Below are 57,135 nucleotides of genomic sequence, written 5' to 3' on the forward strand. Positions count from 1 at the left end.
ATCAGGCAGTAGTCAGCCCCGGCAAAATAATGCGCTTCCTGCCCGTTCACGCCATCGATTTGCGGTGTTGCCGCACCGACCTGAAACGGATTGGGATTGATGGTGATGTGCGCGCCCGGAACCGCATGACCGGTGTCCGATAAACAGATCACTTTCTCATAGGAAGAGGCAAGCCGCGACAGGGTATCCTGTGTCCTGTGCTTCATATCCAGAACAAGGATGGATCTGCCTCCTGCCTCCTCAGATGCGTTCAGCGTTCCGGAATGCTGCGGCAGATGATCCAGGGGTTGAAAAGCACGCCGGACAATCGGCATCCCCGGCAAGGTGGATATATCGCTGGAAAAATAGCCGACATCGACACCGCGTTTTTCCAGCGTTTGGCCCAGGCACAACAAACGGCGAACATGGCCCAGGCCATCCTGCGAACCCGAGATGCAAGCCAGATCAACACGCATTACATACTTCCATACATATTCCGAAACGTCAGGCGCGGGCCGAAACCATTTGGATCAGACGCCTGGGGGAATCCAACCCCGCCTCCACGCTGACATGCGACACGCCGCCAAAGCGGGCATTGACCTCGAACAGAAAAGGACCCACTCCGTCGTGGCTCCAAAACCCTTGGTAAACGCTATGCCCGGGGATTTTCAAGTAGCGTGCCAAGGTCATGACCGCATTATCCAATATGGGAACTTTTTCAACGCATGTTTCCACGCTTTCCCCATTCACCACGCGCACTCTCCGACGCACGACCGCATCAAGAGGATCGCCAACCAGATCGCTCAAGACATCAATGGAATATTCTGGCGCCCGGCATAAAGGCTGAACGATGAAATCACCGCTGTTTTTACGCAGGGATAACCAGTCTTCTTCACATGAAAGGGTGCAAGCCCCCTGCCCGCCACTGCCATGAACAGGCCTTGCGAAAGCCGGCAGGTTGGGAGGACCCTCAATGTCGAGAACAGGTAAGACGGGTACGCCGGCCACACCGGCCGCATCCACGAAGGCGCGTTTGTCAAGGCAAGGGGCAAGCCTGCCGGCGTCAGGCACCAGTATAACAATGCCTGCGTCCGCAAATACCGGCTTCAAGGCCGACAGGCGCGCCAGTTCGCCATCGCGTGTGGGCACGACCAGACGGACATCATGGGTGCTGCAAACGGCCAACAGCGCTTCGGCAAAGGTCTCATCATGATCGTATGGCAGGGACACAAAAATATCCGCGGTATTTCTGGCAGGAACATCCTGCCTGACATCGGCCGCGATCACCTGCCCGCCGAGCGAATGAACGGCCTGTTGGAAAAGGCGGATCAACCGACATTTGGCATTTGCACTGGTGATCAGAACATTCACACCAAGTGTTCCCAGGTCACAGGGGTCCCCGCCCTGACGGGGCGGCGGATCTGACGGCCCATGATCTCAGCCAAATGGCGGGGATGAAGACCGCCGGACGGACGCACGCTCCGCACGGAAGCGGAATCGACCGCAGCCCCTTCCGTCAGATCCCGGACAAAATATAGCGAGCGGCGGAACCGCAGGCTGTCCGCCTCCGTTTCCGTCGGGCCATAGACGGCATCACCGAGGGCCTGCCAGACTTCGCGGCTTTGACGCACCAGTGCCATCAATTCGTCAGGTTCAAGCGAAAACGGGCCATCCACCGCGCCATCATCGTCCCGGGACAAGCACACATGTTTTTCGATGAGAACCGCCCCCAGAGCCACGGCCGCCAGCGGCACTGCCAGTCCCGGAGAATGATCGGACAGTCCGACAGGCACATTGAAACGGGTCGCCATGTCAATCATGCGCCGCAGATTGGCATTGTGAACGGGCGTCGGGTAACCGCTGATACAGTGCAGGAGAGATATATCTTCCAGACCGCCCCGAAGGGCTTTTATCACATCCAGAGCCTCGGAAATCTCTTCCCGGCTCGCCATACCGGTGGACAGAATAACAGGTTTGCCGGTTCTTGCCACATGCCGGATCAGCCCCGTATCGACCAACTCGCAAGACGCAATCTTGTAGGCCGGTGTGCGGAGGGTTTCCAGAAGATCAACAGCTGTTGGATCAAAAGGCGCCGAGAAAACGGCTATCCCCCTTTCCCGTGCATGCTCGAAGAGCCGGGTGTGCCATTCAAACGGTGTCTGCGCCCGTGCATAAAGATCATACAGTCTTTCCCCATGCCACAACCCGCCGACACGAAAGGCCGGACCGTCATGGTCAAGAGTGATCGTTTGCGGTTCATAGGTCTGAAATTTGACAGCATCCGCACCGGCGGCTGCGGCGGCATCAATCAGGGCAAGCGCCTTGTCAAGGGATCCGCCATGGTTGCCTGACACTTCAGCCACCACCACAGGGGGCATCGACGGGTCACTCAGAAAACGGCTGGAAAAAATCCGCTCCCTCATGCGGGTGTCTTTTGCAGTGCGGCTACTTCCCGTGCCACGGCGTCGATCCCGGCTTGCCAGCCATAGTCGGCCACGTTGACGAAACGCATATTGGGTATGAAACTCGGTCCATCACCTCCCGCTGCCGTGCCAAGGGCCCACCAGGGATCCACGTGCATCAACAACCGGACCTGTGTGCCCACCGAGGTGGCCATCATTTGCGGCGCGATCTGCGGCCCAACGACGAAATCCAGAACACTCATCAAAGCCAGATTATTCTCTATATCCTGCCTGACGTCAAAATCGTCCCATCTGTGAATGCAGGCACCGGACTTTTCCTCAAAACTGGCAATATCCTCCCCGACATCGCCATACTGCAGATTGACCAGATGTACATCCTCACACACGGCCAGGGGCAGGAAATCGGGCAAGCTGGTATAGTAGAAACGACGCGCGCCCATCGTCATGCCGCTTTTCCAGGATATTCCGATCTTACGCCCGTCTCCGATGGCGGACAACCGCGCGCGCCATTTTTCAACCAGTTCAGGATCGGGCGTCAAATATCCGGACGGACAAATGGGAACACAGTCTATATCAGACCAGACATGATACGGCAGGGACCCGCATGGAATATAAGCCTCAGCCTTGACCCCCTTGCCGGCCAGACCCTCCAGGTCCGGAAAATGACGGCGAATATCCCCCAGGACATCCTCATCCCTGTATGAGATCACATGAGCCTGGGGGAAAGAGCGGGCAAAAATCCCGACAAGACGGGGGTCACAGGCAATAATGACCGTCCTGACCCGCTCGATGAGCTGCGGAATCGCACGGGCAAACATGATTTCGTCGCCCAGGCCCTGCTCGGCCGCCACCAGTACGCAGTCCACCTTGTCTCCGGCACCCTGCCATTCCGGGATATCCAACTGGTATAATGGCCGCTGTCCTTTGGCGCGTGTCAGGCGTTTTCGCCATTCATAATGACGCCACCCTTCAGCCAGCCGTCCCTCGGACAGATGATGATAACCAATGGCGATGTGTGCTTCGGGCAGATCCGAATTGAGGGAAAGGGCCTTGCGGAACAGATCAATCCGGTCCCGCTCTCTGTCAGGCGGCATCACCATGGCCAGATTGCAGACAATCCGGGCATTGTCAGGCGCCAGGCGCACGGCCTCTTCATAGAATTCGAGCGCCTGCTGCGGTCCGTCACGCATTCGGACGGCACTGCCCAGTTCGTTCCATAACATGGCATGTGCGGGAAAAAGCGGCAGGACCGCCTGTGCCGTGTCGATCACCTCGTCATAGCGTTCCAGATTGACAAGGGCATAAAACATCAATGCATAGAACTCAGGCTTGTCCGGCCAGAGTTCGACGGCCTGCCGGCAGACCTTGGCGGCGATATCATAGAGGTGCATTTCCGCACACATATGCCCCATGACTTCATAGACGCGCGGTTCGCCGCCATGGATCGTAATGGCCTTTTCCAGAATGTCCAATGCCTGCCGGCGGGCCCCCAGCTTGCCCAGGCAGTGGGCCAGCATCGTCAGCACCTCCAGGTCTTCAGGCAGATGATCCCAGGCGTCGAAATAACATTTGGCGGCCTTGGCCCATTCCTCCCGCATCACATGGCGGTGTCCGGCCTGAAGCATCGAGCGCACTTTCTTCGGGGCCTGCCGGGCCAGTCTGGCAGCCTGCGACACCGTGCCCAATGCATCGCCGATCCCTCTCCCCGCACCGGGTAGGGTTTTGTTCAGCTTTGCGTGTTTTACTGGATTGTGCCCTCGGGCCATTGCCGCAATTCCTTCGGTCGCCTCGAATACAGTCGGATATAAATATTGCGTAATCGTAAGCAAACCTCGAACCAACCTGAATTTTTAATAGAATGTCGCACAGGCGGTATCAATTATGTACACTCGCCGGCACGAAAATATCCTGTTAGCTCAAGAGCTAAACATAAAGAGGTTCGGGGATGGCACTCAAACTGTCGCTCAAGCCGGGCGAAAAGCTGGTCATAAATGGCGCGGTTATTGCTAATGGTGACCGTAGAAGCACACTTGTGGTGCGCAACAAGGTCTCCATCCTTCGCGAGAAGGATATAATGCAAGAGGAAGACGTTACAACGCCGGCACGGCGAATCTATTTTCCGATCATGCTGATGTATATGGATCCGGACAATCAGGGAAAATATTATGAGGAGTTCGTGCTGCGCATGAGCGAATTCATGAATGCCATAAGTACACCCGATGCCGTTCAGACCTGCGTCAAAATCAGCAAAAGCGTAATGGCAAAAAGCTATTATCAGGCCTTGATGGGCTGCAAGAAACTTATCGCATTTGAAGAAGAACGTCTGTCGTACAGTCCATCGGAGTAAAACCCCTATGTCCTACCAGTCCTATCAGAAGGTCCAGCAACAATCGGAAGATCCGCGCCAGACGGAATACCGGCTGTTTGCCGACGTGACCCGGTCGCTGCTGGAGGTCAAGGACAGGAAACCGACGGATCCGGACCTGATCAAGGCGCTCGACTGGAACAGGCGCATGTGGTCAACCTTTGCCAGCGATTGCGGCACGAAAGGCAACCAACTTCCCGACCAGTTAAGGGCTTCCATTATTTCCCTGTCGCTCTGGGTGTCGCGGCATTCATCGCAGGTCATGCGTGGTACGGCAAAAGTGGACCCCTTGGTTAAGATCAACAGGACGGTCATGGACGGACTGGCACAACAGGCAAAGCTGGCGGGAGAAGAAAACCGCACCGGCACCCCCATGCAGCCTCAACAATCCATCAACAGCCACATTTAAATCCTGCTAAATTCTGGGGCTTTTTCGCCGCGGATTTCTATGCCGGCACCCGCTCCGGATACGGACTGAAACCGGCTCCCGAATTTCTGATCCCACTTTTCTCAATCAACGCCTTTCATAATTCTGAATACGGCTTTCGCTTCGCAGCGCTTCCATCAGATGCGCATAACCGGCAGATTTTGCCCAGCCCGGCAACTCTTGCAGCCCCTTGCCCGGCATTTTTTGCTCCACGGGAAATATTTTCCGCACGCCGTCAACCGCCTGACCTTCTTGTCCAGCCTGTGATCTGAGCCAGAAACCCCGGAAAAACCAACAAAACCCAGGAAAAATCGACCGACAGGAAAAATTGGCACGCCCCCTGCTTATAGGGGTGGCGGAAGCAAAAGGCTTCCATGAGCAAAAGGCTCAATTGACTCTCAGAATGGAGAAACAACATGGCGTTTTCCGTCAACACCAATGGTGCTGCGCTCGCGGCACTGCGCAACCTCAACGTCACCAATGCAAGCCTTGAAATCACGCAGAGCCAGATCAATACGGGTCTGGAAATTGCGGGGGCTCGCGATGGTGCTGCCGTTTTCGCAATCGCCCAGCAGCTAAGGTCGGATCTGGCCGGCCTGAATTCTGTTCAGGACTCCCTGAACCGGGCCTCTTCCTCGCTGGATGTGGCCATTGCCGGCGGCGAGGCGATTTCCGACCTTCTGATCGAAATGCGCGAACTGGCTGTGGCAGCAGCCGACGAAGGTCTGGATTCTGACTCACGGACTGCTTTGAATGACGAATTCATAGAACTGCGCGATCAGATCGATTCCATTGCAACGTCGGCTGACTTTAACGGCACCAATGCCATCAACACCGGTGGCTCCAGCATCAGCGCCATCACCAATGACACCGGCACGACCAGCATTTCGGTCGCGGCCGTCGATCTGAGCCTGTCGGGCCTCAGCCTCGCGTCCACGGTGATCGGTACCGATGCCTCCACCGCTGCAACCGCCGTGACCACCCTGGATACGGCACTGACCACCGTGAACAACGCTCTGTCCGACTTCGGTGCCTTCGGCACACGTCTGGACGTTCAGCAGTCGTTCACCACCAGATTGTCTGACTCGATCGAAGTGGGTATCGGCAATATCGTCGATGCGGACTTGGCCCAGGCCAGCGCCGACCTGCAGGCCTTGCAGGTGCAGCAGCAGCTTGGCCTTCAGGCCTTGTCCATTGCCAATCAGGCACCACAGTCGATCCTCAGCCTCTTTGGCGGCTAACAAGCGTCCTCGATAAGCGTTCCAACACTCCTCAGAGAACCGGTAGAACCAGTAGAATAACCGACCGGATCAAAACAAAGACGCACCTGCCGCCGGGGGAGCTGACAGCTCCCCCCTTCCTTTTAACGTCCTTCCTTATTCATACCACTCACCCGTCCGGGACATTGCCGACACAGAGCGGCAGTTTTTGCCGGTTAGATACGGGTCATGTGGGCACATTGTGCCAAATGGGCAAAATATGCCTACTTTATTTATCTATATCGTATCGATCGAAAATACACTTTCTTATTTTAAATCATATACTTAACGATTTTTATAAACTTTTATCAAATTGGCCCCATTCTTGCAAAATTTCCCTCGGGACAAAAAGTCCCATGGGCAAAAAGCCCACATACATAACTCCAAAAAGGAGAAGCAAAATGGCTTTTTCGGTAAACACCAATGCAGGTGCGCTTGCCGCCCTGCGCAACCTCAACACCACCAATGCTGGTCTTCAAACAACTCAGAACCGGATCAATACCGGTCTTGCAGTTGCCGGTGCCCGTGACGGGGCCGCCACTTTCAACATTGCGCAAACTCTGCGGGCGGACGTTGCCGGCTTGAACTCGGTACAGGCATCACTGAACCGGGCTTCATCGGCTTTGGATGTTGCCATCGCCGGTGGCGAGGCAATTTCCGATCTGCTTATTGAAGCGCGCGAACTGGCTGTGGCAGCAGCCGACGAAGGTCTCGACTCAACATCTCGTACTGCGTTGAACGATGAATTCGTCGAACTGCGGGATCAGATTGATGCCATTGCAGCGTCAGCTGACTTTAATGGCACCAATGCTATCAATACCGGTGGCTCGAGCATCAGCGCCATCACCAACGACACCGGCACGACCAATATTTCGGTCGCGGCCGTCGACCTGAGCCTGTCGGGCCTCAGCCTCGCGTCCACGGTGATCGGCACCGACGCTTCCACAGCGGCAACCGCCGTTACGACCATCGATGCAGCACTGACCACCGTGAACAACGCTCTGTCCGACTTCGGTGCCTTCGGTACACGTCTGGATGTTCAGCAGTCGTTCACGACACAGCTGTCTGACTCGATCGAAGTGGGTATCGGTAACCTGGTCGATGCAGATCTGGCTCAGGAAGCTGCAAACCTGCAGGCTTTGCAGGTGCAGCAGCAGCTTGGTCTTCAGGCTCTCTCCATTGCCAATCAGGCGCCGCAGGCAATTCTGGGTCTCTTCGGTTAAGAGACTTAAATTAAAGGAATTCGGGAGGGCCATCCGTGGCTCTCCCCACTCCGCAAAAAGATTGTCAGGCACCGAACAAGATGGACAAGGAGAGAAGGAGTATCTCGCAAAGGTCAGACCCATGAACGAGATTACAAATGCTGCCCCGGCTGCCCAGGTTGTAAACCTGCGCTCGGATTTGGCAAGAAGCGAGGCAAACGGCCCCGCGGACGCGCCAAGTGCAGCGCCCAGCGAAACACCAGGCCAGACGGTCCTGCCCGTAAGCAGGCCCGAAAACCAAGGTCAGGACACCGCGTCTCAGGCTCCGGCGGATACACCGCAGAACGACCAGTCTTCGCAGCAAGAAGACCGGGACCCGTTTGAACGTGCCGCCGAAACCCTTGAAGCGTTCCTGCCGCAGGCCGACCAGATCCCGAATACGCGTCTGCGTATCGATCTGGATGACGATACCGGTCAGTTCATCTATCAGTCCATTGACCGGGACTCCGGCGAAGTCGTCCGCCAGTTTCCTCCAGAGGAACTGTTGAACGTATTGTCGGCATTCAGGGATGTGGAAGGCCTGGCCGTGGACGATGAAGCCTGATCCGGCTTAAAGACGCCCGGCTGTTTTGCGCCGAAACAGATTAATTTTCATCACCCCATGGCCTTTGCTGCGTCATGTGGTTTTCTGCGTTTTGTGAGCGACTGTCGCTATAGTGAACGATGTGGCACAAAGCGGACACCGCCTTGCCCTTGATCCTGACGGTCCATGGCCCTAGTCTCCTCGTCTGTAAGAGTTATTTGTCGTGCCCGTGCCAGGGCTGCTCTGTTCCAGTCATGAGGGGTTTGAATGCGTTTTTCCGGTACCGATACCTATGTCGCCACGGATGACCTGTCCGTCGCCGTCAATGCCGCCGCCACACTGCGCCGTCCGCTGCTGATCAAAGGGGAACCCGGCACCGGGAAAACCGTTCTGGCACACGAGGTCGCTGCTGCATTCGAAGCCCCCCTGATCGAATGGCATATCAAATCAACGACAAAAGCCCAGCAGGGCCTTTACGAATATGATGCGGTCAGCCGCCTGCGTGACAGCCAGCTCGGTGATGAGCGTGTCAAGGACATCGCCAATTATATCAAGCGTGGCAAATTGTGGGATGCCTTCAGCAATGACGTTACCCCGGTCCTTCTGATTGATGAGATCGATAAGGCGGATATAGAATTCCCGAACGACCTTCTCTTGGAACTCGACCGCATGGAATTCCATGTTTATGAAACCGGCGAGACGGTTAAGGCGAAAAATCGCCCTGTTGTCATCATCACATCGAACAATGAAAAAGAACTGCCGGATGCTTTTCTGCGCCGTTGCTTCTTCCATTTCATCAAGTTTCCCGACAAGGAAACAATGCAGCGAATCATCGCGGTTCACTACCCGGATATCAAAGCGGACCTGACACGCGAGGCCCTGAATATATTCTTCGATATCCGTGAGGTGCCCGGTCTGAAGAAAAAGCCTTCCACGAGTGAACTTCTGGATTGGCTGAAACTGCTGATGGCAGAGGATCTGCCTGTGGAAACCTTGCGGTCCAAGGATCCGAACAAGCTGATTCCGCCCCTGCATGGCGCCCTGCTGAAAAACGAACAGGATGTCCATTTGTTTGAGCGGCTCGCCTTCATGAACCGTGCCCGCCAGGGCTAGGCCCCATGGCTGACGCCATCGAAGGAATGTGCTGACCAGGAAAGCCAGGATTTATGTTCACCGACTTTTTCTATGCCTGCAAAAAAGGGGGGCTGCCGGTCAGCATCACGGAGTATCTGAGCCTGATAGATGCGGTAAAAGCCGGTTGCGCGAATTACAGCGTCGATGATTTTTACGTCCTGGCCCGAACCGCCCTCGTCAAGGACGAAAAAAACCTGGACAAATTCGACCGCGTCTTTGCCGCCAGCTTCAACGGCATCGAATGGGTGGGCGAGGAAACCGTCACACTGCCGGAAGACTGGCTGCGCAAGCTGGCCGAACTGCATCTTTCGCAGGAAGAAATGGAAAAAATCAAATCCCTCGGTGACTGGGATGAAATCATGGAGACGCTGAAAAAGCGGCTGGAGGAACAGGAAAAACGTCACCAGGGCGGCAACCGCATGATCGGAACGGCCGGAACCAGCCCATTCGGTGCCTATGGATACAATCCCGAAGGGGTGCGTATCGGCCAGAAAGAAGGCCGTCATGGCCGGGCCATCAAGGTATGGCACAAGCGGGAATACAAAAATCTTGATGACAGTGTGGAACTGGGCACCCGCAACATAAAGATCGCGCTGAGAAAATTACGGCAGTTCGCCCGTGAAGGCGAGGCAAGCGAGTTGGACCTGGACAGCACCATCCATGCGACCGCACACAAAGGGTATCTGGATATCAAAATGGTGCCGGAAAGGCACAATGCCGTCAAAATCCTGCTGTTTCTGGATGTCGGCGGATCGATGGATCCGCATATCCGGCTGTGCGAAGAGCTTTTTTCCGCTGCCCGCAGTGAATTCAAGCATCTGGAATTCTTTTATTTTCATAACTGCCTTTATGAAAAAGTCTGGAAGGACAACAGCCGCCGTCACAGCGATACCATTGCCACCATGGATGTGCTGCACACATACCCCCATGACTATAAGGTCATCATTGTCGGCGATGCATCGATGAGCCCCTATGAAATCGTCTATCCTGGAGGGTCGGTCGAACACTGGAATGAAGAATCAGGCGAGATCTGGATGAAACGCCTGTTGGATGTCTATGCCAAGGCTGTCTGGCTCAACCCTATTCCGAGCGACCACTGGGACTATGCACAGTCGGTTCAGATTATGAAAACCCTGATGGCGGATCGTATGTATCCGCTGAGCCTGTCCGGGCTTGATGACGCCATGCGGGAATTACGGCGTTAACCTCCTGCCGAAAGGTAGCATTAGAAGCCCTGCCAACAAAAAAGCCCCCTGTGCCGACAAGGCACAGAGGGCTTGTTCCTATCTTGACTCTGGATTTGGCGGATCAGTCGCCGTCTTCCAGCAATTCTATGCTTGCCGTCAGGGGGCCTGAACGCGAAACGATTTCCCGACCGGTGACGCGGCCTTCACGTTCCAGATTGCGTTTCAGACTGCGGGCCTGAAGTGCCGAGGAGGCAATGGCGTAGTTCAGCTTCAGGGCAAAGGTCAGGGTTTCGCCGTCATAATCCGCCGGCAGGGCCGGAAATTCCGCCTTGCGCAGAACATTTTTGGCGGCCCCGTTGATCAGCCCGTTCCGCGGGCGCTCCAACTGTTCGCTTTCAACCACATCGCCGCTGCGGTCAATGGTTACGCGGAAACTGGCAAATCCTTCCTTGTTCCGGCGCAATGCCATCGCGGGATAATGCATAACGGTGTCGATGGATTGACTGGCCTTTTTCTGCCAGGAATGCAGGGCGTTGTCTTCGCCGGCCAGCACCGGCGCCGCCATACCGCTGATAAGAAGTGCCACAATGGCCGCAGCTTTGGTGACTGTATGTCTCATAATTTATCTCCTCGCATGTCACGGTCGTTTGGATGTTTTCTTTTTGGCCGTACCGCTTGATCCCTTTAACCGTTTCGGGAAAGCGCATACCGTCCCTCCCCCGCATGGTCACAAGCTGTCGACGCGTTCTTTTATGCGTGTTTTTCAGAATATTTATGTGAAGAAAGCGACAGATTGCGGAATAAGTGCGATCTGTCGCTAAACCATTTAACCGAAGTTGTAGGCTGATATTTCCTTCGTTCAGCAAAACATGACAGTCTTGTGACAAACAATAGAGAATACAGAGGCTTGCGGTGCGACTCACACACTTGTAAAAATCTGCTGTACTCTTTTTCAGGGGGAAATCACCAGTGCCGCATATCCCGCAAGAAGATGATTGGACACAGCCCTTTTCATGCCAGCTGACCAGATTTAAAGACCGGGTGGTAACAGCGATGGTATTGGCGTTCGCAATGCCGGCCCTGTTCGCTTTACCTGTCGCGGCCCAGGATGCTCAGCCTTCGGTCGGCAGCATTGACAGCTGGATGCGCGAGGGTCAGGCCGCGGTCGCAGACCGTCTGGCAACACCCCGCATTGAGCATAGGGCTAAAAATGTCATCCTCTTCGTCGGGGACGGCATGGGAATTTCCACCCTGACAGCCGGACGCATTTATGACGGTCAGATGCGTGGGAACAGCGGCGAGGAAAATCTGCTTAGCTTTGAACATTTCCCCTACACGGCACTGGTTAAGACTTACAATGTGGATGCACAGGTGGCGGACTCCGCCGGAACGGCTTCCGCCCTGAACACCGGCGTCAAGACACGTATCGGCGTCATCAACACCGCACCTGAAGCCGTTCAGAATGTTTGTCCGAAGGACGAATACCGACTGATGCCGCTAGCGCACTATGCCGAACGGATCGGTATGGCAACGGGGATTGTTTCGACGGCGCGGCTGACCCACGCCACACCGGCGGCCGTCTATGCCGTCAGTCCCAGCCGTGGCTGGGAAAACGATACCCACATTCCCGACGCCGCCAAGGAGGCCGGCTGCCGGGATATCGCGCAGCAGATTGTCGACAATATGGGCGGCAACGGGCTTGAGGTCGCGCTTGGCGGTGGCCGGGATCAGTTCCTGCCCACTGACGGCAGTCAGCACGGCACCGGCAAACGGCAGGATGGGCGCAATATTGTTGCCGAATGGCTGGCCCGTGACCCGGCGGCCCGGTTTGTGGCGGACAGGCAAGCCCTGACCAGTATCGATCCGGCCGTCACCGGCCCCCTTCTGGGCCTGTTCACCTCATCGCATATGTCTTATGAGCTGGACAGGCAGGCGGTCGCGAAAACTGACGGCACGCCTTCGGACGAACCTGATCTGGCCACCATGACAGAGACCGCCATTCGTCATCTTTCACGGAATCCAGACGGTTTTTATCTGATGGTGGAAGGCGGGCGGATCGATCACGCCCACCATGGCGGGAATGCCCAGCGTGCGCTCGCCGATACTGTCGCCCTGTCACGCGCCGTCACCAAAGCCCTGGAGATGGTTGACATTAATGAAACGCTGATCCTGGTCACGGCGGATCACAGCCATGTCTTCACCATGGCGGGTTACCCGCGACGGGGAAATCCCATTCTGGGGTTGGTGCGACCAGCCGGTCCCAAGGGAGCGTCAAAGCGGCTGGAAATGGCCGGCGACGGCAAACCCTATACCACTCTTGGTTATCATAATGGACCGGGCGCGGTGAGGGGGGAACGCCCGCGCCTGAGCGAAGAAGAGGTACTGGCGCCTGATTTTCGTCAGCAGGCCCTGATACCGACCCATTCAGAAACCCATGGGGGGGAGGATGTCGCCCTGTTCGGCATTGGCCCCTGGGCACATCTGGTGCGCGGAACCATGGAACAGAATGTGATTTTCCATATTATGGATCATGCCCTCGGCCTGCGCGAGCGCGCCGGAATGCAATAGCCTGCGGGTTAGTGCGGAAAAGCCGGCCCAAGCTGCGTATTGATAACCAGTGAACGCAGCAATATGACTGCCTTTTCACTGTGCATCTTACGGTTTGCGGAAACGCATGACGGTACGGTGTGTCTTGCCGCGTATGGCAGGGTCGAACATCGGAATGTCAAGCGGATCGTCAGGATTGACGAGAACATCACTTGTGCCATCCAAGTCGAATCCGATAGTCCGCATGCCGCCCTCGATCAAGGCAGGATCAATGCGGTGCAGTCTTTGGGCCGCTTCGTACCCGGTCCCCGCAGGGGCAACATGATCAATAATTCCCACAATACCGCCGGGGCGAAGGCTCTCATACACTTCTCTCAGCAAACGCTCGGCATCAATGGCAGGCCAGTTATCGCCAACGAAATAAAGGTCATGATAGGTCAGTGCCATCATGACAAAGTCAAAATAATCATTCGGCAGGACCAGGTCGTCACCCTCTGAAACCTGGCGCCGGACATTACCCAAACGGCCCTTGGCATATCGGGTCTGCAACGTTGCCCGCGAAAATGCCAGATAAGCATCATTATTGTGGGCCACGACCCAGCCTGTCTCACCGACCGCGCGCGCCATGAGCTCGGTATAATATCCACCGCCGGAAAACAGGTCGAGAACGCGCATGCCGGGCTTCACCCCGAAAAATGCCAACACTTCCGCCGGTCGGCGACTGGCATCGCGCGCTTTGTCTCCCGCCAACCTGTCCGCCGTATTCAGGGCATCTTCAATCGGGTTTACAGCTGCGGCGAGAGAAGCGACGCCCATCAAAAGGAAAACGCCTAACGCACCGACGATCCGGCGACAATGCGCGGTGTTCCCAAGGATACGCTTCAGAACGGCTGTCCTTTCGTTTGACGTTGTGCGTCTCATGCCTTTCTTCCCATAGGTGGTCGCCCGTGCAGAGAATCTGCTGATACACGGAGACCCGGCATTTTTGGGCAAAATACAGCCCAGCCGCAAACAGCCTCGACCGTCATGCCGCCATACACACTGTCAATAACATGGAACAAGGAAACAGACTGGCGGCGTCCGCCTTACTCGGAATATTTATCAATAGCTTCATTCAGGGTCTGAGTGAGCTTTTTGCCGATTTCACCGCCATCGCCACTGACGCGTCCCCGGATGACCGCACGCATGGCGTCGACATGGGATTTTACAAGTTCAACGAGATTGTCGGATACTTCTTTCCGCCCCTGTGTCAGACTGTATAGAGAATCCGCGAAATCCGTAATAAGCGGATAACCGAATGTTCCGCCCTGCCCCTTCATGTCATGGGCAATCCGACTGATCTCTTCCATGAACTCGCGGCGTTTTTCAGGGGTATCGACGGAACGTCCATGCTGTTCCTGCAATTTCACAATCAGTCCCTGAACCCAGTCGGGGTAGTCTTCGGACATCTTGGAAAGCGCCTGCTCCGCTTCGGCAAGGGCGTCTGCGGAGATGGTCGCAGCGCCGGGCGCCAGCCCCGCCGTCTTTTCCTTGAGACGGTTCTTGAACCGGTAAAACCGGACGATGACACCCTTTTTATCAACCACGGATAATCTCCACCCCCTCGCTCTTGTCAGTGAGTTTGCGGCGTTCGGGACCGTCATGCGGCACCTTACGGCGGCGACGATCAGGCCCGAAATAGTCCTTGGTATGAACGAATTGACGTGGACGCTCGATGATTGAAATAAGCTTTTCAGCAATATTGTTCACCGTAAACGGCTTTGCCAAAATTTCTGTCACGCCCAGCTCACGGGCCTCAAGCACACGCTCCGGCTCGGTATAGCTGGTAATCAGGACAAACGGCACAAAGCGGTCTACACTGTCTTTATGACGCCTGACCCAGCGCAGCAGCATCATTCCGTCCACCGGATGCATATCCCAATTGGACATGATGATGTCGATGCTCTGCACCCCCACCCGCATGGGTTCATTTTTCACTCGGTTCATGAAATGGATGGCATCGCCGCCATCCTCGACAGCATAAACGTTGCCGACCCCAAGAACTTTCAATGAATTGACGAGAAGAGACCGGATAAAGGGACTGTCCTCGGCGAGCAGTACGCTTACACGCTCAAAATCATAATTGCTCATACCAAGCTCACAAAATTGCCGAACCCCACGGCATACCGAAGCCAGTAATTCTCTTTTCTATCCCTGCCTGCCGATACCGGTCAACGGATTACTTGGAAATGATTGCAGAAAAAGCAATGACTTAGGATGACACTGTGTCAATACAGCCATATCGGCGCAAAGATATCCCGCAGCCGGGCCGATGACGGTTTCTCAGCTATATTGTGCACCGATTTTGGTCAGCACCACACGCAGGTGGTCTTCCAGATCACGCAAGCACCGATTACGCCGTTCTTGATTTGAAAGATCGCCATAGGCAGCCTCAGGATTTTCAAACAGGCTCTCGGCCATCTCTGCGGCCTGGGCCAGAGCAAAGGCACCGATACCACGGGCGGCACCCTTCAATTTGTGGACCGCCGGCTGCCATTCCGCTTCGGATACTGTTTCCAGCACGCTCAGATATCCGGGCGCGTACTCCGCAAATGTTTGGAGGATATCCCGGGCCAGTCCCGCATCGCCCCCGGTAAAGGCCTCCAGGTGGTCACTATCCAAAACCAACCCTGTTTTTTCTGTCGACTCGCGGGTCATGAATACGGGTCCCCTTGCCTGGCCTGCCCCTGAAACTGTCTTATGGTCGTCATAAGGCTCACGAACTTGCGACATCGCTTTCAATAGAGGCACGCCCTGTATCGGTCAGACGGCACACCAACCAGTCAGGCTTAAGCGGGTTTCGGTACCAGGGTTCACACCACCCCTGTTTCAGGCAAGCCTGCACGGTACTGTTTTTAACGCGTGAACCATCAATATCGAATAGCGGCAATTTTCCGCCCGGTTCGCTTAATCCCCTTACGAGATAACGGCGCTGTGCCGGCGTGGGTACAGCCATGCCGGGACGTGGACGGTCCGTTTTGCGTCCGTCGGTTTGTACCGTATCGATCACGGATTGGCCTCCTTCCCATGACGGTCCCGCAATACACATTCAGGCCGAAAGTACAAGCGGTCCTATTATTGACGTATGGAACAGAATGGGGAAGGCTGTTTTCAAGGGATTTATGACGCTTTTATCAAGGCTAAGGGCATGACAACGGCAAATTTCGACTTTCCCGATGCAGCAGAGGGGAAAACAGGCGCTCCGAACACACCGGAACCGGAGCCGGAAGTCGCGGCAAAAAGAACTGGCGGCTCCCGCAGATTGTGGCCGGTCACAGCAGCAGGTGCCGTTTCTGGACTGTGGCTTATTCTGACCGGCTGGCTTTTGTACCGAACCGGACTGAACTCAGTCATCGGCCTGCCTGTTACCGATCTTGCCGCACTCGTCGCCGGCGTGGCGACACCGATAGCCATAGCCTGGCTGATTGCCCTGGCCTTTCAGCGTACCGACCCGCTTATTGAGCGACGCGTGGCACTGGCGCAGCATCTGCACCGCGCCATGTCACCTGTCGAGGCCGCAGAAGTACGTCTGGCACAACTGCACAAAGGTATCATCAAGGAACTGGACCATATCGATGCGGTCGCAGATCTGGCTTCGGACCGGGTTAAACATCTTGAAAACCGGTTTCAGGAACAGATTTCCAATCTTTTTACGGCAACGGCCGACGCCGAAGCGCGCACATCCAGCATCCGGGATACCCTTGCACGCGAGCGGGACGCCGTAAGCGCGCTTGTCACCAATGTTGAGGACCGGATCAATGGCCTGGAAGCGCAAATGGGCGAAATCCGTGCCCGCATGGCGGAAGCCGGCGAAAAAGCGGCGGAAACCGCGCGCGATGCCCGCAGCCACCTGGATGAAAGCCTCGGCACTCTGAATGATTCCAGCGAGGATGTCGCCAAACGCCTTGCCGATACGGGCGACCTGATGGACGGCAAAGCCAAATCCCTTCAACAGCTTGCCGTGGATGTGGAATTGCGCCTTCAGTCCGTTGGAGACTTCCTGCACGGCGGCGTGGAGAAATTGCGCAAGGATGTCATAGGCCTGGAAGGCCGCTCCGCCGAATTGTCGGACCATATGAAAACCCAGGCGCATGTCCTGCACGAGCTTGCCGAACTGGCTGCCGGCGAATCCGCCAAGATAGAAAACAGTCTGAAAGCGCATGTGGAGACAGTGAAAAGTGCGGCGGAAGAGGCTCTCAGCAAAACATCCGATGTCAACACCCAGGTCTCGAAACAGGCGGGCAGCATGACGGATCTCGTTGTCGGGACCGTGGAACGGGCGCAAAGCCTTCTGTCCGAGGCCGGCAGCGCCTTTGCCGAACATTGTGAGCGTGCTCTGGAGACCAGCCGTACCATCCATGAACGGGCTCTGGCACAGGCGGACAGTGCTGAAACCCAGCTCGCCGCCAATTCCGAACGCCTTGCCGAGCTGTTTGACCAGAACCTCGCCCGCATGACCGCCCATCTCAACAATGCCGCCAATGAAATAGAGCGGCAGATGAGTGCCCTTGACAATGCAGGCCGCACAACCGGCGACAGTCTGGAAACGCAGGCAAACCGCCTCGCGGAAAACAGTGCTTCCCTCGCCGGGGCAGCCAGTGACGCCGCCGGCACCATGGAAGGGGTGCGGAGCCGCATGGACGAGCATCAAATGGCCCTGTCCGAGGGCCTGCAAGAAACACGTCGAAAACTGTCCCACCTTGAAGAAGACCTGCGTAATGAGCGCGATGCGCTGATCGCCACCAGCGATGATGCCGGCAATCGGCTTTTGGAGGCGACAGAGCGTTTCGCCGAGCGTGCAAGGGCATTGAGCGACGCCGCCGAAACCAGCGAGGACAGGCTTGACGGCGCAAGAGCCAAGGTGGGCAATCTGATGCGGTCTCTCGCTGATGAAGCGGAAGCGGCCCATGAACGCATGGTTGCCGTTGCCGGCAAATTCGGCAATGACAGCGAAGGCCTTCGCGAGGAACTGAGCGCGGCCGGCCGTTCGCTTGGCGCGGCAGCCGATGCCTTTGCCGGCGAACGGGGTAAAATCAGACAGGAAGCGGAAAAAGTCGTCACACGACTGAATACGGCCGCCGATGGTTTGTCGCGGGAAGTGGACCGGTTCGCGGAAGGATCCATGGAGGCCGCGACCAGGCTGGATTCCGCCAGTCAGACCCTGATGGATGAAACCTCTCGCGCCCGCGAGGCCATGCGCCATGCCGTCAGCGACACCAAGACGGAGTTGAGCGCCGGGCTGGACGAACTTTCCACACAAGCGACAGAGCGTGTCACCTTCTTGAAAGAAGAAATGCAGGCAACCCTTTCCAGAATGCTGGCGGACTATCAGGAAACCGCCGATACCGCGGAAAAAGAAGGAGCGTTCCTGGCCGTCCGTCTGGGGCGCGAAGCTGAAAAGATCGCGGAAAAAGCGGCACAGTTCATCGCCCAGAGCGCAGAACTTGAAAAGCGCGCGGCCAAAAGCGGTAAAAGTGACTTCACCCGGACATCGAAATTGCTGATGGAAAGCCTGCACTCCCTGTCCATCGACATTGACAAAGCGCTGAGCCAGGACATCCCGGATAGCGCGTGGCAGGCTTATCTGAACGGCGACCGGTCAATTTTCATACGCAGGACGCTGGGCAGAGCCGACCGAAGGGTGAAGAAACTGATCGGAGAGAAATTTCGCGGCGATACGGAGTTCAAGGAAGCCGCCACGCGTTACATGCGCGACTTTGAAACCATGATGGAACGGGCCATGGTCGGAGAACGGGACAACACCCTTTCGGTGACGCTGATCTCCTCCGACATGGGCAAACTGTACGTTCTGCTGGCACAAGCCCTGAAAAAAATGTCTTAAAGACAGAGCCCTCGAGACCGACATGCGTTTCAGCGGCAGCCGGCTATCATCGTCGGCGGTCTACTGCCGGTCAAAACCTTGCGATTGAGTTTCATGAAAGCAACAGCGTTTTCGATTTTTCTCAAAAGGCTGGTCCTGATTATACCAGCCCTGACGGTCGCTTGCGGCCAACAGCCTGAAACGGACAGTGTCCCTAAGCAGCCGGAAGAAGCCGATACCCCTGTCACCTGGCGTCTTTCCAGCACATATCCATCGACCCTGCTGATTATCGGCACCATGGGCAAACGCGTTACCGAAAAAATCCACAGCCTGTCCGGAGAGCGTATCGACCTTGCCTTTTACGAACCCGGCGTTCTGGCGCCGCCTTTTGAAACTTTCGATGCTGTCAGCTATGGCGCGATCGAAGCCGGTTGGTCCACATCCGGATATTGGGCCGGCAAAGAACCGGCCCTTCAGCTTTTTTCATCCGTTCCATTCGGCCCGGCAGCACCGGAATATCTGGCCTGGTATGACCATGGAGGCGGCAGAGCCCTTTTTGAACGCATTTATCACCGCCATAACATCCATGGGATTATCTGCGGTCTGAGCCCGCCTGAAGCCTCCGGCTGGTTCAAACGCGAGATTACCGGTATCGAAGATTTTCAGGGTCTGAAAATTCGTTTTTTCGGCCTGGGCGGAAAAGTGCTGGAAAAAGTCGGCGCGGCCCCGCAACTGATCGCGGGCGGAGAGATTTATCAGGCCCTGGAACTGGGAACCATCGACGCCAGCGAATATGCCATGCCCGCCGTCGATTACCGGATGGGCCTGCATGAAGTCGCAAAACATTACTATCTGCCTGGCTGGCATCAGCAATCGACCTTTTTTGAATTAATCATCAATCTGGATGCATGGAACGGATTGAGTCCCCACCAGCAATCCCTGATCGAAGCTGCCTGTTCAGCCAATATTCGCGAAGGATTATCCGAGGGCGAGGCGCTTCAGACCGAAGCCATGAGCAAAATCGCTGCCGCCGGCGTAACCATTCATACATGGTCTCCCGAAATTCTGCAGTCCTTGGAAACAGCCTGGATGCAGGTCGCGGATGAACTGGCCGAAGATGATGCCACCTTCGCAGAAGTCTGGGCGTCCTTGCAGGCTTTCCGCGAAACCTATCGCGGCTGGTTCGACCGTGGTTATCTTCGCCGCAGCGTCCGGGACTAGTTGTGGCTATTCTTTTGAATATTGCACGAATTCTGGAAACGCCGGTTATCTGGATCGGAAGCCGGGCCGCCTGGCTCAGTGTCATTCTGATGGCGGTCATCGTCTTCGATGTCACTCTGCGGCACTGGTTTGTTGTCGGTTCGACCCAATTGCAGGAACTGGAATGGCACCTGCACGGAGCCCTGTTCCTGCTGTGCCTTGGGTGGGCCTATATTCGCGGCGCTCACGTGCGGATCGAACTTCTAAGCGACCGTTGGTCGGCGCGGCGCCGCGCGTGGGTGGAACTCGCCGGCTGTACGCTTTTCCTGCTGCCTTATGTAACGATGTTGCTGATCTATGGCGGCGACTATGTTGCCATCAGTTTTGCTTATGAAGAAGCATCCGCATCTCCCACGGGTCTGACCAACCGCTGGATCATAAAGGGCGTTATGATCCTCGGGGTGGCGTTGCTCGGCCTGGCCGGGACAGCACGCTTTCTGGAAGCCATCGTCTATCTGACCGGTACGGCTGAAACGGCGGGTAAAACCCGTTTCGCAGCAGCACAACGCACCATAAGCAGCCGCACCTGAGGGGAAAGAATTCCATGCCCGATGTCACCTTTGGTGAGCTGATGCCTTTCCTGATGTTTGCCGTATTGACACCGCTTTTGTTCAGCGGGTTGCCCGTGGCCTTCATACTGGGCGGCGTCGCGCTTCTGTTCTGGGCGGTGGCGGTTCTGTTCGCCGGTGAAAATCCCGCCAGCTTTTTTCTGGTGGTCAGCCGCATCTTCGGCGGGGTGGTCTCCAAAACAGTCCTGGTGGCCATCCCGATGTTTGTTTTCATGGGAACAATGCTGGAAAAAAGCGGTATTGCCCGCGACCTGCTGGCCACGTTGCAGAAAATGACACACAGGGTGCCCGGCGGTCTGGCACTGTCCGTCACGCTTCTTGGCGTCATCCTTGCCGCGACCACGGGTATAATCGGTGCCAGCGTCGTCATGATGACGCTTATGGCATTGCCCGTCATGCTGGAACACCGATACGACGGCACACTGGCGACCGGAACCATTGCCGCATCCGGCACTCTTGGCATCCTGTTGCCGCCATCCATCATGCTGGTTGTCATGGCGGACCTGTTGGGCATATCCACCGGGGCCCTGTTCATGGCTGCCATTGTACCCGGATTGATGCTGGCGGGGCTTTATATGGCCTATATCGCCATGCGTGTCAGTATGGCACCCCATCTCGCACCGCAAATGTCAAAAAGCGCGGCAGATGACCAGTCGCTTGGGACAGGCGATATCTTCAAAAGCCTGGCACCGCCGACCATACTCATCCTTGTGGTTCTGGGCTCTATTTTCGGCGGCATTGCAACACCGACAGAAGCCAGCGGTGTCGGCGCTGCCGGCGCACTGATACTTGCGGCAATCAGGGGCAAGCTGACGCGGGCGACGATGCAGGATGTGGTGGAAACCACGGCCCTGACAAGCGCGATGCTGTTCGGCCTGTTCGTTGGCGCGACCGCGTTTTCCTATGTCTTTGCGCTGCTGGGAGGGCATGACAGCCTGATCGCCATGATCGAGGCGAGCGGGGTCGGATCCTGGGGCATTCTGGCGGCGTTGATGTTAACGACCTTTCTGCTTGGCTTTTTTTTCGACTGGATCGAGATCACGCTGATTATCCTGCCGGTCTTCGCACCTGTGATAGCCGGTCTGGACTTTGCCGGTCATGTTCCGGCAGGCGCTCCGACACTGGTCTGGTTTGCCGTCCTGATGGCGGTCAACCTGCAAACCAGTTTTCTGACGCCGCCCTTCGGCTTCGCCCTGTTTTACATGAAAGGAGCCGCCCCGGACGGGCTGAGCCTTAGCACCATATATAAAGGGATTTTCCCTTTTGTATTGTTGCAGCTCGCGGGTCTTGTCACCCTTTTGATCTGGCCGGACCTCGCCTTGTGGCTGACACGGGATGCAGGATAACCGGTCAGCGGCACTCAACCATTCTGAAGTGCCAGATCCTCATCATGCCGTTCGACGCGCTGCAATTTGCCGATCAGATAATCAAGGTTTTCGGTGTCGACCTCGTCTTCAACCGCCGTCAGCACCCGTTCGATCATCAACTGCCTGAACATTTCACGGTCATCGCCGCCGGTGGCTATCATCTCAGCAGATACTTCCAGCGCGGCGCGTGCCACCTTCAGGAACTGGGGCGGAATGCCCGCAGCCTCAAAAAGCCTTTTCATGCCAAGAGAACCACGGTCGTGTACCAGCGTATAGGCATTTGCCGTGGGAATGTCGGCAAGGGCAGCCAGGGCCGCCTCAAAAAATGTGGTGTCGCCCATACACAGTGCCCGAACGATCAGCGTTGGCGTCAGCCTGCCATTTCGTTGCAGCTGATCCACAAGCTCGGCAACCGTGGTTTCCGTCTCGCTGCCGTCCAGCAGAGAGACCGTTGCCCTTTCCCGGCTGGCCAGCAGCAGGTCGGCGGCCATACCCGAAGAAATCTCGTGATGGGTCATGATATGTTCGCGCAAACGCTCGGACACCATCGTCACCAGCCGCTCCGCCACGGAAATCGGCAATTCGCCCCGCTGGACAAGCGGGGTTTTGACAATGTCGCTGTCCTTGAAGGCGTCGAGCACTTTGTCATAAGTGCCGCCGGCAATATCGGCTCCCTCGTTGGCGACAAGAGTGGCAACGACATTTTCGTCCCTTGTATCGACAAGGGCATCGGCAACGTCCTCGGAAACCGCTTCACGGCCCGCAACGGCCTGCTGGAGGGCAGCCCCCCGCGTTCTAACGATTTCAATCAGATCTTCGTCAGTCAGAACACTGGACTTTTCGATAACGGGCAGAGCAACGTCTTCGACATCTTTTGCAAGGCTCCGCGCCACATCATGCGGCACGTCGGGATTCTCTTTCAGGCTTTCCGACAACGCCTGACGCACCCGGACCGCGGCATCGCGGACCATGGCACGAAAAATATCCTTTGCGATGGCACGCTCGGTGTCGCTTAGATCCGCACTGGCGAATGTATCGGCAACTTTGACAGCCGCATCGGCACGGTTTTCCTCATTAGGATCCTGCAGAAGACGCGCGACATCGGCGCTGGTCAGTTTTTTGTCGGACACAAACAGCCCTTCCTTACCTTGACGCTACAAAACCTGCCAATGACAGGTGCGGCTTACCCACCGCAATAACACCATGCACTTCGCATGACGGTTCAAGCCGGGGTCGGGTGCTGGTGCAATGACGGCTCCCCTTCCCATAACCGAGATGGCTCAATCGCTTAAACATCAAAGCCAATTCTCAAAGGCGAATACCGTAAAACAGTTAATAATATGTCAGCTTTGTGACGATCTTTGAGTTGTGCCACAGGCATCAAGCCGCTAGCATGCGCGCGATTTTAGCTGCTCGTTTTGTTCGCCCCAAGCTTTATCTCGATATTTAAGCTAAATTGGCGCGGTAGGACGGTGTGGTGTTCCCGCTTAAAAGGCGGAAACCATACGACTTCCGCCCGGCGTGCACTGCATAAGCGGCTTTGCGAAAAAGCAAAGATAACAGCCGAAGGGTGTTGGTATGAACCGTATTTTGGCCGGACTGGCCGCACTGATCGCCGGAACAACAGCCGCAGTAGCGGCAGAAGACGGGGCGACAGCGGGCAGCAGAAGCTTCTCCGATTTGGTCAATGACACGATTTCACCAGTTACCGATTTTATTTCAGGCATCATTTTCTTCGAGATTCCACTCGACTTCATCATCGACGGTGCACCCGGATTTCCCTTTATCGTCATATGGCTGCTTGGCGGGGCGGTTTTTTTCACTTTTTACATGGGCTTCGTCAATTTACGCGGCTTTCGGCAATCTCTCAGAATTGTTTCGGGCAAATATGATGATCCGGACGACCCTGGCGAGGTCACGCATTTTCAGGCATTGACAGCGGCCCTGTCCGGTACGGTCGGCCTTGGCAATATCGCCGGCGTGGCCATCGCCCTGACAATCGGCGGGCCGGGCGCCACCTTCTGGATGATCCTGGCCGGTCTGTTCGGCATGACCAGTAAATTCACCGAATGTACGCTGGGTTTGAAATACCGCGAGATCGACGCGGACGGCGTCGTCTCAGGCGGCCCCATGCATTATCTGTCCAAAGGGTTGGCCCGGCTTGGCCGACCCGGCCTTGGCAAAGTTCTCGCCGTCATGGCCGCTTTGATCTGCATCGGCGGCGCTTTCGGTGCCGGTAACATGTTCCAGGTCAATCAGTCTTCAACACAATTCACCAATGTGATGGCGGAATTGACCGGCGGAACGGACAGTCTTTTTTACGGCCGCCCGTGGATCTTCGGCATCCTGTTCTCGATTGCCGTCGGCATGGTGATCATTGGCGGCATCCGGCAAATCACCCATGTGACAGAATTTCTGGTGCCGGTTATGGCGGGGATTTATGTCACCGCGGCGCTGGTCATTCTGGGCACCCATATCACGGAAATTCCGGGCGCTTTCGGACAGATTTTCGCCGGGGCCTTTACCGGCGAGGGTATCACGGGCGGTATCATAGGCGTGATGATCCAGGGTCTGCGGCGGGCGACCTTCTCAAACGAAGCGGGCATAGGCTCCGCCTCAATCGCGCATGCCGCAGCCAAAACGCGTGAACCGGTGGCGGAAGGTCTTGTCGCTCTCCTGGAACCTTTTGTCGATACCGTCATCATCTGCACCATGACAGCCCTTGTCATCATCGTAACGGGCAGCCTGGAAACCGAAATGGCCCAAGAAGCCGCACGGATCGGTGGCACCGCGATCGGTATCAGTCTGACCTCGCAGGCCTTTGACAGCGTGATCGTCGGCTTCAAATACGTGCTTTCCGTAGCCGTTGTGCTGTTTGCTTTTTCAACGTCGATCACCTGGTTCTATTATGGCCAGCGTTCTTTTCTATATCTGGTCGGCAACAAACCGAATGCAGAGCTGGCCTTCAAATCCAGCTACCTTGTGGTGCTGGTGATCGGTTCGGCCATGCAGCTGACCGCAGTCATGGACTTTGCCGATGCGATGCTGCTTGGCATGGGCTTTCCCAATATCGTCGGCCTGTATCTGCTGCGGCATGAAGTGCGCGATTTGATGCAGAGTTATTTCGCGCGTCTGCGCAGCGGGGAAATCCGGCCCACGGAAGAGACCGTCAAGGTCACGGGTTAAGGAGAGGCAAACCCGGTTCCCCGTCCCATCCGACAAAGATCCGATGCCACAATGCCGCAGGGGGTTGCGCTGCCAGATTAAGACCATATCGTCAAAATACTGACGCAAACCGTCCGTAAACGGAATTAAGCGGAACGGTATTGACCGAAACACAGCGACTGATTTGTCACAGCTTAGGAGATCCAAAGCCATGCAAAGGTTCATCCGCGTAAGCGCGCCATTGATTGCCGCCCTGATGGTTGCAGCCACCTCTTCCGTTCCCGTGGTCGCACAGGACGATGATCCGGCCTCGGTCGCGCTTTCGTCAGAAGGCAACGCCGAAAAGGGGCGCCGTCTCTTCAACCGGTGCAAGGCCTGCCACAATCTGACGGCTGCCAAACGACCGAAAATGGGACCTAATCTGGACAATGTTTTCGGGCGGACCGCCGGCACGTCTGAAAGTTTCCCGCGCTACTCGAAAGCCCTTCAGGATGCGGGCTTTGTCTGGACGGAAGAAAAACTTGACCAGTGGCTTGCACAGCCCAAGACTTTTCTGCCCGGTAACAAGATGGCCTTTGCCGGATTGCGCAAGCCCCAGGACCGCAAGGATCTGATGGCGTATCTGCGCGAAGCCGCCATGACCGCGGAATAAGACCTGCGTTGCCGCAAGAAGGCACAAACAGCCAGCCGGCAGGTCTCCTGACCAGGAGGAGAGAAATGCGCCATACTGTTTTTTTGTACCGTCTTGCGGTTTTTTGCCTTGTCCTTGTTTTACAGGTGGCATCATCCGTTGCACAGGACCGGGCTGCGGATGATGTTGATGGGGCAGTTGCCTTTATCGAAAAGCTGGCCGAGGATACGAAAACCGTCTGGTCGGATGCCACTTTGACCGAGACGGAACGGCAACAGGGGTTTCGGGACCTGTTCAACACGGCCACGGATGTCAATTATCTGGCACGGGCCATGATTGGCCGTCATTACCGCACGGCATCGACAGCGCAGCGTCAGGCCTATCTGGCAGCGATGGAAGACTTTATCATCGGGGAGTTCGATACCCGGATGACACAGATCGGTTTTCGCGACCTGATCGTCACCGGTACGGTACCGGCCCCCGGCAAACGGGGCCATCTGTTTGTCCGCACCAAGGTGGAATCAGACACGGGCGACCCTCTTCTTGCAGACTGGCGCGTCCGAAAGAAGGACGGCACCTTCCAGATCGTCAATCTGGAAGTGGAAGGCATCAATCTGGTCATCACCAATCGTGAAGTTTTCTCCGCGCGTATCAGCGAAGTGGGCATGGACGGCCTGATCACGGAATTGCGGGAGAAATATCCTCCCACACAAAGCGCTGACTGACAGCAGGGAGGACAACGCAACGCCGTCGGTCTGATATGATGACACCAGGCCGACGGATCATTGCGTGTTTCAGCTATGCCGGGCCGGTTTTATGGCCGGGCGACATTCATCTCGCAGGCAAGGCCGAGACTGCCCGCCGTATTGAAAAGCGCATTTTCCAGCACCTCCACCTCAGCCGCGGCGACATTGACGGCAAATCGCGTGCGATAATCATCCGTCCCGCCGCGCTCGGTGCGCCGGCTTGTCATCCGTACAATATTGGCATTGTGGTTTTGCAGGACCTCACTCATCCTGGCGACAAGGCCAGGACGGTCACCGCCGCTGAATTCAACAATATGCGTGACCGCTCCACGCTCCAGCCGCTCGCTGGCATAGGGCGCCGGCTCGACACTGATGCGGGCATCTTCAAGGCAGGCAAGAGCGCTCAACGCGGCATGAATATCGCCGGCACCGACAGAGGCTTCCACCTCGCCCAGGGCGGAAAACTCGAACCCCTCACCAAGTACGGCAAAGCTGGCGTCCGCCAGATTGACGCCGGCATCATAGAGTGTGCCGCTCACGGATGAGATAACCCCGACACGATCCGCACCGCTTATGGATATCAAAAAAGTCTGCATGAAAAATCCCCTGGCTCTTCCAGCCTGTTTTACAAATCCGTCCGGCTTTGCCTCTTAGCATCCGGTCAATCGGCAATTGATCGATCTGGAAATGAGATCTCCCGGCTATACAACAAGTCGTGCCTTTCTCCATCGAATTTGATAAAGAAGCAGCAAAATAACAACCGGCGACGGGGACGGTCAGCCTTGACCTCACCCGCGAGACAAGAAACCAAATATGCCTGAAAGGGGTTGAAAACAATCATGTCCGACAAACAACTGCTGCACCTGGTGTTCGGCGGCACCGTCACCGACCCTCAAACCCTGGAATTCGCCGATCTTGCCAAGGTCGATATTGTCGGCATTTTTCCGAGCTATGCGGAAGCTGAAAAAGCCTGGCGCAGGGTCAGCCAAGCCAATGTCGACGACGCATTGAAGAAATATGTGGTCGTCCATCTGCACCGGTTGCTGGAACCGGATGCATGACCCATCCGCTTTCGTAAAGCAGGCACGCAGGCACGGTCTGGGTGGTGCGCCATAGCCGCAGATGGCCGCAGGGCACTGGCTATCGCGTCCCGCATCTCGCCCCGATCGGGGCCGCTGCATCAGCTTAGAGGGCGACGCGCAGTAAAATAGGCGGCAATGCCGTCTTCCATAGCACTGGGGTCAGCACCATAGGCACCGAGCCGGGCTGCCAGAAGGCGCCGGGCTTCTTCCCAATTCGCGGGGTGATTTTGGGTCAACACCACGTGGGCGACACGGCGCAGCCCTTCATTGTTGATCACTTGAACCATTTTACGTCTTACCTGCTATCGCTTTCCGATACTCGAAAGCTAGCTGATCACAGGTTTCTGTCAAATCTGTGACGAATCCGTAAAAGCTCAGCGACAGTCCGGCTTTGCGGTCTCCATGGGGAATTTCAGGACTGCTCGGCAATCCAGGCGTTTACATTTTCCTCCAAGACCGACAGCGGGACGAAACCGCTGCCGAGGACGGCTCTGTGAAATCCCCGGAAATCGAAACGCCCCCCCAGCCTGTTCATGGCTCTGTTACGCAATTCCATAATCTTCAGCTTGCCAACCATATAGGCGGTTGCCTGGCCGGGCAGGACGATATAGCGCTCTATAGCCGCAATGGCATCCCCTTCCGGATTGGGCGTATTGTCCACAAGATATTGAATGGCCTGCTCACGAGTCCATTTCCTGGCATGGATGCCGGTATCCACCACCAGGCGGCACGCCCGCCAGAGTTCCATCGCCAAACGGCCGAAATCACTGTAAGGGTCCTGATAGAAGCCCATATCCTTGCCAAGCTCTTCCGTGTACAGCCCCCATCCTTCGCTGAAAGCGGTAAACCGGGCGGTACGCTGGAAAAGAGGCACCCCTTCCAATTCCTGGGCCAGTGCGATTTGGAAATGATGACCGGGTATGCCTTCGTGATAGGCCAGCGCCTCAAGCTGATAGAGGGGCATATCGGCCATGTTGCGTAAATTGGCGTAGAAAATCCCCGGGCGGGAGCCATCGGGCGCCGCGCGCTGGTAAAAAGCCTTGCCCGCGGATTGCTCGCGGAAGGCTTCAACCGCGCGGACTTCCATCGGCGCCTTCGGAATCAGATCAAAATAATCCGGCACCCGGGCCTGCATGGCCTCAATAATGTTACGGGCCCGTTCCAGATAGCGCGCCTTGCCCTCCTCCGTATTTTCAAAGAAAAACTGCTCGTCCGTGCGGGTAAAATCAAAAAACTCCGCCAAGGTGCCTTCAAAGCCGACCTTATCCATAATGGCCTGCATTTCACCGTGGATACGCTCCACATTGGAGAGACCCAGAACGTGAATCTCGTCGGCCGTCAGGTCGGTTGTGGTGTGATAGGCCAGAGCCCCGGCATAGAAGTTTTCTCCGTCGGGGAATTTCCAAACCCCATCATCGGTGGTCGCAAGGGCCTCCTGCCGCTCAAGTTCAGCGATCAGGGCCTCATATCCCGGCTTTACACCGGTCAGAAGCGCCGCTTGCGCCCTCAATTGCAGGCGTACCGTTTCCTGTTCGGACAGGTTAAGAGAGGCAATCTTACGCTTGAAATCCGCGAACAGCAGCGTGTCTTCAGCCTCGCGCGCACCAGCGCCATTTTCTGTGTCCAGGCTTTCCGCGTCATTTCCCGCGCCGTCCTCGCCGGCGGCATCGTCTCCACCGGGGGTGGTCCCGGCGCCATCAAACGGGGCCCCGCTGATGACATTGCGGGCCGCAGAGATCACTTTTGGAAACACGAACCTGGGCGGCAGGATCCCTTTCGCCTGCCGGGCCGACATCTGAGCAACCACCTGCGCCATCAGGGCACCGACCTTTTCCAGTCGTACGATATAGGCCTCGGCGTCGGCAACCGTATCGATACGGTGTACCGTCATCAGATGCGTCGGAACCAGTGTATGCCATCCATACATCTGATTGACCGGATACCCGTAATCGCGCCAGTCATCGAGGGTGATGGCGCGCTCGGTATCGATTGCAAACAGGCGCTGACTTAAGCGATTGGCCTCGTTCAATGTCTCGGGCTCGAACGCTCTTGCCTGCGCCAGTTGCGCCTGCATCAACACGCGCACCTCGTCGGCGGTGTCGTCACTCAGGTCCGGCCAGGAATCATTGCGGCGGCGGTCCCCAAGACGTTCCGCCAGAAGCGGATTATAGGCCAGACGCGCCTGCATCGCCTTTTCGAAAAAAGTCTGAATGAGGAGATTCTGGTCCTGTACAAGGCTTTCAGCACCGGCAATTTCCGCTGCCTGCCGGGTTTCGGGTGCCTCACCACAGGCCGTCAGTGCCAGAACCAGAGCTGTGATTGAAACGGACTGTCGCAGCATATTTGCCCCTCACTCCAAAAATATCGATCTGATCCGCATAACGGATCATGGAACAAGACGCAAATAAAGGCGGGAAAATCCGCCGGGATATCTCTCTATTCCGGCAGCCGGCGGCAGGGCCGCCAACTGACGGACGGTAAAAGCATATTTACCGTATGGAAACGAACAGGACGGCTGTGTCCCTGTTGTCATTCGCAGAGATAATGCCTCCGTGACCGACGGCGCCCATTGACAGATCAAAATCCTGCCCTTTATTGACGGTATGAAAGATGTACAGGAGTGATGTCTACACATGAACGAACATAACGATCCGAAACGGCAGGCACGTTTTAATATCGGGCAAGTGGTCAAACACCGCATGTTTCCGTTTCGCGGCGTGATTTACGATGTGGACCCTGAATTTGCCAATACCGAAGAATGGTATGAAGCAATCCCGGCGGAAATCCGCCCGTCCAAGGATCAGCCCTTTTATCATCTTCTGGCAGAGAATGAAGAAGCGGCCTATGAAGCCTATGTCAGCCAGCAAAATCTGATAGCGGACCGTTCGGGCGAACCGGTCGATCATCCCGATGTGGAAGAACTGTTCGGAGAATTTCGCGGCGATCACTATCTGCCACGGGGATTGGCCCAACATTAGGACCGCCGTGCGGAAGCCGGGCGGTGGCGCTGTTTCCGCCACCTGCGCCAAACATAAAGGGCGGCACCATGACCGCCCTTTTTCAGTTCCCGAACAATCGGGGCAGGCCCTGGCCGCCCAGCTTTACGCCACGAACAGGGCAAGCAGTACGAGAACAATGATAATAGCGATGAGGCTCCGCTTCGTCCATGCCATGAAGCCGGTATATGTCTGTTCCTGTTCCTGAATTTCCATCGCCTCAACACCCTTTATTGGTACCTTGATCCGCCATGCTGCAGATGGCGGCCCATAAAGACACGGTTTGCCTTCACGCTCTATACCGCAAGGCAGAACCCGCGCCAAGCCCCCGTGTTTGAACGGCGCTCCTGCCCCGACACGCGCGGCTCAAGGCCCATCCGGCCATGCCGGTTGCCGTTTCACGCAGCCCGCCAAAAGATCGGGGTCAATATTGCCGCCGCTGATGACGGCAACCGTCACCTTGCCCTGCAAGTCCACCTGTCCTGACAAGGCGGCCGCCAACGCCACGGCGCCACCCGGTTCCGCCACCAGATGAAAATATGCGGCGGCGGTGGCCACGGCATCCAGCGCCTGATCGTCCGACACGCATAAACCGCGCACGCCCAGCGCCGACAATACGGCAAAGGGCAATCGTCCCGGACTGGGTGACAACAGGGCATCGCAGACGGAGCGGGCACCCGGTTCCACCGTGTGCCGTCTGCCGGTTTGCAGGGATTTTCTGGTATCGTCGAAACCGGCGGGTTCAACAGTGTAGGCATCCATGTCCGGGAAAACCGCCTTCAGGGCGGTAAAACTGCCGGAACTGAGACCCCCGCCCCCGCAACATATCAACGCCTGGTCGGGTGTCAGCGCCCGGGACCCGAGATCGCGGGCGATCTCCAGCCCGACCGTCCCCTGCCCGGCCATGATATGCACATCGTCGAAAGACGGGACAACCGTGGCACCGCGCGCATCCGCCAGGCGTGCCGCGATGTCCTCGCGATTTTCCCGGTAGCGGTCATACAGCACCAGTTCGGCCCCATATGCCGCCGTATTGGCTTTTTTGACCGTGGGCGCATCTTCCGGCATGACGATCGCGGCATGAATACCAAGCTTTCGCGCGGCAAGCGCCACGCCCTGAGCGTGGTTCCCGCTCGAAAACGCCACCACGCCGCGGGCCCTTTCCGCGTCGCCTAACTGGACAAGCCGATTGTAGGCACCGCGAAACTTGAAACTGCCCGTCAGTTGCAGACACTCGGGCTTGATGAGAAGGCGTCCCCCTATGGCCGCATTCACCAGATCGCTTTCCAGCAAGGGCGTGTGTACAGCCTGCTGCGCCAGGCGTCCGGCGGCGGCTTCGATATCCTCAGGCGAAATGGGCGGGTTACCTGTTTTTTCCGTCACGGTGTTTTTGTCTCCTCCTCGTTCTTTCCCCTCTCAGGCGGTTGCGCAGCCGGTACCAGGCCCGACCGAAGAAAAGGTCGAGCCTGCGGCGAAACCGTCTGACCGGCCGTGAATCCATGCTGAGCACATACAGGCCCAGGGGCAGCATCCAGAAACCCAGAACCGGTAAAAAGCCCAAGATGCCCCCGATGATCAGCAACAACCCGACGGCCCAGCGCGCCAGCTTCGACGATGGCAGATTTTGCCTGATCCAACGCTGTAGTTTCCGTGCCGTCATATACTGTCCGTCTGAATCGCCGGTCCGAAGGCAGCTGAGCGAAGAGAGGTGCACAGGAGTGTGCATATCCGCATCGTTCAACACTGAAAATCATGGCACCATAAAACGAATCGAATCGTGAATCATAGTGTTCGAAATAAAAAACAAGGCCCCGATGAAGCGAAACAGCCGATTGCGGTCACGACCATCAGTGAGACTGCACAACAGAGATATTTCTTTTCAAGAAAATCGTCCAGACCATAACGCAGCCGTTTTCCCCTCCTGACAGTCCTGTGTGGGGCCACCCAATGACACTTCCCTGTCGCCCAAGTCCTGTCGCCCAAGTCCTGTCACCCAGGCCCTGTCACCCAGGCCCTGTCGTCCGGGGGAACGCTTGACCGGTCAAAACACATATGGTCCTGTTGATGACAGTGATGATACCATCCGTCGCACACTGTCAAAAGCAGACAGCACGATTGGCCCCGTCCCCATGACAGCATCTTCATCCCGGAAAACCGACAGCCGCTTTCCCGCCCGGTTTACCGTTTTCAAATATGTCCTGTACGGTCTGCTGCTGGTCAACACGCTGTATTTCCTGGCGGAAGACTATACCGCAGCAGGCTATACCTTCCGTAACGGCATCACCCTGGGCGACATGGCCGAGATTTTCGCGACCTTCATCGATTCCATATCCTGGTTTGTTCTGCTGATCGTCTTTGAACTGGAAACCTCCATCCTGTCCGACGCGCGCCTGAAAGGGACACTGAAATGGGGGCTCAGCGGCATTGTCGCCGTTGCCTATGCCTTCACCCTGCTGGCGTGGACGGGGTATGCGGGCAATTACCGGATGATGCAGGGCTTCCAACCGGTGCAAACAACATCCTTGCCGCAAAACCCGTGCAAATATACAGACGGCGCCCCCGACGGGCAGAACTGGGCACTGGCGAACGATCTGGACAGATATGAGCCGCTTGATCCGGTCAATTGCCGGCGTCTCGCGCCCGGTGATTTTTCAGTTCATCCGGACATCCATATCCTGGCCGACACCGGTCTCGCCGCCAGAATGCGGAGGCTGAGCCTGACGGACGTCGTCAATGCCGGTGCCTGGTTACTGATCGTGCTGATATTGCAGGCGGATGTATTGCTGCACTTGTCGGGCGCGCTGACACAGCCGCTGATATGGATCAGTATCGGCCTGAAGGCCCGTTCTTTACGCCGTTATCGTTCTGGCCTGTTTTTATTGGGCCCTGCTGGCCGCATGGGTTGATTTCTGGGACGCCTTTTTGTGGCTGCTGGCCTTTTTCTGTATCGAGCTTAACCTTTTCAGCTGGAACCGGGCGACCGCCCGGGCGGCACCTTGAGACTGCCAGCACAGTCAGACCCCGTTTACGGCGACATGGACGCCGTCGGTGACGCCTGACGGCGGCGTATATTCAAAATCTCGCCGGCAATCCGTTTGGAACGCTGATTGTCAACATCGATGGGGGCTTCGGCGAAAGGCATGTCGACAGGCTTGACCACCGTCCCGAACCGCCGGGACATGCGGTCAAAGGCCCGATCGCGTTCAAACCAGGCGTAACGATAAGCCAGCGCATTCACAAAACCGAAAGCCTGCAAAACCCGCATCGGCGACTTGGCGAACTGCCCGCCGGTCTTGAATGCCCGCGCGGCGGCCATGGCCTGTGTATTCATCACCGCGTAAAGATTGCAGTTGGACCATTCCCCGTCAGCGAAACGATGAAAGCGCCGCTGACCATCCGGATATTCGGCCAGCAGCACATCCTTTGCCGTCATGGCAATACCGGCGTCCGCATCGTTGTCCAGCATGCCGCCGCAGAAATGGCCGATCATGTCAGGGGTCAACAGGACGTTGTCGGCAGTGGTGATCAGACATGGATAAGGGGTCTCGGTATCATCTTCTTTTTGCGCCTGATCGGACAGGACCGCGTCCAGGCTGTCGAACAGCGTTTTTTCCGCGGGAACGACGGTCAGCCGGCCGCACTCTTCATACTGCTGTACGGCCTCGACGGCGCGTACCGTCTCAGGGGCATCCACGGAAACCGTGATCCGGCCGATATGAGGAGACGCGGCCAGGGCATCCAGCACATGGGCGATCAGGGGCTTGCCTTCCAGCTCAATCAGGCATTTGTGGCTGACCCCGGCGGCAACGGCCAACGGGTTGACGATGCCCGCTCTCTGCGCGGCCAGAACAACGGCGTGAAAAGACGGATGCGGCATCAGTGAGCGTCCATGACATGTTCGGGTTCAACCACACCCTGCCTTAGAAGACTGTGGCATAAAATCGTCTCGATCAGGTCTTCATGGGTCATGGACAGACTGCGGGCCGAGAAACTGGTGGCCTTCGTCGACCACAGGTTACAGCTCAGATTGATTTCGATGAAATTGAGCGTGTCGGTCCCCGCGTCATACTTGAATTCCAGACGCCCGTAATCGAACGGCCATAATTCGGGCATCAAGGCGTTCGCCACATCGGCCAGCCGACTCTCCATCGCGGGGTCTTTCAGGATATTCAGCATCACCGTGTCGCTGGGTTCCAGATGACGCTTTTGCCTGTATGACCGAATGGCGTCGGGATTGTTGGCATCGAAACGGACCACCGGCAGCATCCACGGCCCCCGCGCACCGATCACCGGCAAGGCCAGCTCCACCCCGGACACATAAGCCTCGACAATCACATCATGGCCCTGGGCGTGCAGGTCTTCCATATGGGCACGGGCATCGTCCCATGTGGCAAAAAGCCCGATCCCCCACGACGCCGAACTGGCATTGGGTTTGACGACCAGCTTGGTCCAGTCAAAGGACGGCGGTGCGATTTCCAGTGCATCGCGCCGGTATATTTCCCAATCCGCCGTGGCGATACCCCGTGACCGCGCCACCAGCTTCATCAGATGCTTGTCGTCGCCCAGGCCCCGCAGAATGGGGCTTGCCCCCAGAAAAGGAACGCTGTGGAACATAGACAGCAGCGGGACCAGCATTTCGCTGTTCTGAAAACCGGCCCGGTTGAACAAGGTGACGACGAAATCGCAGTCCGGTTTTTCAAACATCCGTTCGATCCGGCCCGATGCCTCCACTGTCAATCCGATGGCTTTCAGCGTGTCCCTGAGTTCACTATGGTAGGTTGCGTGACTGCCATCGACCGGGTCCGGTCTGCCATCCGATTCCGCCCATTTGGCCAGAAAAAGAAACCTGAGTTTTTCTTTCTGATCCGGCGCCAACTTCAAACAGTGATTGGGCTGCATGTACAAGATCCCCAACGCCGTGAACATCAGGCCTGACGGCCATCTTACAAGTCTACAGTGTCGCTAAAATGCCCGTGTGATCAGGTCAAGCTCTATTTAACCCAAAGTTATATTAAAACATCCGGGCGGAACCGGGGCATTCGCGATGTTGACCCGGATCAAGGTAGTGCAATTCAATGGCATGGCATCCCTGAACAGGGAATTAAGGGGAAGCATCCATGCTGAAACTGAAACGCATCGGGCTCGATACACACAGGCAAAATGTCGCCTTTATCGCGAGGACATGCCGCCCGTACCGGCCCGAGGACTTTCAGGCGCTGAAAAAAATAGAAATCCATCATACCGGCGACAGCATGCTCGCGACCCTGATCATATCGGATGACGGCAGCATTGTTGCCGACGACGAGCTTGGCCTGTCGGGGCCCGCCTTTGACCGTCTTGGCGCAGGGGAAGGGACGAGCGTCACCATAGCCCCGGCCGCGCCGCCCAAAAGCATGGAAGCGGTGCGGGCGAAAATGCGCGGCCATACCCTGAGCGACGGTGAAATCGACGTCGTCATCCGCGATATCTCGGGCCTGCGATACTCGGAAATGGAGATCGCCGCTTTTCTCATTGCCTCCGCCAGCTATACGACGTCCCGGGAGATGCTGGCACTGACACAGTCGATGGCGCGGGTCGGCAACCGCCTGGACTGGTCATCCGATGTCATCGTGGACAAGCACTGCATTGGCGGCATTCCCGGCAACCGGACCTCCATGGTGGTGGTGCCGATTGTTGCCGCGCACGGTCTGATGATCCCGAAAACCTCATCGCGGGCGATCACATCGCCGGCCGGAACGGCGGATACGATGGAAGTGCTCGCCCGTGTCGATCTGTCCATCGCGGAGATGACCGAGGTGGTGCGGACACACAAAGGCTGTCTGGTCTGGGGCGGCCATGTCAATCTGTCACCGGCTGACGACATTCTGATTTCCGTTGAACGCCCGCTCAGGATCGACACGCGGGAACAGATGGTGGCTTCCATCCTGTCGAAGAAGCTGGCGGCCGGCTCCACGCATCTGCTGATCGACATTCCCGTCGGGCCGACGGCAAAAGTCCGCGATGCCGGGGAAGCCATGCGTGTGCGCAAGCTGTTTGAATATGTCGGTGATCGTATCGGGATCGATCTGCGTATTGTCGTCACCGATGCCCGGGAACCCGTCGGGCGCGGGATCGGCCCGGTTCTGGAAGCCCGGGACGTGATGGCCGTCCTGAACGGCCATGAGGATGCACCGACCGACCTGCGGGAGAAGTCGTTGCAGCTTGCCGGCAGGCTGCTTGATTTCGACCCGGCCCTGCGCGGCGGCACGGGATATGACCGGGCCCGCGATCTTCTCGACAGCGGGCGGGCACTGGCCACGATGGAGGCCATCATCGATGCCCAGGGCCGCCGCACGCCGCCGCCTCTCGGCACCCTGACCCGCGATATCCTCGCCCCCGTATCCGGCACGATCAGCGGCATCGATTGCTACAGGCTGGGCCGGATTGCCCGTCTGGCCGGCGCGCCGATGGATAAGGGCGCCGGGATCGACCTGTTGCGGAAAAACGGCGACCGGGTCGAAAAAGGCGAACCGCTTTATCGTATTCATGCCTGTGTCAAATCCGATTTTTCCTTTGCCCACGGGCTGGCGGATGAGGACAACGGCTATCGTCTGGACGTCGGCGCGGGGGCCCCGCCATGCTGACAAAGGCTATCTATGCCCCGCCGTATGCGGCGGAAAAGGGCGCCGTCCTTGCGGGCGCCGTGGATTTGCCCTTCATCCCGCTGGAACATCACCGTTTCCCGGACGGCGAAATCCGGGTCAGGGCGTATCCTCCGGCAGCAGCCGCGGTTCTCTTCGCGCCGCTGCACCGACCGGATGACAAACTGGCCGCCCTGCTCTTCGCGGCGGCGGCGTTACGGGATCAGGGATCGCGGCATATAACGCTGATCGCGCCCTATCTGTGCTATATGCGCCAGGATACGGCCTTTCGCGAGGGCGAAGCTGTCAGCCAGCGGGTAATCGGCAAGATACTGGCGGAGAGCTTCGATCACATCATCGCGGTGGAGCCGCATTTGCACCGCACCGCCAGTCTGGGCGCGGTGTTTCCCGGCATCCATGCGACCGCTGTCGCGGGGGCTCCGGCACTGATCGACCTGCTGCGCCGTGAGACCGTCGCGGACAGCACGCTGCTGGTCGGACCGGACTCCGAAGCCCGCCCCTGGGTCGAGGCCGTTGCCGGCCCCCTTGGGCTGGACTGCCTGACAGCGGACAAAACCAGACACGGTGACCTCAGCGTACAGATCACATTGCCGCAAAACGCCGTCATCAGGGGGCGCCGTGTCATTCTCGTCGACGATATGGTCTCGACCGGGGGGACCCTGGCCCGTACCGCGACCCTGCTGCGCAGTGCCGGCGCGTCTGGTGTGGAGGCGGTGGTTGTTCACGCCCTGTGCTCTGACAGCGATATGGCGCGCCTGCGCGACGCCGGCATCGACCGGCTGCGATCCTGCGATACGGTCCCGCACAGCAGCAATGCCGCCTCCATCATTCCGGTCCTGGCCGACGTTCTGTGCAAAACGGGTGCAAACGATCAGACCGGCGGCGAAGACGATAGGGACCGGTAAACGCATCCCTCCGGAAGCAATGACATGACGATTGAACTGACATTTTGCGGTGCCGCCCAGACAGTGACAGGGTCCTGTTTCTGGATCCGGACGGCAAAAACCCAGTTTCTGGTGGACTGCGGCATGTTTCAGGGCCCGAAATCCTTGAAAGCCCTGAACTATGGTGCCTTCCCCTTCGATCCGGCGGCACTGGATTTCGTCCTGCTGACGCATGCGCACACCGACCACGCCGGCCTGATCCCGCGCCTGATCCGCATGGGCTTTGACGGCCCGGTCTATGCCACCCGGGGCACACGCGACCTCTTGAGTTACATGTTGCCGGACAGCGGGCACATTCAGGAAATGGAGGTCACCTTTCTGAACCGTCGCCGCGCCCGGCGCGGCCTGCCGGAGGTCGCGACGATCTACACCCGTGAACAGGGGGACGCCGCGATCAACTGTTTCCGTCCCGTCCCATACGAGACCTGGCTGGAACCGGCCGCCGGTGTCCGTGTGCGGTTCTGGAATGCCGGACATATCCTGGGATCGGCCTCGATCGAGTTGGAAATGGCGACGGAGCGTCCCCCGGACAGACAGTTGCGCCTGCTGTTTTCAGGGGATATCGGCCCCGAACACAAGCTGTTTCATCCCGACCCGAAAGCGCCGGAAAACTGGGATTATGTTATCTGCGAGGCGACATATGGCGGGCGCGGACGGGCCGATCTGTCCGCCGGTGAACGCCGAAACCGTCTGGGGGATATCGTCCGCCGTGCCCTCGGCAGGAACGGTGTGCTGGTCATTCCCGCGTTCGCCATTGAAAGAACACAGGAACTGCTGGCGGATCTCGCCATTCTCCTGTCGGAGCGGGGCATTCCACAGGTCCCGGTTTTTCTGGACTCTCCCCTGGCGATCCGGGCAACCGGCATTTTCGACGATCATGCCGACGGCTTCGAAGATGTCGGCATGACAGCCTCGGCCTTCCGTCATCCCAGCTTTCACTTCACGGAAAGCGTGGCCCAGAGCCGTGCCATAGAACGCTACACAAGCGGCGTGATCATCATCGCCGCCAGTGGCATGTGTGACGCCGGACGTATCCGGCACCATCTGAAAAATCATCTGTGGCGGGACAATGCGACCATTCTGCTCACCGGATATCAGGCGCCCGGCACTTTGGGCCGCTTTCTGCAGGACGGCGCACGAACGGTCCGCATTCAGGGGGAAGATATCCGCGTCAAAGCGGACATCCGGTCGATCGACTTCTATTCAGGCCATGCCGACGGTGACAGTCTGGTGCGCTGGATTCAGGGCCGGCAACCGATCAAACGGGGACTGTTTCTCGTCCACGGTGAAGAAAACGGCCTGAACGCCCTGAAAACGGCCATTGCGGAGGGCGGTTTTCCCGAAGACCGCATTGTGCTGCCACGGCTGGACGACAGCTTCCAGCTGCTGGGGGAAGCCGTCCGGCCGGAACTGAAGAAAGCCCCGCGCCGTCTGGCGCCCGACGTCGTCGGCCGGCCGGACTGGCACAATCACCTGACACGGCTTTCAATCACGTTGCGCGACATGCTGGAAGACGCACCGGACGAAAAGACACGTACCCGTATCCTGAAACGGCTGGACCGGGCGGTTGAGGATGCCTGGGCCCATATGCCGCCGTCTGAAAAGCACTGACACCGCTCCGGATGCGACCCCGAATGCAGGCACCCCGCGGGAAAAGCCCGCAGGGTGCCGAATGTTCGATGCGATTTAAGGAATTCGGTCGAAACCGCTTCTAGTCATCGTCATCATTGTCATCATCATCGTCGTCATCCCGGCCACGGCCTTTGCCGAGCTTTTTGTTACACATGTAGAACAAAAGCTCATAGTCACCGAAACGCAGGTCACCGTTCCCCGTTTCATCCAATGGGAACGGGTCGAGTATGCCGTCGCCATTCGTATCGAGGAAAACGAAATTGGGTGCCTCCACCTGGAGGATATAGTCCCCTCTGGACGGCAGATGCGCATCGAAGATAAGCGGATCGAATGGCTCGAACGTCTGGATGTTGGAGGCGATTTCCGTCAGGGAGCCATCGGCCTCTTCAAAGAAAAGGGTCATGGCACCGATCACCGGGTTCACGAAACGATCATCGGAAAAGGACACCATTTCGATATTCATGAACTCGCCCGGTTTCCCTTTGATGCGGTAGCTGTCGACCTCCCCGGTCTGGGCGATATCGGCCAGAATGACACTGGCGGAGACTTTCAGCCTTTTGTCGGCATTGACGCCTTCGATGATGGTGTTCGGAACTCGCAGTCTTTTCAGTTTGACCCTGCGGCTGTCGTCATCGTCATCATCGTCGTCGTCATCCCCTTCACCGCCGCCCGTGACCTGATCTTCGCGGAATAGCCGCCCGCGTTCCGCCACGGACACCTTGATCGCCGACCGCTCGGAGAAGAAACGGTCGGTGATGGTGCTGCCTGTCAGGGTCAGGCCGACACTCGCACCGGATGCCATGGTATGCAGAACCGTTTCGGTGGCATCCTGGGGCCCCTCGAAAACGGGAATGAAATCCCCCGGTGCCGGCACCCCGGTTGACGGCAGGCCCGCGCCCGGCGCACCGAAGGAATCATGGTGCCGCAATCCCTGAATATGGCCGATTTCATGGGCGCCGGTATTGGAAGACTGGTTGACGACGGCCTCGGACACCTTGTCGAACAGGTTTGTCGCATCCGCCGGAATGCCGGAGAGATTTGAGAACAGTCCCCCCGATGGGTCCAACTGGGCCAGAAATTCCCACAGGCTGGCGTCGGCAAAGGCACCGTCAGCCCGGTTCTGGTTGCGGAAATCGATATTATCCGCCCGCCCGAACAGAATGCTTATACCGCCGGTCGGAAAAACGGTGATGTTGCCGGCATCATTATCCCCGAAGCGCAATGTGGTGAACGCGCCGCTTGTGGGCTGTTGCTGCGTGAACTCGTAATTGAATTCGGCATAATCCGCCTCGATACGCGCCTGGATGGTATCCCGCTCGGCCGGTGTATACAGATGGTCGGTAAAAATACCGAAAATCGTTCCATCCGAATTCAATACCGGAAAGGTCGGCGCCCCGCCGGCATCGAAATCAAGAAAGACGACCTGGGGCGCATCCTTGCCACCGTCATCGTCGTCGTCGTCATCATCATCGTCGTCGTCATCGTCATCATCGTCACTGCTGCCACGGCCATCGCCACCGGAACCGCCGGCGCCATCCTGCAATGCGGCACGGCGCGCGCGTTCCTGCGCCAGAAAATCGGCCAGCTCGGCCTCAGACGTGAAGTTCAACATGCCACAGGCACTTCTTGGACAATCATCCGACTGGATGCGGTATCCTGTGATTTGAATATCCGACTCTGTCTCGGCCGTCAGCAGGCCGGGCCAGAAAACGGCAAGCGCAAGTCCGCTCCCCGATAGCAGCAGTTTTTTCATGGAACCCTCTTCTTGCTATAGGTGTAAATCAGCCCACTAAAAACAATAAATAGATGTAAAAATAAACTTATGATATAAATTATAGATGGTAAAGGTTTTCTCTACACATCAGAAAATTGTGCTATAAGCCAATATTGCCAAGGAGCCGACCATGCACTTTTTCGCTCGGACTTTTGCTGTGGGAATGGCTGTGATGATGGCGCTTTCCCTGCCGTCAAAAGCGGATACGCCGTCCCCCTGCCCCGAGCCGCCGGCAAGCGCCATTGCCGATGTGGATACCCTGATCGCACGCTCCAGCCGGATCGCTCTGGTCACGCTGGATGCCTGGACCGGCGCCAAGCCCGATTTTGACGCCTATAAACGGCGGGCCCGCGAAAAGGAGGACCACCGGGAAAAGACCCCTCAGGGACTGGACAGGACAACGGCGCAATTGCCCCATTACCGCCTGACGGTTGTGGAAATGCTGAAAGGTCCGTCGGATGTCGGCAGCATTTTGCAGGCCGGCGCCGCCCCTGCCCCCAAAGGGGCCGTTGCCAGAATTGCCGCGGGACGAAAACCCTGGGATGAAAGCGGCGACTACCGCAAACGGATCGATATGGATTTTGATGCGCATGAAGACGACCGCTTCTGGAGCGATGCCCGCACCGGCCGGGTCCGGTTCGGCACCGGGTGTTCCCTGCAACCGCAGTTTCTTGCCGGCACACGGTATCTGCTGTTCGTCGGCCCGCCGCATGTCAAGGCCTATGAGGCTGTGCCCGCCGACGATGACCGCTGGCTGGCTTATGTCCGCGAACGTCTCAGGGATGGGAGAGCGTCGTAAAGCGCGCGAACCGCGCCACCCGCGACAGAGCGACATGATGGCAAGGCCGACCCCTTCCCTGAAAAAACAATGCGTTCACGGACAAGACTATGAAAAAGCCCTGGTTGAGCGGACATTCACGGGGCAACAGATTATGCCTGATATCGTCCCGGTGCCCCTGCGGGGCGAAAAATATTTCTTGACCCGCGACCGGATTGACCGCATTTTTGATGTATAGACAGCGATCATGGACAGGTGCACCCGCGGGGACAGGATGGTTCCGGCGGTTTTTTTATTGCCGCTCCGTCAAAAGCCGTATGGGACATGCCTGCGGAACCAGACAACGGCATGTATTGTCCATCCCGGAGGATCAAAAGAGACGCCGGACATGGAATAGCCCTGTCATGCAAACATGTCGTCATGGCCCGGACCATCGCATTCATGGACGTTCGGCATGAGAGGCGCGTCCTCCCGATCACATCCGGAATAGAGCCCAATCTCCGGCACCAAAGGGGGTGGTCGACCTTGTGCACCTTTGCCTGTTTTTGTAGATGGCGGATATTTCCACGGTACACATAAGCAAATGACAAACACCCTGCACACCAAGTCGATACCCGACCTGCTGGCCCTTCATGCCGACGTGATGGAGGAATTGCGGACACGTGGCGTCGTGCGCTCGTCAAACAACCCAACCGGCGACCTTGCCGAATACATATTCTGTAAAACTTTCGGATGGACGCAAGAAGGCAATTCCGCCAAGGCCTTTGATGCAACGGGCAGCGACGGAACACGGTATCAGATCAAGGGACGGCGTATTCATCGCCGTAACACATCACGGCAATTGTCCGCTATCCGCGACTTCGATGGGTTTGACATCCTCGCCGCCGTTCTGTTCGACGACAGATTCTGCATCACGCAGGCGGCATTGATACCCGTGCCTCTCGTCCGGGATCGCTCGACTTATGTCAAGCACACAAACAGCCACAGATTCATGCTGTGCGACGAGGTATGGGACGTTCCTGGCGTCATCGACGTGACCGAGCGCCTGCGCGCCATCAGTTGGGACTAAGCCCGTTCCTGCTGCTCCTGAAATGTCTCGACAAGAAAGGTGGCAATCGCGCCGGCCGTGTTGACAGCAAGGCTGGCATGGCGCGGCGAGGGTCTTACGGGCGACTTGCCGCCGCGTCCATGCGAGTCAGACAGCCGATTGCGTAAAGTCCCAATGCCGTTGACAAGGTTCGCGGCACTTCCGAGGATCTCCTTGATCGGCCTTTCTGTGTGCTGATTTGGCGCGAGGCTCAACGCTTTCGCGACACTCGCATACAGCTTGGGTAAATCTTCTCTTTCGCTGTAAGTCAGGCTCATCTCATCCAGAATGCGCTTGGTGACTGTCTCAAGCAGGGTCCGTGCGGCCGTGATCGCACCTTCTGGATCAGTATTGCGCCGGGAAAGAGCCTTCTGCCAAACGGCATGAACACTGTCCACATCGAACGTTTCCAATGTATCGGAAGCAATCTTGTCAACCGGTGCAGTGTTCCGCCCCTCCAGATGATCCATCAGGGGCGTGAAAGCATCGTTGATAATTTGCCGCCGTTGCTCATAGGTGTCCGCCTCCTGCTTGATATAGGGCCAAAAAGCATTGAGGCTGTGATGGGTGCGCACGAATGGCGGAAGAAGATTAGATATGATAGGATCGGCCATAAACTCACGGCGTAAGTGTTCATAAATATGGCCAGCATTTGAGCCGCCCGTAGCCGCCTCAATCAGGATACTCTCCATCATCGAAGCCTACTCGATAATGGCGTTTGGTATGTCATCAATGTCGATCATCTCAGTCCAGACTGGTTTCTTTGCCTTCTATAGCTGAACTTCTGTCCGTCCGCACCCCATCCTCCATAAAGCCAGTAAATGAAAGGCGCCTATACACGCCCCTTCAAAGCCAGTATCGGATCGAGCAGCCATTCGACAAGCGAGCGCTTTTCCAGTGTCACATCCGCTTTCAGGATCATACCGGCTTTCAACAGCACGTGTTGCCCCCCTGCCGGTACCGTTTGGCTATCAAGTGCCACATTCGCCACATAGAAGCTTTCCTGCATCGCGACCGGTGTCTGCAATTCGGCGGGGGTCAATATGCTGGCGGAAATCTCCGTGACCTCACCGGTAAACACACCAAACCGCTGGTAGGGAAACGCATCATACTGGATGCGGGCCTTTTGCCCGGTTGCGATCAGGCCGGCGGCACGGCTGGGCACCAGCAGGCGCGCTTGCAGGCGCGACCCCGCCGGTCTGACCGCCGCAGCGGGCACCCCCGGCTTTATGACCGCCCCGACCGAGATAAAAACCCCGCTTACCGTGCCGTCAACCGCACTGGTCAACACATAGCCGCTGTTTTGCGCCAGTGTGGATTTCCGCTGCCGCAACCCTTCCAGCCGCTCAGCCAGGCGGGCCCGCTCATCGTCAAAACGATATCCGATCAGGCCAAGGTCACTGTCCGTCTGCTTCAGGGCCGCTTGCGCCGACAGGGTTTCACGCTCAAGCGAGACCAGCGACTGTCTCAGGCTCAGCATCGTCTCCCGCCGCTCGCGCGCGAGACGGGCCGGCATATGTCCTTTTTCAGCAAGATCCTCAGCCGTTTCAAGCGTGGTCCGCGCCAGCGAAAGACGTTCCTCCAGCAAACCCTTTTCTTCCCAAAGGGCGGTCAGTGCGGCGCTTTGGCTCCGCCTTTTTTCCTCCAATGCGGCCTTTTCGCGCTTTTGACGATCCGGCAGGGTTTCTATCCGGCGTGTAACGTCATCAAGCTCACGCTCTACCGAGTCCAGCAGTTCAGCTTGCGCACTCACACCGGACGGCAACATGTTTTCCAGCCGGATGCGGGCGATCGGCGCCCCCTTGTCCAGCCGGTCACCGGGACTGGCATAGATGGCCTCCACGATACCGCCGCGCTGGCTCATGATCTGCGAAAGGCCCCCTTCGGGCACCAGATAGCCGGACACCGTTTCCTTGCGGGCATAGGATTGGCTGGCCAAAAACAGGCCCGCCGCCAAGATTACAATAAACAGCAGCCCCGTGACGATGTGGTAGCTTAACGGCTGCATCAGGATCACCTCGCCCCACAGCCGGGTCCTTTGATGTTCCAAAGCTTCCTGGCGAAAAAGCGGCAACGTCATTCGGCGGCCTCAAGCATCGGCATGGAAACCGGCACCTCATGCAGTCCTTCCGGTGTCAACGCCAGAATCCGGTCAGCTGCCGTGATCAAGGCTGGGCGGTGTGCAATCACGACACGGGTAATCGGTAAATTCCGGACCACCTTGGCGACATGCCGTTCCGTATGCCCGTCCAGGTTTGCCGTTCCCTCATCCAGAAAAAGCAGGCGCGGTTTCCGATACAGAGCACGGGCCAGCAGCAGCCGTTGACGCTGACCGCCGGACAGCGTTGTCCCCATATCTCCGACAAGGCTGTTATAGCCCATCGGCATGGCGGCAATATCCCGGTCCAGAGCCGCCAGCCGGGCACAGGTTTCTAACCGCTCCATATCGATAAGGGGATCGAAAAAGCTGATATTGTCCGCAACCGACCCGGACAGAAGTTGATCATCCTGCATTACCACCCCGAGATTGGCGCGGTACGCCTGCGGCCCCAAAGTTTTCAACTGTACGCCGTCGATACGTACTTCCCCTTCCTGCGGGCTTAGCAACCCCAAGAGAATTTTCAGCAATGTCGTTTTGCCTGCACCGGATGGTCCGACAAGGGCGACCATCTCACCAGCAGTAATATGCAAAGCTACATTCTTTAAGGTCCAAGGTTCATGCTCACCATAACGGTAGGACACATTGTTCAGTTCAATATCGCCGCGTAGTCTTCGGCGCCGGATCATCGCCGGTGCGGGATCATCCGGCGTTATCTCGGGGGCTGTATGAACAATGTCCGCAAGGCGGCTGAGATGCAGCTTCAGCATCCGCAATTTGATCACTTCATCGATGACGGCATTGATCCGGCTGGAAAACTGCCCGGAATAGGACTGGTACGCGAACAACATACCCAGGGTCATTGCCCCACCGATCACCTGATGCGCCCCCATATACAGCACCAGAATGCTCTGCCCCAGGCCGACAATACCGGTTGCGGACCCCAGATTGATGTTGAAGCGCGCCAGAGACAATTGCGCGTTCAGGGTTTCGGCCTTGCGGTTCTGCCACTGGCTTTCCCGCGCCGTTTCCTGTCCGAATATCTTGATGGCACGCGCCGCGCGGATCGTCTCAAGAAAGGTGCTGTCCTCCTTGGCGGACAGGTTGAGGATATCCTCATTCTTGCGTTTGACGATGGGAAAGGTCAGCCAATCCACCAGGAATCCGAAGGCCAGAAACCCCAACACCATCAACGTCAGTTCCACACTGTAGAGAAACGCCATGATCAATGTGCCCACGGCCATGAGGCCGTCCAGCACCACCGAGACGATGCCGTTTGTGAACAGTTCCTTCACCGGTGCGAGAGAGCCGAAACGGGAGGTGATGTCCCCCACATGCCGCTTCTCGAAAAACTCCAGTGGCAGGCGCAGCAGGTGCCGGAACAGATTGACCGTCATCTGAAATCCCAGCGCATTGGAAAAATACAGCATCGCATGGGCGCGTAGATGCGTAACCGCCAGGTTCATCAGTCCCATGAGGCCGAACCCCAATGCCAGCACCAACAGAAAGTCGCTGTCCTGCTTGGTGATGGCATCGTCAACGACCATTTGCTGGTACAGCGGCGTCACCAATGCGAACACCTGAAGAAAGGCCGACAGGATAAAAGCCTGTACCATGCTGCCCTTCAGTCCCCTGATCCGGGACCAGAAATCGTTCAGATGAACCGGCTGTACCTCTTCCCTTTTCTTGAAATCTGGAGCCGGACGCAGCTCAAGCGCAACCCCCGTGAAATGCCTGGAGACCGTCTCAAGCGGCAGTTTCACACGCCCGCGTGCCGGGTCATGAAGAACAGCATGGGTCTTTGTCGCTTTCACCAGAACGAGAAAATGGCTCATGTCCCAATGCAGGATGGCAGGCCCCTGAAGTGTGGGCAGGTCCTCAAGCTCGATCCGCACAGCCCGCGCGACAAGAGAAAGCTCCGACGCCATGTCGGTCAACGCCGTCAGGCTGGCCCCTTTGAGAGAAACAGGGAATCGCCTGCGCAACACCGACAGATCCACCCGGTATCCGTGGTAGGCCGCGATCATGGCCAGACAGGCAAGACCACACTCAGCGGCCTCCGCTTGATGGATGACAGGAACCTTGGACCCAAGACCCGGCATGGCAAACGGCGCGGCGGTCATACGATCCTCCGGATCAGCCGCTAAAGAGCGACCCGCCTTCGAGTATCAGATAGACAGCATTGTTCAGCCCATGTAGCCCGATGCATGGCCAGACAGACCCGGTTTTTTCGCGCACCGCTCCTAGCGCCAGCCCCAGGAAAAACAACGGCAGCCAATTAGCTACACTCAGATGGGCACTTGCAAACAGGGCAGCGGTAACGATAACGGCCAGTATCGGCGACATGCGTTGTTGCAAGCCACTTTGCAGATAGCCGCGCAACACCACTTCCTCCATGACGGGAGCGATCACCAGAAAGACCGCGCAAGTCCAAACCGCGTGCGGCAGCCAGAGCCCCTCTATAAATGGCGCATTGCCGGGAAAAGGCATGCCCGAGTACTGAGTTAACCAGATGAAATACGGCGCCTGCACCACACGCAAGATGACATAAGTCACCGCGACCAGCCCAAGCGTGTTCAGAAGTGTACCAGAAGCAGGCTGCCAGCCAATTAAGGATGCCCTTTCAGGGCCATGCCGGTGCATGTCATTCCTGATCCATATGCCGACAGCTAGGATGGCCGCCATGCCTTGCCCAATCGTCAGGACGGCGGTCGGATTCCAAGGGCCGGTGGCTTGAAAATCCGCGCCCAGAAATCCGAGACTGAAGCCCAAAACCAGCCCCAATGCCAGCTCCACACCCAGCCACAGGCAAAGGGGCTTGAAGCCGAGCCAAGGCAAAGAGGAACGGCTATCAAGGTTAATGGCGTCCACCGACAGAGCCATGGTATCGTCGAAGGAACCGGATGGCATGACGGGCCTTTCTGCTAGGCTCTAAAATCTTTGAGCTTCAGTGTTTTCTTGATCAATTCGATAAATTAAAACGTTGATGACACAGCTAATTTTCATCAGCCTTAGTAATTTTTCTATTTTTTGATATTATATCCAAAGTAGAATGCAGAATTACCATCAGAATGATGGCATAATAACTTAATCCTGTATTCAGAAAATATACCAAACCCAAATATATCAAAGAATATATAACCAAATAGGTAATCAATATTCTCAAACATGTTTTAATGGATAAATTCATCTTGTTTCTCCGACAAAATGGCGGGCTTCAATAGCCCGCCATTCCCCCGCTAAGGGCATTTAGTCAGGATCAATTGCTGATCTCTTCCACGGTAACGGTGCCATCGCGCTGGCTCCGATCAACACCACCGCCCCAATAAGACGACCATTGATTTGCCACAGCCGCTGTAAACCCGACGAGAGCACCTGCGACACCTCCGCGCACGCTTGGTGCTCTGCCGTTGGTAGCATCAGTTGCCGCCCCACCGGCAGCGCCGGCGCTAACGCCATCACGAATATCGTTCACCATACTGTTGTGAGACCGGTTCAACCGGTCTACGCCGGCCCAATCCGGACCATCAAATCCACGTGCCCGATACCATTGCGTGATTTCATTGCGGTCATTGCGCCCCCCGGAAACCTGAGACATCTCCGCAGCGCTCAGTTCCCTTCTGGTAGTCCTTCTGCTATTCTTCATCGGTCAAATCTCCTTTTAGACTCGGTTTGACATCGGTGGTCCGGGCTGTTGCCTCAGCCTGGGCCACTCACCACACGGGAAAGACGTTTTTGAACAAGGCTTCCCCGCCTTCACCACCATTCTCATGCATGAACATGGTCAGTAGCGAACTCTACTTGTTCTTTATTTAATAGATTGGATTATTCGGATTTTACTGTAAGCGTTTTAAGCGTGACTTATCACCAACTCCTGTTTCACAAAAAACGCCTGAGATTATCTTTTCTGAACGTGTTGTCCTTATGGTTAAAACCCTTTATCAAACGGCATTTCCCGTCAAGGATGTTTTTCTTTCACCCATACAAGAGAGCCACATAACCAAGTATAATATGTTGATTTTATTAAATGTTTTACGTTTGGATTTTTTTAACTCAATGCATTTGCATGACTATCGACCCGAATATCTAATTTTAGTGATTAATATATTTTTACTTTAAAAATTTGATTTTTATTTTTAATTTTTGGGCTTATAAATCCAGCTCAAAATAATGAAAATATTAAACCGTCAACTTCAATAAAAAAGATGGCCGATACTATATTCATCACTATGCCGTAATCGATATAAATCATAATCATTAAATCAGAGACTAAACTATAATTATACTGGTAATATGTAATAAAAACACCGATTGACCGAATACACAGCTTACTACCTTAGAAAAACTATGGCGCTGATTCTTACAACCATCGCCTGTGAACTTTATGAAACCGTGAGTTTGCTCTTACCAAAGTGCCTTCAATCATCATCAACACTCATAGCCCGTCGTCTAAGATGGCATGCCAGATCATTGACCCAACAACCCAATGATTTGGCCAAACGGTCATTACTATCTAAGCAAGCCCCCACGAAATGATGCTGACGGCGCTGGCGAATGGGCGTGATACGCGCTTGACGCTTCTTGCACCGACTGCACCGTGTTTTGCTTTGTATAAAATGTGATTAATTTCAGATGGGTAATATTGATCGATTGTGGTGCCATAATCGGCTGAAACTGATAAAAACCTGGTAGTATTTTACACGGCCTGCCGCAAGTGCGAGAGAATCGCTTCGCTCACACGCTTGCCTTCACCGGACAGATCATCATCGAATTTTTGCCCGTCCATCGTGAACAACGGTCCAAGGAGTTCCATGCGCGGATGAGTGATTTCTTTGCCGGCAAGGTATGATGGACGGTCAAAATCCATGACCTCCACAATAAAACGGTGGTTGGCTTTTCCACCTTGGTAACCGATGATTTCAAAGTCAGGCAGGCATGGACCGAGCTTGGTTATTGTCTCGAAAACCGGTTTATGCAGCAACCATGTGAATTGAGGATATTGGCGCATCAGACGGCCCACCGTGATCTTCAGCGATCCGAAGGCCCGCCTTTCGTAATGGCTGTCCACAGGTACAAGACGATCCCAACCAACAACAGGCTGTGCATAGGCTTTCAGCAGTTCGTACCCGCGCTTTTTCTGTGACAGGCCCACGACACCGAAAAAAAGATACGGCCCTGGCACCGCATTGCGCCCGATGGACGGCCACGTTACCGTGCCCGCACAATCGGCCCTAAGCGGCGGCACAGCCTCTTTATCCTCAGTCGCATCCCGGCCATGTCGGAGATACGTGCCATCACTGTCCACATTGCTGGTACAAAAACAGATAAAGCCTTGCGGGCGGTGGCCCTTGGGAAAACCTGCGGTGGCCGCGCGCACCTTTGCGTGGACCGCAAACTTTTCCCACGCACTGACCTTTGTAAACAGAAGCGGCGCCAATGACACTGCCTGCGCCACCTCATAGCCTTCTGCCGCTTCTTCAAGACGGTGAAACTGGTCATAACGGCTTTCAGTTTCACCATCCGGCCACCAGACGTTCAGCTTGGCGGCCTCGATTAGCACAGCCAACTGCCGCGCCAAGGCGGGCAGTCTTGTTCTTTCACCGGTGACACGGCTGCCGCCGCTATCACGGTGTGGCTTCGCCCCTTTTGACTGTGATTTGAGAACGGCGAAGAACCCTTCAGGACGTGTCTTACGGGCCTTTGACCACGCTTCTTTGGCAAGCTGTTGCCGGACATGACGGCGATGGAAGGCACAGGTTTGCGCATGCGCCAAGCGATTACCCTTGGTCCAGATTTTCCAGGAGAGGAAGTTCCCGGGATTTTTCACCACGGTCACGAGGGGCCGCCTCATACCCTCCTTTCGGCAATCACATTGCAGCCAGAGTCCGCCGTCATGCACGTCGCGCATGATTCCCTTAGTCATGGCCGTCTGCTGGGGTGTGGCTTTTTCGTTTTCAAAGGCCAGGATGGCCGTGCGTTGAGTGTCAGACAATGATCTCCGTACTGTCTGACGTGTTTTGGTCACAAGTCTCATGGATATATAATATGGTTGATCTTATACAAAACAACCAGTCAGTGTGGTCGGATCGGTTCGTCTCACCAGATTGCCCGCGTACTTTGGCAAGAACAAAGGTTGCGGGCCAAAACTTGCCTTCCGTTAGGGAGCCAATGTCAAGAAGGATGAAGCGTGTACTATAACCATGTCCAGAACTGAATTATAATTATTAGATCATGTCACTCCGTGCGATCATCGTGGAAGAAACTGGCAAGCAGAGTGTCTTGGCTCATCGCGCCACAGACGATGAATGGCGTGGATTTGTTGAGGCTTATGAAGCCAGCAAGCGTAATGGTGTTACCCTCTTGAGACTCCCTTGTTGTGGCGGCTTGGCAGTCCCAAGATCGGGTGATCAACGTGCCCGCCATTTCGCACATACCAAAGGCGGCTTGGACACCTGTGACCAAGCCAATCGCAAAGGCAGTGAAGAACGGCATGCCTTGATGACAAGGCTTGAAACCATCCTCGTCGAGGAAAGTTGGGCAGTCACACTGGAAGCTCAAATAGGGCGCTCAAATGTCGATCTTTTGTGTGAACTCCCCGGTTATAAGTTTCGGATGGGACTGGAGTTTGAAACCGGTGGCAGAACCAATGCGGACCTTGAAAAACTGGCGGGTAGTCTTAACCAAGCCGGATTGGAATACATCTACTTTTTCCTCAAGAAAGGCCGCCACGGCGCAGATCCGGACCTCCCGCGATTTCACAAGATATCATTCAGGAATACAGAGGCGGCAGCCGAGCGTATCCGAAGGCTGATGTGCCGGATCAAGGCACGGTTTGATGAGCATGCCAAGCTGATCGAGGAAATTGATGCAGCAGGGTTTTCAGCGCAAACATTGGTAGACGCTGGCATACCGAAAGCCGTTTCCATCGAAGCGAACGACCAAGAGTTTTCTGTAATCTTTAATGATAAAGGGGCGACGGTCAAAGGACCAGGAGCTGAGAAATTCACGCCGTCAGACGAAGAACGGCAAGACCGTGCTGCCAAGGACCAAGAAAACATTATCCATGCAGTCCGGCGGGCTCTGAAAGAAGGCCGTTCGGTATATTGGGACGGTCACCCCAATCTCTATAAGGACAGTTTTGCAAGGCTGCGAAGAGATTATCGACTGCGAACGGAAACGGCTTCACAGCATGCCGACGATCACCAACCTAATGCGGCAAGCTCGGTAAAGAAAAAGGCATCCAAGCCTACACTCGAAACACAGGCAGCCAAGCCCAACCCCAACGTTGATAGATTTTTCGAGAAGTATTGGAAGCAGTCGGATCGCTGCTAATTGACCAGATCAGCTTTCCTATCCTCTATCACTTGCGGGGTCGGAGATGTTTTAAAAGTCTTCAGGATGTTATGCGTTACCGTAGGAGTTCTCTCCATTTCACGAATGGAGCACACTTGGCCAATGCGCGAGAGCCGGACTATATCTGCTTCGATGCGTCCAAGGCTTCTGTTTCAAGGTGAGTCAGGTGCTCCCGGCACGACTGGTTGACAAGATCGATCAGGACTTCCACATGCTCCGCCTGCCAATGCAAAATTTCCATAGTGGTTTCATAATGCGGCGAATAGCGCGCTTCGATATAAGCCCGTCTCAACAGATCGAAATACCGGTCGAAAGGCTTCCGCCCGCGCGGCCAAGCATCACGCAGGCGGGAATCATGTTCCTCGGCATAATCGCGCAGTTTCTTTATATTGTGCTGTTTGGGCCGGTACAGAGCGAAGACAAGCAAAATCTTGGCATAGGCACTCTCCGTGGCTTGATGCAGAAGAAAAGCACTTTCTTGATGCCACCCGCTTTCAAGAGCGGTATGGGCCAGTTTTAAAAATCGTTCGGCAGCATCTCTACATTCCCGATGATACTGGCTTGCCATATCAAAAGCATGTTGAGGAGTAAGTTTTTTGGACTTGGTAAATGTGTATTTGCGTTTGCCGTTAGGGGACCGCTCGACCAATTCGTAGAGCATGATCCCGTCTCTGATGATGTCACACCAGAAATAATGACCATCCAGAAGATGGCTGTTCACCTCATCCAGGGTATGGAACATCAAGGAGGCCGTGGTCTTGACTTGCGGGTCATGCAGGATGCGATCCTCAGCAGCGCGCCAAAAAACACCCATCTCCGTCAGTTCATCATTATTGACGATTACCAGTAGATCATAATCTGAAAAGTAGCGCCCTTCCGGATCGTCCACCCAATTGCCGCGTGCATACGACCCAAAGAGAATAATCTTCAGTATGCGGCCACGCTTACGTTTTTTCGATGTGGAGATCGCGAGTTTGTCATCAAGCTCCTCGAAAAGAATACTTGTGATCCGATCCAGCTCACGTCGTTTTCGTTCCGGCAGATGGTCCACATTATCCTTCAAAGCCGGTCCCTCCAACCTCATCATTGCAGCGTTCAAAGGCCGTGGGCCACGACGCGCGCAATGTGGTTTATAGAAAGATGGGCTGGCCTAAGCAAATGAACCTCCGATCCATGAGACTGAATAGCCTTCGTCAGTCAGATATACTGCAAAACATCTTTGATGCAGAAAAAGGTTCCCTCCGCCGCCGAGCAGGCGGCGCAAACGAGTTTCCCTGCCCTTCGGCCGCAGCTTGGGGCAACCACCCAGCCTAAAGAAAAGCAGGGCTTTCCGGGGGTGCTAACGCACCCAGAAAGGAAAGTCCCATGAACCTTGCACAATCCACCAGCGCTCTCGCCCTGCTTCTGGCGGTGGGGCATCCCGTCTTTCTTTCCGGTCCTCCCGGAGTCGGTAAATCCACCATCGTCAAAGACTATGCCGCTCAAAACCGCCTCGATTTGATCGACCTGCGCGCAGTTTTGCTCGATCCCACCGACCTGCGCGGCCTGCCCTTTCCCGTCGGTGACGGGGACGACAAACATGTCAAATGGCTGATACCGGAGTTTCTGCCAAAGGAAGGCAAAGGCATCCTTTTTCTTGATGAACTCAATGCGGCACCACGGCTGGTCCAATCCGCATGTCTGCAACTGGTCCTGGACCGCCGTCTCGGCGAATATGCACTGCCCGACGGATGGCAGATCGTTGCGGCCGGCAACCGCGTGACGGACGGCGCAGGCATCAGCACCATGATCACGCCACTGGCAAACCGGTTTACGCATATTGACGTGAATGCCGATCTGAATGACTGGTGCGGGTGGGCCATCGTCAACGATATGCCGCCCGAACTCATCGCCTTCATACGGTTCCGCCCGGAACTCCTGAGCCAAGACCCTAAAAATGGTCAGGATGATGCTTTTGCCAGCCCACGGTCATGGCACGCCGTGGGGCAGATCATGGCCGCCAACCCTCCCCGGTCCATCGAACGGGATCTTTATATGGGACGTATCGGCGAAGGGGCGGTCACGGAACTAATAAGCTTTCTTGAAATGTTCCGGTCCCTGCCGAAGCTCGACGACATCCTGATGGACCCGACCGGCAGTCCGGTCCCGAGAAACGAACCCGGTGTTCTATACGCTATTGTCACCGGTTTGGCGTCAAAAGCCACGCCGGCAAACATGGATGCCATCGTCCGATATGCGGACCGGTTGTCTGATGAATATGCGGTATGCCTCATCCGCGATTGCAGAGCCCAAAATCCGGACACGGCCAATACCGAAGCCTTCATCGCTTGGGCATCGCGTAACAGCAATATACTGATTTGAGAACGGCCCATGACCGTTCCCAAAGAAACGGCGGACGGGATACCTTTGCATTTGCAGGCCCGTCTTCACCCCCATCTGGTCGGCAAGACCGTCAGCGTCAGACTTGGCAACACGCATTACACACTGTCTGTCGGCAATATCGACGGACGCCTGACGCCTTTGCTGAACTTCACCAGACCGCGCGCCAAACCCAGGACCGTCAATATGGGCGATCCGGAAAAGCGCGGGCTTCTGCCCGGCCTGATCAGCGCCTTTGCCGCCTGCTGGTTCGAGAAAACCATCACAGCACCGAACCGCGCCCCCCTGATTTTCAGCATCACAGACCGGCCCTGCGACACCTCGGATGCCCATCGCATCCGCCGCAATGCCGCCTGACAAGGAGACCTCCCATGACTGTTCTGTCAAACAAGACCATGCTTGTAGGTTTGCACATCCATCAATGGAGTGCGCGCAAGCATGACCCCCACGTCTCGGATCAAATCACCCATGAACATGACGCCACACGCGATGCCGGACGTTTTAACAAATTACTGATTTCCCATCAGGCACTCGGCCCCCTCAAAAGCATCATCAGCGGAGCCCGCAATGCCCATACACGGCAAACGCTACCCTGGTACGACAATGGCATGAGGATACTGCCGGCCCAAAACTATCTGCATTACATGGAGATCATGAGCGGTTCACGTATGCGTTTTCAGGACGCCGTCAATACTTTCATCAGCGATTACGCGAAGAATAAGGTTGAAGCCAAAAAGTCGCTTGGAACCCTCTACCAGGAAACGGATTACCCACAAGAAGCATCTCTCAGAAGACGGTTCGGTTTTGAGGTAACGGTCATGCCCATCCCGAAGGGGGACGACTTCCGTGTGAACCTTCAAGAAGAAGAAGTCAGTCGCATCCAGAGCAAGATCGAGATCCGCATCGCGGAAGCGCAGCACAAGGCCATGGCTGATTTGTGGAACCGTATCCATGAATCCGTATCCCACATGCACGAAAGGCTGACCGCCTATGGCGAAGATCCCGACAGCGGCCGCAAGACCGGCATGTTCCGGGATACCCTCGTCACCAATCTGAGAGACCTTACCGATCTTCTGCCACGGCTCAATTTCATGAACGATCCACAACTGGAGGACATGTGCCAGCAACTGAAATCCACATTGTGCGCCCATGACGCGAATGACTTGCGTGAGGATGGCGCCCTGAGACGCCAGACCGCCGATAAGGCCCAGGACATTCTCGATGAAATGTCGGGCTATGTCACTCAGGAGGCCGCATGATGGAACGCGTCACCAAAGCCAGGACAAGGCTGCTCATGAGCCAACCCTTTTTCGGGGTGCTCGCCCTGCGTCTTCAAATACAGGAGGCGTGCGACATGGACACCATGTCCACAGACGGCTCCTCCATTTTCGTCAACCCGGATTTTGTGCAGCAATTGAGCGACGACGAGCTTATCGCCGTGATGGCACATGAGGTCATGCACTGCGCCCATCTACATCCCTACCGCCGGGAGGGCCGGGACCTTCTGCTATGGAACATGGCCTGCGACTACGCCATCAATAGCATCCTGAAGGAGAGCGGGTTCATCCTGCCGGACGGGGCCTTGCTCAACCAAGCTTATAGCGGCATGTCGGCGGAATGGATATATGCCGATTTGCTGGACAAGCGCGACGGACAATCTCCGCAGT

The 57,135-nt window shown here is 56.4% G+C and carries 56 protein-coding genes (2 of these 56 cut by a window edge); 28 read left to right on the top strand and 28 right to left on the bottom strand.

Annotated elements, in window-relative coordinates; all coding sequences use genetic code 11:
• The 4 genes in view from BXY39_RS07885 to BXY39_RS07900 are tightly spaced (at most 28 nt apart) and all read right to left on the bottom strand, a layout consistent with a single transcriptional unit that may run on beyond the window.
• On the bottom strand, positions 1–455 hold the start of the coding sequence (locus BXY39_RS07885) for a hypothetical protein (RefSeq protein ID WP_121938277.1). The gene continues 529 nt to the left of window position 1, outside the view; the window shows 455 of its 984 coding nt (coding positions 1–455); the start codon lies at positions 453–455; its stop codon lies off the left edge, out of view.
• Positions 456–483: 28 nt separating this feature from the next.
• The gene (locus BXY39_RS07890) at positions 484–1,350 is read right to left on the bottom strand and encodes an ATP-grasp domain-containing protein (protein WP_121938278.1); all 867 of its coding nucleotides are present in this window, start codon (positions 1,348–1,350) and stop codon (positions 484–486) included.
• Positions 1,347–2,402: a pseudaminic acid synthase gene (pseI, locus tag BXY39_RS07895; RefSeq protein ID WP_121938279.1), complete on the bottom strand. Its 1,056-nt coding sequence runs from the start codon at positions 2,400–2,402 to the stop codon at positions 1,347–1,349. Before pseI ends, BXY39_RS07890 begins: the two co-directional genes overlap by 4 nt.
• Positions 2,399–4,168 carry a tetratricopeptide repeat protein gene (locus BXY39_RS07900; protein ID WP_121938280.1) on the bottom strand — a complete coding sequence of 590 codons (1,770 nt, stop codon included), beginning with the start codon at positions 4,166–4,168 and terminating at the stop codon, positions 2,399–2,401. Before BXY39_RS07900 ends, pseI begins: the two co-directional genes overlap by 4 nt.
• 179 nt (positions 4,169–4,347) lie before the next feature.
• Between BXY39_RS07900 and flbT the strand changes: the two genes are divergently transcribed.
• Both flbT and flaF read left to right on the top strand, forming a co-directional pair.
• Positions 4,348–4,749 (top strand): flagellar biosynthesis repressor FlbT, encoded by a 402-nt coding sequence (gene flbT / locus BXY39_RS07905; RefSeq protein ID WP_121938281.1) that lies wholly within the window; start codon positions 4,348–4,350, stop codon positions 4,747–4,749.
• Positions 4,750–4,756: 7 nt separating this feature from the next.
• Complete coding sequence (flaF, locus tag BXY39_RS07910) at positions 4,757–5,176, top strand: flagellar biosynthesis regulator FlaF (RefSeq protein WP_121938282.1); 420 nt, start codon at positions 4,757–4,759, stop codon at positions 5,174–5,176.
• Between the two features lie 105 nt (positions 5,177–5,281).
• Here flaF and BXY39_RS19910 read toward each other — a convergent pair whose 3' ends face one another.
• The gene (locus tag BXY39_RS19910) at positions 5,282–5,407 is read right to left on the bottom strand and encodes a hypothetical protein (RefSeq protein WP_281270002.1); all 126 of its coding nucleotides are present in this window, start codon (positions 5,405–5,407) and stop codon (positions 5,282–5,284) included.
• Between the two features lie 203 nt (positions 5,408–5,610).
• Between BXY39_RS19910 and BXY39_RS07920 the strand changes: the two genes are divergently transcribed.
• From BXY39_RS07920 to BXY39_RS07940, 5 genes are all read left to right on the top strand, one after another.
• Positions 5,611–6,435, top strand: a complete 825-nt coding sequence (locus BXY39_RS07920; protein WP_121938284.1) for a flagellin — start codon at positions 5,611–5,613, stop codon at positions 6,433–6,435.
• A gap of 419 nt (positions 6,436–6,854) precedes the next feature.
• Complete coding sequence (locus BXY39_RS07925) at positions 6,855–7,676, top strand: flagellin (RefSeq protein ID WP_121938285.1); 822 nt, start codon at positions 6,855–6,857, stop codon at positions 7,674–7,676.
• A 121-nt stretch (positions 7,677–7,797) separates the two neighbouring features.
• Complete coding sequence (locus BXY39_RS07930; protein ID WP_170163699.1) at positions 7,798–8,259, top strand: flagellar protein FlaG; 462 nt, start codon at positions 7,798–7,800, stop codon at positions 8,257–8,259.
• Positions 8,260–8,505: 246 nt separating this feature from the next.
• The gene (locus BXY39_RS07935; RefSeq protein WP_121938287.1) at positions 8,506–9,351 is read left to right on the top strand and encodes an AAA family ATPase; all 846 of its coding nucleotides are present in this window, start codon (positions 8,506–8,508) and stop codon (positions 9,349–9,351) included.
• A 53-nt stretch (positions 9,352–9,404) separates the two neighbouring features.
• Positions 9,405–10,577, top strand: a complete 1,173-nt coding sequence (locus tag BXY39_RS07940; protein ID WP_121938288.1) for a vWA domain-containing protein — start codon at positions 9,405–9,407, stop codon at positions 10,575–10,577.
• Between the two features lie 103 nt (positions 10,578–10,680).
• Here BXY39_RS07940 and BXY39_RS07945 read toward each other — a convergent pair whose 3' ends face one another.
• Positions 10,681–11,178 carry an energy transducer TonB gene (locus tag BXY39_RS07945; RefSeq protein WP_121938289.1) on the bottom strand — a complete coding sequence of 166 codons (498 nt, stop codon included), beginning with the start codon at positions 11,176–11,178 and terminating at the stop codon, positions 10,681–10,683.
• 434 nt (positions 11,179–11,612) lie between these two features.
• Between BXY39_RS07945 and BXY39_RS07950 the strand changes: the two genes are divergently transcribed.
• The gene (locus BXY39_RS07950; RefSeq protein WP_121938409.1) at positions 11,613–13,127 is read left to right on the top strand and encodes an alkaline phosphatase family protein; all 1,515 of its coding nucleotides are present in this window, start codon (positions 11,613–11,615) and stop codon (positions 13,125–13,127) included.
• Between the two features lie 87 nt (positions 13,128–13,214).
• On the opposite strand, the gene BXY39_RS07955 is transcribed toward BXY39_RS07950, so the two are convergent.
• From BXY39_RS07955 to BXY39_RS07975, 5 genes are all read right to left on the bottom strand, one after another.
• A complete protein-coding gene (locus BXY39_RS07955; protein WP_211332128.1) occupies positions 13,215–14,027 on the bottom strand; it encodes a class I SAM-dependent methyltransferase in 813 nt (270 codons plus the stop codon).
• A 164-nt stretch (positions 14,028–14,191) separates the two neighbouring features.
• The gene (locus BXY39_RS07960) at positions 14,192–14,692 is read right to left on the bottom strand and encodes an Hpt domain-containing protein (RefSeq protein WP_170163700.1); all 501 of its coding nucleotides are present in this window, start codon (positions 14,690–14,692) and stop codon (positions 14,192–14,194) included.
• On the bottom strand, positions 14,685–15,236 hold the full coding sequence (locus BXY39_RS07965; RefSeq protein ID WP_121938291.1) for a response regulator: 552 nt from the start codon (positions 15,234–15,236) through the stop codon (positions 14,685–14,687). Before BXY39_RS07965 ends, BXY39_RS07960 begins: the two co-directional genes overlap by 8 nt.
• Positions 15,237–15,428: 192 nt before the next feature.
• Positions 15,429–15,803, bottom strand: a complete 375-nt coding sequence (locus tag BXY39_RS07970) for an Hpt domain-containing protein (RefSeq protein ID WP_170163701.1) — start codon at positions 15,801–15,803, stop codon at positions 15,429–15,431.
• Between the two features lie 58 nt (positions 15,804–15,861).
• Positions 15,862–16,155 carry a discoidin/SUN/FTP domain-containing protein gene (locus tag BXY39_RS07975; protein WP_245999006.1) on the bottom strand — a complete coding sequence of 98 codons (294 nt, stop codon included), beginning with the start codon at positions 16,153–16,155 and terminating at the stop codon, positions 15,862–15,864.
• Between the two features lie 138 nt (positions 16,156–16,293).
• Here BXY39_RS07975 and BXY39_RS07980 point away from each other — a divergent pair, with 138 nt between their 5' ends.
• The 4 genes from BXY39_RS07980 to BXY39_RS07995 all read left to right on the top strand — a co-directional run bounded on the left by BXY39_RS07980 (position 16,294) and on the right by BXY39_RS07995 (position 22,141).
• A complete protein-coding gene (locus BXY39_RS07980) occupies positions 16,294–18,987 on the top strand; it encodes a coiled-coil domain-containing protein (RefSeq protein ID WP_147453510.1) in 2,694 nt (897 codons plus the stop codon).
• 93 nt (positions 18,988–19,080) lie between these two features.
• A complete protein-coding gene (locus BXY39_RS07985) occupies positions 19,081–20,187 on the top strand; it encodes a TRAP transporter substrate-binding protein (protein ID WP_245999007.1) in 1,107 nt (368 codons plus the stop codon).
• Positions 20,188–20,189: 2 nt separating this feature from the next.
• Positions 20,190–20,756, top strand: a complete 567-nt coding sequence (locus BXY39_RS07990) for a TRAP transporter small permease subunit (protein WP_245999008.1) — start codon at positions 20,190–20,192, stop codon at positions 20,754–20,756.
• A 14-nt stretch (positions 20,757–20,770) separates the two neighbouring features.
• On the top strand, positions 20,771–22,141 hold the full coding sequence (locus BXY39_RS07995; RefSeq protein ID WP_121938295.1) for a TRAP transporter large permease: 1,371 nt from the start codon (positions 20,771–20,773) through the stop codon (positions 22,139–22,141).
• A 14-nt stretch (positions 22,142–22,155) separates the two neighbouring features.
• Here BXY39_RS07995 and spbR read toward each other — a convergent pair whose 3' ends face one another.
• Positions 22,156–23,292: a SpbR family protein gene (spbR, locus tag BXY39_RS08000; RefSeq protein ID WP_121938296.1), complete on the bottom strand. Its 1,137-nt coding sequence runs from the start codon at positions 23,290–23,292 to the stop codon at positions 22,156–22,158.
• Positions 23,293–23,740: 448 nt separating this feature from the next.
• Between spbR and BXY39_RS08005 the strand changes: the two genes are divergently transcribed.
• The 3 genes from BXY39_RS08005 (at position 23,741) to BXY39_RS08015 (ending at position 26,683) form a co-directional block, all read left to right on the top strand.
• Positions 23,741–25,348, top strand: a complete 1,608-nt coding sequence (locus tag BXY39_RS08005; protein ID WP_121938297.1) for an alanine/glycine:cation symporter family protein — start codon at positions 23,741–23,743, stop codon at positions 25,346–25,348.
• A gap of 190 nt (positions 25,349–25,538) precedes the next feature.
• Positions 25,539–25,979 carry a c-type cytochrome gene (locus BXY39_RS08010; RefSeq protein ID WP_245999009.1) on the top strand — a complete coding sequence of 147 codons (441 nt, stop codon included), beginning with the start codon at positions 25,539–25,541 and terminating at the stop codon, positions 25,977–25,979.
• 65 nt (positions 25,980–26,044) lie between these two features.
• Positions 26,045–26,683 carry an MlaC/ttg2D family ABC transporter substrate-binding protein gene (locus tag BXY39_RS08015; protein ID WP_121938298.1) on the top strand — a complete coding sequence of 213 codons (639 nt, stop codon included), beginning with the start codon at positions 26,045–26,047 and terminating at the stop codon, positions 26,681–26,683.
• A gap of 89 nt (positions 26,684–26,772) precedes the next feature.
• Here BXY39_RS08015 and BXY39_RS08020 read toward each other — a convergent pair whose 3' ends face one another.
• Entirely contained in the window at positions 26,773–27,300 is a 528-nt protein-coding gene (locus BXY39_RS08020) for a glycine cleavage system transcriptional repressor (protein ID WP_121938299.1), read from the bottom strand.
• 243 nt (positions 27,301–27,543) lie between these two features.
• On the opposite strand from BXY39_RS08020, the gene BXY39_RS08025 reads away from it, so the two are divergent.
• Complete coding sequence (locus BXY39_RS08025) at positions 27,544–27,765, top strand: DUF4170 domain-containing protein (protein ID WP_121938300.1); 222 nt, start codon at positions 27,544–27,546, stop codon at positions 27,763–27,765.
• Positions 27,766–27,884: 119 nt separating this feature from the next.
• On the opposite strand, the gene BXY39_RS08030 is transcribed toward BXY39_RS08025, so the two are convergent.
• A complete protein-coding gene (locus BXY39_RS08030) occupies positions 27,885–28,073 on the bottom strand; it encodes a hypothetical protein (protein ID WP_121938301.1) in 189 nt (62 codons plus the stop codon).
• Between the two features lie 125 nt (positions 28,074–28,198).
• A complete protein-coding gene (locus BXY39_RS08035) occupies positions 28,199–30,127 on the bottom strand; it encodes a DUF885 domain-containing protein (protein ID WP_121938302.1) in 1,929 nt (642 codons plus the stop codon).
• Positions 30,128–30,419: 292 nt separating this feature from the next.
• Between BXY39_RS08035 and hspQ the strand changes: the two genes are divergently transcribed.
• Positions 30,420–30,764 carry a heat shock protein HspQ gene (hspQ, locus tag BXY39_RS08040; RefSeq protein ID WP_121938303.1) on the top strand — a complete coding sequence of 115 codons (345 nt, stop codon included), beginning with the start codon at positions 30,420–30,422 and terminating at the stop codon, positions 30,762–30,764.
• Positions 30,765–30,887: 123 nt separating this feature from the next.
• On the opposite strand, the gene BXY39_RS08045 is transcribed toward hspQ, so the two are convergent.
• The 3 genes from BXY39_RS08045 to BXY39_RS08055 form a co-directional block, all read right to left on the bottom strand.
• Positions 30,888–30,998 (bottom strand): aa3-type cytochrome c oxidase subunit IV, encoded by a 111-nt coding sequence (locus BXY39_RS08045; protein WP_121938304.1) that lies wholly within the window; start codon positions 30,996–30,998, stop codon positions 30,888–30,890.
• Positions 30,999–31,148: 150 nt separating this feature from the next.
• The gene (locus tag BXY39_RS08050) at positions 31,149–32,165 is read right to left on the bottom strand and encodes a threonine ammonia-lyase (protein WP_245999010.1); all 1,017 of its coding nucleotides are present in this window, start codon (positions 32,163–32,165) and stop codon (positions 31,149–31,151) included.
• Positions 32,146–32,442: a hypothetical protein gene (locus BXY39_RS08055; RefSeq protein WP_121938305.1), complete on the bottom strand. Its 297-nt coding sequence runs from the start codon at positions 32,440–32,442 to the stop codon at positions 32,146–32,148. The genes BXY39_RS08050 and BXY39_RS08055 overlap by 20 nt, the downstream gene beginning before the upstream one ends.
• A 469-nt stretch (positions 32,443–32,911) precedes the next feature.
• On the opposite strand from BXY39_RS08055, the gene BXY39_RS08060 reads away from it, so the two are divergent.
• Complete coding sequence (locus tag BXY39_RS08060; protein ID WP_147453511.1) at positions 32,912–33,688, top strand: hypothetical protein; 777 nt, start codon at positions 32,912–32,914, stop codon at positions 33,686–33,688.
• A gap of 119 nt (positions 33,689–33,807) precedes the next feature.
• Here the strand turns inward: BXY39_RS08060 and BXY39_RS08065 are convergent, their stop codons facing one another.
• Together BXY39_RS08065 and BXY39_RS08070 are read right to left on the bottom strand one after the other, a co-directional pair.
• Positions 33,808–34,659 carry an NTP transferase domain-containing protein gene (locus BXY39_RS08065; RefSeq protein ID WP_121938307.1) on the bottom strand — a complete coding sequence of 284 codons (852 nt, stop codon included), beginning with the start codon at positions 34,657–34,659 and terminating at the stop codon, positions 33,808–33,810.
• Positions 34,659–35,681 (bottom strand): D-alanine--D-alanine ligase family protein, encoded by a 1,023-nt coding sequence (locus BXY39_RS08070; protein WP_121938415.1) that lies wholly within the window; start codon positions 35,679–35,681, stop codon positions 34,659–34,661. Before BXY39_RS08070 ends, BXY39_RS08065 begins: the two co-directional genes overlap by 1 nt.
• Before the next feature lie 218 nt (positions 35,682–35,899).
• On the opposite strand from BXY39_RS08070, the gene BXY39_RS08075 reads away from it, so the two are divergent.
• The 3 genes from BXY39_RS08075 to BXY39_RS08085 are packed head-to-tail and all read left to right on the top strand — an operon-like array spanning position 35,900 to position 39,978.
• Entirely contained in the window at positions 35,900–37,405 is a 1,506-nt protein-coding gene (locus BXY39_RS08075; protein WP_121938308.1) for a thymidine phosphorylase family protein, read from the top strand.
• The gene (locus BXY39_RS08080) at positions 37,399–38,328 is read left to right on the top strand and encodes a ribose-phosphate diphosphokinase (protein ID WP_121938309.1); all 930 of its coding nucleotides are present in this window, start codon (positions 37,399–37,401) and stop codon (positions 38,326–38,328) included. Before BXY39_RS08075 ends, BXY39_RS08080 begins: the two co-directional genes overlap by 7 nt.
• A 24-nt stretch (positions 38,329–38,352) precedes the next feature.
• Positions 38,353–39,978, top strand: a complete 1,626-nt coding sequence (locus BXY39_RS08085; RefSeq protein ID WP_121938310.1) for an MBL fold metallo-hydrolase RNA specificity domain-containing protein — start codon at positions 38,353–38,355, stop codon at positions 39,976–39,978.
• A 100-nt stretch (positions 39,979–40,078) separates the two neighbouring features.
• Here BXY39_RS08085 and BXY39_RS08090 read toward each other — a convergent pair whose 3' ends face one another.
• On the bottom strand, positions 40,079–41,752 hold the full coding sequence (locus BXY39_RS08090; protein ID WP_121938311.1) for a zinc metalloprotease: 1,674 nt from the start codon (positions 41,750–41,752) through the stop codon (positions 40,079–40,081).
• A gap of 193 nt (positions 41,753–41,945) precedes the next feature.
• On the opposite strand from BXY39_RS08090, the gene BXY39_RS08095 reads away from it, so the two are divergent.
• Both BXY39_RS08095 and BXY39_RS08105 read left to right on the top strand, forming a co-directional pair.
• Positions 41,946–42,572, top strand: coding sequence for a hypothetical protein (locus BXY39_RS08095; protein WP_121938312.1), 627 nt, complete (start codon positions 41,946–41,948; stop codon positions 42,570–42,572).
• A gap of 562 nt (positions 42,573–43,134) precedes the next feature.
• Positions 43,135–43,620, top strand: coding sequence for a hypothetical protein (locus BXY39_RS08105; protein ID WP_121938314.1), 486 nt, complete (start codon positions 43,135–43,137; stop codon positions 43,618–43,620).
• On the opposite strand, the gene BXY39_RS08110 is transcribed toward BXY39_RS08105, so the two are convergent.
• From BXY39_RS08110 to BXY39_RS08135, 6 genes are all read right to left on the bottom strand, one after another.
• On the bottom strand, positions 43,617–44,333 hold the full coding sequence (locus BXY39_RS08110) for an abortive infection family protein (protein WP_211332129.1): 717 nt from the start codon (positions 44,331–44,333) through the stop codon (positions 43,617–43,619). The genes BXY39_RS08105 and BXY39_RS08110 overlap by 4 nt on opposite strands.
• Before the next feature lie 137 nt (positions 44,334–44,470).
• Positions 44,471–45,718, bottom strand: a complete 1,248-nt coding sequence (locus BXY39_RS08115) for a beta-barrel domain-containing protein (protein WP_121938315.1) — start codon at positions 45,716–45,718, stop codon at positions 44,471–44,473.
• Positions 45,715–47,859, bottom strand: coding sequence for a peptidase domain-containing ABC transporter (locus tag BXY39_RS08120; RefSeq protein ID WP_121938316.1), 2,145 nt, complete (start codon positions 47,857–47,859; stop codon positions 45,715–45,717). The genes BXY39_RS08115 and BXY39_RS08120 overlap by 4 nt, the downstream gene beginning before the upstream one ends.
• Before the next feature lie 13 nt (positions 47,860–47,872).
• Positions 47,873–48,646 carry a CPBP family intramembrane glutamic endopeptidase gene (locus BXY39_RS08125; RefSeq protein WP_121938317.1) on the bottom strand — a complete coding sequence of 258 codons (774 nt, stop codon included), beginning with the start codon at positions 48,644–48,646 and terminating at the stop codon, positions 47,873–47,875.
• Between the two features lie 349 nt (positions 48,647–48,995).
• The gene (locus tag BXY39_RS19150) at positions 48,996–49,382 is read right to left on the bottom strand and encodes a hypothetical protein (RefSeq protein ID WP_147453512.1); all 387 of its coding nucleotides are present in this window, start codon (positions 49,380–49,382) and stop codon (positions 48,996–48,998) included.
• A gap of 1,050 nt (positions 49,383–50,432) precedes the next feature.
• Complete coding sequence (locus BXY39_RS08135; protein ID WP_121938319.1) at positions 50,433–51,728, bottom strand: hypothetical protein; 1,296 nt, start codon at positions 51,726–51,728, stop codon at positions 50,433–50,435.
• Positions 51,729–51,967: 239 nt separating this feature from the next.
• Between BXY39_RS08135 and BXY39_RS08145 the strand changes: the two genes are divergently transcribed.
• On the top strand, positions 51,968–53,068 hold the full coding sequence (locus BXY39_RS08145; protein WP_211332130.1) for a competence protein CoiA family protein: 1,101 nt from the start codon (positions 51,968–51,970) through the stop codon (positions 53,066–53,068).
• Positions 53,069–53,207: 139 nt separating this feature from the next.
• Here BXY39_RS08145 and BXY39_RS08150 read toward each other — a convergent pair whose 3' ends face one another.
• The gene (locus BXY39_RS08150; RefSeq protein ID WP_170163702.1) at positions 53,208–54,140 is read right to left on the bottom strand and encodes a nucleotidyltransferase and HEPN domain-containing protein; all 933 of its coding nucleotides are present in this window, start codon (positions 54,138–54,140) and stop codon (positions 53,208–53,210) included.
• A gap of 314 nt (positions 54,141–54,454) precedes the next feature.
• On the opposite strand from BXY39_RS08150, the gene BXY39_RS08155 reads away from it, so the two are divergent.
• The 4 genes in view from BXY39_RS08155 to BXY39_RS08170 are tightly spaced (at most 14 nt apart) and all read left to right on the top strand, a layout consistent with a single transcriptional unit that may run on beyond the window.
• Positions 54,455–55,450, top strand: coding sequence for an ATP-binding protein (locus BXY39_RS08155; RefSeq protein WP_121938323.1), 996 nt, complete (start codon positions 54,455–54,457; stop codon positions 55,448–55,450).
• Between the two features lie 9 nt (positions 55,451–55,459).
• Positions 55,460–55,825: a hypothetical protein gene (locus tag BXY39_RS08160; protein WP_121938324.1), complete on the top strand. Its 366-nt coding sequence runs from the start codon at positions 55,460–55,462 to the stop codon at positions 55,823–55,825.
• 14 nt (positions 55,826–55,839) lie between these two features.
• The gene (locus BXY39_RS08165) at positions 55,840–56,727 is read left to right on the top strand and encodes a hypothetical protein (protein ID WP_121938325.1); all 888 of its coding nucleotides are present in this window, start codon (positions 55,840–55,842) and stop codon (positions 56,725–56,727) included.
• Positions 56,727–57,135 carry the start of a vWA domain-containing protein gene (locus tag BXY39_RS08170; protein ID WP_281270006.1) on the top strand. It continues 716 nt past the right edge of the window, so the window shows 409 of its 1,125 coding nt (coding positions 1–409); it begins with the start codon at positions 56,727–56,729; its stop codon lies off the right edge, out of view. Before BXY39_RS08165 ends, BXY39_RS08170 begins: the two co-directional genes overlap by 1 nt.

It is taken from the genome of Eilatimonas milleporae, from assembly GCF_003688555.1.
Classification (GTDB): Bacteria; Pseudomonadota; Alphaproteobacteria; order Sphingomonadales; family Kordiimonadaceae; genus Eilatimonas; species Eilatimonas milleporae.

What these genes read in the sequence shown, in the direction of transcription:
- BXY39_RS07970 (WP_170163701.1), bottom strand. Translation starts at nt 15,803, where the DNA reads ATGACCCGCGAGTCGACAGAAAAAACAGGGTTGGTTTTGGATAGTGAC.
- flaF (WP_121938282.1), top strand. Translation starts at nt 4,757, where the DNA reads ATGTCCTACCAGTCCTATCAGAAGGTCCAGCAACAATCGGAAGATCCG.
- BXY39_RS08005 (WP_121938297.1), top strand. Translation starts at nt 23,741, where the DNA reads ATGAACCGTATTTTGGCCGGACTGGCCGCACTGATCGCCGGAACAACA.
- BXY39_RS08155 (WP_121938323.1), top strand. Translation starts at nt 54,455, where the DNA reads ATGAACCTTGCACAATCCACCAGCGCTCTCGCCCTGCTTCTGGCGGTG.
- BXY39_RS07900 (WP_121938280.1), bottom strand. Translation starts at nt 4,168, where the DNA reads ATGGCCCGAGGGCACAATCCAGTAAAACACGCAAAGCTGAACAAAACC.
- flbT (WP_121938281.1), top strand. Translation starts at nt 4,348, where the DNA reads ATGGCACTCAAACTGTCGCTCAAGCCGGGCGAAAAGCTGGTCATAAAT.
- BXY39_RS08060 (WP_147453511.1), top strand. Translation starts at nt 32,912, where the DNA reads ATGACAGCATCTTCATCCCGGAAAACCGACAGCCGCTTTCCCGCCCGG.
- BXY39_RS08055 (WP_121938305.1), bottom strand. Translation starts at nt 32,442, where the DNA reads ATGACGGCACGGAAACTACAGCGTTGGATCAGGCAAAATCTGCCATCG.
- BXY39_RS08065 (WP_121938307.1), bottom strand. Translation starts at nt 34,659, where the DNA reads ATGCCGCATCCGTCTTTTCACGCCGTTGTTCTGGCCGCGCAGAGAGCG.
- BXY39_RS07995 (WP_121938295.1), top strand. Translation starts at nt 20,771, where the DNA reads ATGCCCGATGTCACCTTTGGTGAGCTGATGCCTTTCCTGATGTTTGCC.
- BXY39_RS08160 (WP_121938324.1), top strand. Translation starts at nt 55,460, where the DNA reads ATGACCGTTCCCAAAGAAACGGCGGACGGGATACCTTTGCATTTGCAG.
- BXY39_RS08110 (WP_211332129.1), bottom strand. Translation starts at nt 44,333, where the DNA reads ATGATGGAGAGTATCCTGATTGAGGCGGCTACGGGCGGCTCAAATGCT.
- BXY39_RS08010 (WP_245999009.1), top strand. Translation starts at nt 25,539, where the DNA reads ATGCAAAGGTTCATCCGCGTAAGCGCGCCATTGATTGCCGCCCTGATG.
- hspQ (WP_121938303.1), top strand. Translation starts at nt 30,420, where the DNA reads ATGAACGAACATAACGATCCGAAACGGCAGGCACGTTTTAATATCGGG.
- BXY39_RS08125 (WP_121938317.1), bottom strand. Translation starts at nt 48,646, where the DNA reads ATGCCATCCGGTTCCTTCGACGATACCATGGCTCTGTCGGTGGACGCC.
- BXY39_RS07930 (WP_170163699.1), top strand. Translation starts at nt 7,798, where the DNA reads ATGAACGAGATTACAAATGCTGCCCCGGCTGCCCAGGTTGTAAACCTG.
- BXY39_RS07955 (WP_211332128.1), bottom strand. Translation starts at nt 14,027, where the DNA reads ATGAGACGCACAACGTCAAACGAAAGGACAGCCGTTCTGAAGCGTATC.
- BXY39_RS07935 (WP_121938287.1), top strand. Translation starts at nt 8,506, where the DNA reads ATGCGTTTTTCCGGTACCGATACCTATGTCGCCACGGATGACCTGTCC.
- BXY39_RS07945 (WP_121938289.1), bottom strand. Translation starts at nt 11,178, where the DNA reads ATGAGACATACAGTCACCAAAGCTGCGGCCATTGTGGCACTTCTTATC.
- BXY39_RS08115 (WP_121938315.1), bottom strand. Translation starts at nt 45,718, where the DNA reads ATGACGTTGCCGCTTTTTCGCCAGGAAGCTTTGGAACATCAAAGGACC.
- pseI (WP_121938279.1), bottom strand. Translation starts at nt 2,402, where the DNA reads ATGAGGGAGCGGATTTTTTCCAGCCGTTTTCTGAGTGACCCGTCGATG.
- BXY39_RS07940 (WP_121938288.1), top strand. Translation starts at nt 9,405, where the DNA reads ATGTTCACCGACTTTTTCTATGCCTGCAAAAAAGGGGGGCTGCCGGTC.
- BXY39_RS08035 (WP_121938302.1), bottom strand. Translation starts at nt 30,127, where the DNA reads ATGCTGCGACAGTCCGTTTCAATCACAGCTCTGGTTCTGGCACTGACG.
- BXY39_RS08105 (WP_121938314.1), top strand. Translation starts at nt 43,135, where the DNA reads ATGACAAACACCCTGCACACCAAGTCGATACCCGACCTGCTGGCCCTT.
- BXY39_RS07965 (WP_121938291.1), bottom strand. Translation starts at nt 15,236, where the DNA reads ATGAGCAATTATGATTTTGAGCGTGTAAGCGTACTGCTCGCCGAGGAC.
- BXY39_RS07980 (WP_147453510.1), top strand. Translation starts at nt 16,294, where the DNA reads ATGACAACGGCAAATTTCGACTTTCCCGATGCAGCAGAGGGGAAAACA.
- BXY39_RS08165 (WP_121938325.1), top strand. Translation starts at nt 55,840, where the DNA reads ATGACTGTTCTGTCAAACAAGACCATGCTTGTAGGTTTGCACATCCAT.
- BXY39_RS07920 (WP_121938284.1), top strand. Translation starts at nt 5,611, where the DNA reads ATGGCGTTTTCCGTCAACACCAATGGTGCTGCGCTCGCGGCACTGCGC.
- BXY39_RS08080 (WP_121938309.1), top strand. Translation starts at nt 37,399, where the DNA reads ATGCTGACAAAGGCTATCTATGCCCCGCCGTATGCGGCGGAAAAGGGC.
- BXY39_RS08030 (WP_121938301.1), bottom strand. Translation starts at nt 28,073, where the DNA reads ATGGTTCAAGTGATCAACAATGAAGGGCTGCGCCGTGTCGCCCACGTG.
- BXY39_RS19150 (WP_147453512.1), bottom strand. Translation starts at nt 49,382, where the DNA reads ATGAAGAATAGCAGAAGGACTACCAGAAGGGAACTGAGCGCTGCGGAG.
- BXY39_RS08095 (WP_121938312.1), top strand. Translation starts at nt 41,946, where the DNA reads ATGATGGCGCTTTCCCTGCCGTCAAAAGCGGATACGCCGTCCCCCTGC.
- BXY39_RS08070 (WP_121938415.1), bottom strand. Translation starts at nt 35,681, where the DNA reads ATGCAGCCCAATCACTGTTTGAAGTTGGCGCCGGATCAGAAAGAAAAA.
- BXY39_RS07950 (WP_121938409.1), top strand. Translation starts at nt 11,613, where the DNA reads ATGGTATTGGCGTTCGCAATGCCGGCCCTGTTCGCTTTACCTGTCGCG.
- BXY39_RS08020 (WP_121938299.1), bottom strand. Translation starts at nt 27,300, where the DNA reads ATGCAGACTTTTTTGATATCCATAAGCGGTGCGGATCGTGTCGGGGTT.
- BXY39_RS07985 (WP_245999007.1), top strand. Translation starts at nt 19,081, where the DNA reads ATGAAAGCAACAGCGTTTTCGATTTTTCTCAAAAGGCTGGTCCTGATT.
- BXY39_RS08015 (WP_121938298.1), top strand. Translation starts at nt 26,045, where the DNA reads ATGCGCCATACTGTTTTTTTGTACCGTCTTGCGGTTTTTTGCCTTGTC.
- BXY39_RS08085 (WP_121938310.1), top strand. Translation starts at nt 38,353, where the DNA reads ATGACGATTGAACTGACATTTTGCGGTGCCGCCCAGACAGTGACAGGG.
- BXY39_RS08145 (WP_211332130.1), top strand. Translation starts at nt 51,968, where the DNA reads ATGTCACTCCGTGCGATCATCGTGGAAGAAACTGGCAAGCAGAGTGTC.
- BXY39_RS08025 (WP_121938300.1), top strand. Translation starts at nt 27,544, where the DNA reads ATGTCCGACAAACAACTGCTGCACCTGGTGTTCGGCGGCACCGTCACC.
- BXY39_RS08075 (WP_121938308.1), top strand. Translation starts at nt 35,900, where the DNA reads ATGCTGAAACTGAAACGCATCGGGCTCGATACACACAGGCAAAATGTC.
- BXY39_RS08090 (WP_121938311.1), bottom strand. Translation starts at nt 41,752, where the DNA reads ATGAAAAAACTGCTGCTATCGGGGAGCGGACTTGCGCTTGCCGTTTTC.
- BXY39_RS08120 (WP_121938316.1), bottom strand. Translation starts at nt 47,859, where the DNA reads ATGACCGCCGCGCCGTTTGCCATGCCGGGTCTTGGGTCCAAGGTTCCT.
- BXY39_RS07925 (WP_121938285.1), top strand. Translation starts at nt 6,855, where the DNA reads ATGGCTTTTTCGGTAAACACCAATGCAGGTGCGCTTGCCGCCCTGCGC.
- BXY39_RS08045 (WP_121938304.1), bottom strand. Translation starts at nt 30,998, where the DNA reads ATGGAAATTCAGGAACAGGAACAGACATATACCGGCTTCATGGCATGG.